Source organism: Oceanobacillus sojae (genome assembly GCF_007991515.1).
GTDB lineage: Bacteria > Bacillota > Bacilli > Bacillales > Amphibacillaceae > Oceanobacillus > Oceanobacillus sojae.
Genome location: NZ_BJYM01000005.1, coordinates 1 through 57671 on the forward strand (window position 1 = coordinate 1; position 57671 = coordinate 57671).

The window sequence follows — 57671 nt, forward strand, 5'->3', positions numbered from 1 at the left end:
CAGCGGGGCCTTACACGTTACCTTCTTTCTAGCTAGAGTTTATGCTTTAACAAGAGATAGATGGAAGAAACAATCAACACCTGTCTCTATGATAAGCAAGTTATTTTTTTAGATACGAAAGTTGAGTTATTATATTTATCTTAGCAATTGCTTCCCCATATCGCAACGACTGCGCATTCTTTGTATTTTTGTACAAGTAGTAATACAATGTGAACGGAGCTTTTTTAATCTATAGTGGATATTCAAAACTCCAATAAAAAAGGAATCACTGCAAATGATTTCAAAAGGAGAACCAACCATGAATACAAATCAATTACCAAAAGCAGTTCAAGAGCTGCTTGAAAATAATAAAAAACAAGCAACAGACCATCAGGAGCTGATCCGTTCCGGCGGATACCTTCCTCCAAGTGAGGAATTATTAGTTGATGCGATTGTTGCATTGAGCATGGGTAAAAACATTTTATTAAAAGGACCAACCGGAGCTGGAAAAACAAAGTTTGCGGAAACACTTTCCTCTCTTTTTGAGCGTCCAATGTACAGCGTAAACTGTTCTGTTGACTTGGATGCAGAAAGCTTGATGGGTTTCAAAACGCTTGCCTATGAAGAAGAGAAGCAAACAATCCAATTTGTACCCGGGCCTGTTACAAATGCAATGAAGCAAGGCAGTTTTCTGTATATTGATGAGATTAATATGGCCAAACCAGAAACGTTACCTCTGATTAACGGAGTTTTAGACTATCGCCGAACGATTACCAACCCTTTTACCAATGAAATTGTCACTGCTGCAGAGGGATTTGGTGTGATTGCAGCCATTAACGAGGGTTATATTGGAACAGTTCCATTAAACGAAGCTTTAAAAAACCGTTTTATCGTTATTGATGTACCATATATTCAAGGGGAGCAGCTGGAACAGTTAATAAACGATTCAACAAATCTGACAGACAAGCAGCTGATCAGTCATTTTGTCACATTATCTAATGATTTAATCACAGCAGTAAGTCAGGGGAAACTATCGGAGGATGCTGCTTCAATCCGCGCTCTGTTGGATGCCTGTGATCTTTCGATTTATCTTCCGCCTAAGCGTGCTATTTTACGCAGTATCGTTGATAAGCTGGAAGAAGACCGCGAAAAATCGTTCGTTGAAAATCTGGCAGATACACTATTTTAATTAAAGGAGCTATATTCATATGTATCGATTTCATCAAACAAAAGTCGACACCCATTTATTTATGCAATTGCAGGATTTGACCACTGTTTTGGCAAAGAATGGACAGCTGCAATTTGAATCCAGCTTTGGCTCCTTTATTGATTTAGTAGAAAACAAAGTAACAGCCAGCCGTTTCTGGGACCGGCTCCCATCAGAAATGAAGGAAGCAGGCGCTAAATCAGATGTCATTCTGCGGACATTAGGGACACTGCATCAAACAGATGTGAAAAGCCTGCAGCAATTTAAAGAAGGTTTGCAGGATTCCTTTCTTCCTAAATTCGCAATACAGTTAATAACTTTATTAGAAGATATTCGTTTAGAAGACGATATTCGCAAAAAACGCCCTGGCACAAAACGGAACTTCACTTATCGGCAACAATATTTTCATCATTATTTCACGACACAGCTGCAGTCTAATGTGACACGCAGTTACGCAACAGATGAAATTTTTTGTATGATTTATTTATTACTGTTTGCCAATCAGCCAGATCCGGATTTTCCTCGCGTAGAAGAGGAGCAGCTGGATATGCTCGATAGTTTAAAACCTCAGCTATATAGCGTTTTTGAAACTAGAAATACGCGGGATAATGTTGCTTTAACAGAAAAAATTGTTCAGAGAATGCAACAGGCAGGCTATACAGATTCCATTCATGAATATTTTATCTTGCCAATCGGGCATGTGGAAACTTATGAGAAAAATACACTTTTTGATGAATTGACACGGACAGATCCACTTGTGAATGAAGATCAGCAGGAAGAAACAAACGAAGAAAATGAATACTTTGATGAGACCTTCTCTACATGGCATCGTGAAAATAAAAATGATGACCGCAAACAGAATTTCCTGCAATTTGAATTAGAACAGGGAACAAAAACCTCTATACTGGGTGGCGGTGCCCGTGAAACAGAGGATGGTGATCAGGCGATGGCTGCGATTCAAGGTGCATCCGGCCAGAGCACACAAAATGATTATTCTGATAAAGAATCTCTAAATAAGGAAGAGAATACTTCGGAAAACAGCAGTGAATCGAGCTTTGGCAAAGAGAATGAGCATGCTCGGATGTTTACAGAATATGCAGAGGCTCCTACAGAGGATGAAGAGCTGCAATATCGGCAATTTATAGAGGAAATTGACCCCTTTAAAAGAAAGCTTGCCAAAACCATTCAATTAACTCTGGAGCATAAGCAGAATACACCGAGAACAAACCTTTTATTTGGCAGACTTTCTAAAAAGCTGCTTCCTGTCTTCCTAGAGGATTCTCCACGAGTTTTTTATAAAAAAGAACAAGAATCAAAGGAATTTGATGCGGTTTTCACTTTATTAATCGATTGCTCTGCTTCTATGGAAAACAAAATGGAGGAAACAAAACGGGGTGTTACCCTGTTTCATGAAGTACTAAAAGAATTACGCATCCCCCATGAAATTATCGGCTTTTGGGAGGATGCCAATAAAGTCAGTGAAAATTATCAGCCGAATTATCTCCAATATATCCAGACGTTAGAGGATTCCTTATATAAAGAACAGGGTGCTAAAATTATGCAGCTGGAAGCACAGGAGGATAATCGGGACGGCTTCAGTATTCGTCATGTCACTAAAAAATTAATCAGCCGCAGCGAGAAGAATAAATTTTTACTTGTCTTTTCCGACGGACAGCCGGCAGCTTCCGGTTATGACCAAAATGGCATTGTTGATACGTACCAGGCTGTTGCCCAGGCCCGTAAACATCAAATTGATGTAGTCGGTATGTTTCTTGCAAACGGACAAATTGACGAGAATGATGATAACATGATGCAGAATATTTATGGAAAAGAGCGCATTATGGTTCCGGATGTGAGTGCTCTGCCAGAGCATTTCACACCTTTACTCAAGCGTTTATTGCTCAAGGCCATATAAAAAGTATAACAGGCCCTGAAAATCTTCAATTATATAGGATTTTCAGGGCCTGTTAAGGTATTGCTGTCTTAACGTGGACATTACATTAAAATATTATGTGAGTCTCGTTCTAATATTACAAATTTAATTTAAGAAGCTATCTAGAAATTTACTTGCCTCACTATTAAATTTCCATGTCACACCAAATTTATCAACTAACATGCCAAAGCTTGCTGACCAAGGCGTAGAAGATAAAGGCATAATCACAGTACCGCCTTCCGAAAGCTTTTCAAAAAATTGTTTATTCGTTTCCGGATCAGCATCAATAATGCTGATTAAGACCATACACCCCTTTGTGACTGCGCCTGTCACAGCCTGCATAGAAGGCAGAACATCCGAGATCATTAAAATATTCCCTGAAAACTCCATACGAGATTCCATAATCATATTTTCCTCCTCCTCCGATAACGGATATTCTGAATTTTGACCAAAAGCACCAAATTTCACTTTAACGCTTTTTGCCTGAAAAGCTTTTTCATAAAAAGCTGTTGCTTCCTCTGCTTCCCCATTAAATTGTAAATAAGCTATTGCTTTCATCATTATTCCCCCTTTTCATATTTGAAGTATAATAGAACAAAGACGACAACTGTATGTCGTATATGGGAGGAAAACATGAAAAAAATTGAGCGGCTTATCTCCATCGTTATGATTTTATTACAAAAGAAATCTGTCTCCGCTTCAGAATTCAGCAGGCTTTTTAATGTATCCAAACGGACGATTCAGCGCGATATGGAAACATTAAGTTATGCAAGAATACCTGTTTATGCAACATATGGTGCTGAAGGAGGATACGCCCTTATGGAAGATTATAAATTCGATAAACGTTTATTAAATAACAGTGATATTGAAAATATACTTGTAGCATTAAGCGGTTTTGAACAGTTAATCACGAACCAGGAAATTCAAACGACTATCCAGAAAATTAAAGGAATGACCAGTGCTGACATTTCCCCGAAATATGATTTATCCTTTTATGACTGGACTGGAAGAAGACAAATTAAAGAAGATGTTTCATTTATCAGACAAGCCATTGAAAATAATTGGTTACTAAAGTTTGAATATGTAGACCAAAAAGGAAATATAACATACAGATCTGTAGAACCTTATAAATTACATTTAAGCGAAATGCATTGGTATCTTATCGGGTTTAACTTAGAACGGGAAGACTATCGGACGTTTAAGTTAACAAGGATAACAAATATCGAAAAAGAAGGTTTTTTCACCCCAAAAACAGATAAGATATTTGAGGAAGAAAAACAATATAATAAACAACAAGATTTGGTTAGTGTGCAAGTATTGATAGATGTCGCTGTAAGAGATCAATTTATCGAGAGATACGGAAAAAACGCTGTAACAGAAGTTACCCCAAGAAACTATCTTGCAACTATTGAACTGCCTGAGAATCCATTTTCCTATCAATTTTTAGCAGGATTCGGCGATAAAATTAAAATTATAAAACCCGAAAGCTTTATTGCTAATTATAAATTTTTTTTGGAGGAGGCATTAAAGCTTTATCAATAAGTTTCTTCGGGCTGGCTTTCTATAAATAATGGGCTCATATAGATATAAGTAAATGGCGTATGAGCTCAAAAAACAGAATCATTACCAAACCAGCAGTCCTCAACATCTTATATAATTTTAATTCCACACTAAGAAACCATCAGCTGTTTCCTATGATACCTCGCATACTCAATCAATTATGCACTATCTGATTGATTCTTTCACTTTCCCGCCTCTTCATTTTATTCCTTTTCTTTTTACAGGAAGGAAATATTATTCAATTTCAAATAGAAAATGTTACGTATATTATACCTATCTTCCATCCACGTTCATTATTATTTATTTCTCAGCTTTATTTTGAATGATTTTGGTTGTTTTTGAATGATTTAGATGATATTATAAAAACAAGAGGTGAGGATATGCTAACAGATGAACGCCATCAGTATATTTTACGTCGTCTAAATGAAAGCGGTGTAATCAAGTCTGTTGATTTAATCGAGAGACTTGGCTGCTCAGAGTCAACAATTCGCAGAGACCTCGCTCAATTAGAGAGTAAAGGGCTCCTGCTCCGCATTCATGGCGGTGCGAAATTGAACGCAACGTTTGGAGCAGAGCTGACGTATCAGGAAAAAACGATCAAAAACAGTCAACAAAAAATGAATATAGGGAGGTATGCCGTCTCACTTTTAGAAGAGAATGATGTCATTTATTTAGATGCAGGTACGACAACACTTGAAATGATTCCGTTTCTTTCTAATTTGTCTATTACAGTTGTTACAAATGGTATTGCCCATGCTTCTATGCTTGCAGAGAGGCAAATTGATGCTTATCTCGTAGGCGGTAAATTAAAGCATTCTACAAAAGCGATGGTAGGCGCACCCAGTCAACGTTCTTTAATGAATTATCAATTTACAAAAGTCTTTCTCGGTGTGGATAGTATTGATATGACATTTGGCTGTACAACACCAGATCCTGAGGAAGCTTCTATGAAACAATTAGCCATTGAAAGAGCTTCAGACATTTATTTTCTTGCAGATGATAGTAAATGGAATAAAGTCAGTTTTGCAAAGATATGTGATGTTTCTGATGTAACATTTATTACAGATAAAATCTCAAATATACATCAGCCTTATTTAAATCAAACAACCATTTTGGAGGTAGATTAGATGATTTATACGATTACTTTAAACCCATCGATCGACTACATTGTTCCTGTCGACAAAATAGAATTGGGCGGGCTGAGTTATATGAAGAACGACTATAAGCTCCCTGGCGGAAAAGGTATTAATGTATCGCGAATTTTAAAGGCACTCTCAACAGAATCTATTGCCCTTGGCTTCGTAGGCGGCTTCACAGGAAAGTTTATTGAAGATGCCTTAGACGAATTAGATGTGCGTACAAACTTTATCAACATCAAAGAAGATACGCGCATTAATATTAAACTTAAATCGGATCAGGAAACAGAAATAAACGGGCGCGGTCCTGCTTTATCAGATGAAGAGGTTGCTGCGTTCCTAAAGCAATTGGAAAAGATTAAAGAGGGAGATACCGTGATTTTATCCGGAAGCAAGCCCCCTTCCCTGCCCGAAGATTTTTACGAGAAATTAATCCAGCAAGTAACGAGTCAAGGCGCTGAATTTGCTATTGATACTACAGGCGCTGCACTTGAAGCATCTTTAAGCTATAAACCATTATTGGTTAAACCAAATATTCATGAGCTGGAAGCATTATTTAATGTGAAGCTGGAAACAAATGAAGAAGTTATAGCCTACGGGAAGAAGCTGTTAGAAAAAGGAGCAAAACACGTTATTATCTCTATGGGTGGAGATGGCGCCTTGCTCATATCCGAACGAGGAACGTATAAAGCCGAAGCTCCTAAGGGTAAACTAATTAATTCCGTTGGTGCTGGTGATTCGATGGTTGCTGGATTTATCAGCTCCTACTTAAAATCAAAGGATTCTGTACAATCCTTTAGAACATCTGTCGCTTCCGGCAGTGCAACTGCTTTTTCGGAAGATCTTGCCAGCACCGAAGTGATTAAAGACCTGTTAGCTCATGTACAAGTAGAAAACCTAAAATAGAAAGGATGATAGACATGCAAGTTGCAGATTTATTAAAAAAAGATGTAATGCTTTTAAACCTTAAAGCTACATCCAAAGAAGCTGCCCTTGATGAAATGATCGCAAACCTTTATAAGTACAGAATCATTTCTGAACAAGAGTCATTTAAAAAAGCAATTCTGGCCCGCGAGGAACAATCCTCAACCGGGTTAGGTGATGGAATCGCAATGCCCCACGCAAAAATGGCATCTGTGAAAGAACCTACTGTATTATTTGCGAAAAGTAAAGCTGGGATTGATTATGATTCCTTAGATGGACAGCCTGCCCACCTTTTCTTTATGATCGCTGTTCCTGAAGGCGGAAATGATACACACCTGCAAACGATAGCGGCATTGTCCCGTCTTCTGATGGAACCGGACTTTGTAAATAAGTTAAAAGATGCTTCGACTCCTGATGAAGTAGAAGCGCTATTCATTGAATCAACGAAAGAAGAGGAAGCTCAGGAAAAAACAAATGAAGCTGCAAAAAGTACTACAGCAGCAACAGATGAAAAGCCATTTGTAGTTGCCGTAACAGCATGTCCTACTGGAATTGCTCACACCTATATGGCAGAAGATGCTTTGAAGAAAAAAGCTAAAGAAATGAATGTAGACATTAAGGTGGAAACAAACGGCTCAGACGGCACAAAAAACCGTTTAACATCTGAAGAAATCAAACGTGCTTCCGGCGTTATCGTTGCTGCCAGCAAAAAAGTAGAAATGGCGCGATTTGATGGAAAACACGTAGTCGAACGTCCTGTAGTAGATGGTATTAAAAAAGCAGAAGAGCTTATTACCAAAGCATCAAACCAAGATGCACCAATTTATCGTGACTCGGGAGAAAGATCTGAGGACGATGGAGAATATGAAAAGCAATCTACCTGGGGTAAAATTTATAAAGATTTAATGAACGGAATTTCCCATATGCTTCCATTTGTTATCGGGGGCGGAATCTTACTTGCTATCTCCTTTCTGTTTGAAAATGTATTAGGAGATGAATCACAGTTCTTCCTTTTCTTTAATGGCGTCGGTGGTATGGCATTTAACTTCTTAATACCGATTCTTGCTGGCTATATTGCAATGAGTATTGGTGACAGACCAGCATTAATGCCTGGTATGGTAGCCGGTCTAATGGCAGTAGACAGTAACGCAGGTTTTATCGGTGGTCTTGTCGGCGGTTTTGCTGCAGGTTATATCGTAGTATTAATCAAGCATCTACTAAGAAATATGCCACAATCTCTGGCAAGTATTAAACCGATCTTATTGTACCCGGTAATCGGCTTACTCGTAACTGGGGCAGCGATGTATTTTGCAATCGGTCCTGTTTTCTCAACACTAAATAATTATATTTTAGACTTCTTAACAGGTCTTGGTACAGGAAATATTGTTTTACTGGGTATTCTCCTTGGCGGTATGATGGCTATCGATATGGGTGGACCATTTAACAAAGCAGCATATGCATTCTCCATCGGTATTTTCACAGATACTGGAGACGGAGCTTTTATGGCCGCAGTTATGGTCGGTGGTATGGTACCTCCTCTAGCGATTGCTCTGGCAACAACCTTCTTTAAAAATAAATTTACAGAAGATGAGCGTAAATCTGGAACAGCTAACTATATTATGGGATTATCCTTTGTTACAGAAGGAGCCATTCCATTTGCAGCAGCAGATCCATTGCGTGTAATTACCTCATCTGTAATCGGAGCAGCAATTGCTGGTGGACTGACACAATTATTCCATAGCACAATCCCGGCTCCACATGGTGGTATTTTCGTTGTTCCATTAGGTGATGCGCCAATATTCTTCTTGTTATCATTAATTATCGGTGCGGTTATCTCAGGGCTAATACTTGGATTATGGAAAAAGCCTGTTTCACAATAAATAGAAAACAATTCAGATTTCTGAGGAAGTTCAACAGATGTTGGACTTCCTTTTTTTATGTATTAAGAACGGAATTAAAAACTATCGAATATAAAATAAAAATTGTCTTTCGCTACTTTCATCAAGTTAAACAATCCTAATAAATTCAGATTATTTCAATTTATATATTTACTTTCATGAGTAATTTATATTACTTTATAAAGTAAATATATAAGGAGTGATTTTCTTGAAGACTTATTATTTAATCCCTGACAAAAATTCTTTACACAATCATTTCAGTCAAGATTTAGATCCAATTCTTACTATTCACAGTGGAGATTCTGTTGTGTTTAAAACACTCGACTCCGCTTGGGGTATGGAGAAAAGGAGTGCTCCCGGTGCTCAACGAAAACGTTGGACAGAAATCAACCCGGAGCGGCAAGATTCCTTCTTCGGTCATTCTCTCATTGGTCCGATTTCTATTCATCATGCAGAAGTCGGAGATACCTTAGAAATTAAAATTAATGAAATTGTTCCAGGTGAATGGGGATGGACTTCCGGGGGAGGATTTCCCAGTGAATGGAACAAAAAAATAGGAATCGCAGAAGAAAAAGAAGCTATGCTTGATTTTTTAGTTGATAACAATCGTAAAGAAGCAGTGAGCCAGTTTGGTAATTTTCCTTATAAAATTAAAATAGCTCCTTTTATGGGGATAATGGGCATGCCTCCTAACACTGAAGGAAAACATAGTACTTTTATTCCGAGACCATCTGGAGGGAATATAGACTGTAAGGAACTCCAGGCTGGAAGTCGTTTGTTTTTGCCGGTTTCTGTTGAGGGCGGGCTTTTTTCAACAGGAGATGGTCATGCTATTCAAGGCGATGGTGAAATTAGCGGTCCCGCTTTAGAATGTCCAATGGAGAAAGTTGATTTAACCTTCATTCTTCATAAGAAACAAAAGCTTTCATTTCCAAAAGCTGAAACACCAGAAGCATGGATTACCATGGCATTCCATGAAGATTTAGACGAAGCTATGTGGTTAGCACTAAATAATATGATAGACTGGATGATAGAAATCTACTCATTTTCAAGAGCTGAAGCAAGTGCATGGGCTTCACTGGCTGTTGATTTACGCATCACCCAAATTGTTAATGGAAACAAAGGAGTTCATGCTTTTTTAGCAAAAGATAAGATTTGTAAATAAGAAAGGAGCATTGCAATGGACCCTCTTACCATAAGATTGAATACAACTTTTTTACGAAGCAGAGTGCCTAACCTGACAGTCGCAGCAAAAAATGCTGGACTGCGGCCTGCAACTGTCTCCAATCTCTGTACAGGTAAGATTCCTTTAGGACGTGCAGAAATTAGAACGATTGTTTTGCTTGCAAAATTAGCAAATTGTAGTGTAGATGATTTAATTATTATAGAAGACTACAGCAAAAAAATAGAGACTGGTATAAAAACAATAGATTTATTCGCTCCACTTGTCTTGAATAGTACAGTAGGGTTAATTGCACGGCCTGATATGGGACAGCTCGCTCTCTTAGCTGAAGTGTTTCACAGATTAAAAAATAACTCCTTTAAGACAATAACTCTCACACCAAAACAGGAAGACCCTGGATTAAAAGATTTACTTCATGAATCGGACTATATTGCCGCCGGGTTTGAGGAAATAGCTGTTCTCTTATCAGATGAATGGAAAAATAAAAATATTTTGCTTGTCGTTGACAGAGCCCATGTTATATCCGGAGAACTGGGAGACTTTAATCAAAATCTTCAATTGAAAGAAGTTCTCAGCTTAACAACTTTTTTAATGGATTTAAGTGGTGAGGCTCCTGATGAGGACCTTCCATTTGGCCCTCTGGATACAATTTGGCAATTTGATGCAGAACTCGTTGCTCAAAAGTACTATCCTGCCATTCACCCTCTCTTTTCAATTTCAGAGAGCTACCCGCTCGATAAAAAACAAAACAGATTGCAGCAGGATGCCAGGAAGACTTTACGGCGCTATAGGGAACTGCGAGCGCTTTATGCTATTAGAGGATATGAAAAAATGAGTAAAAAGGAAAAGAACGACTTTACGCGCGGTCAAAAGCTGGAAGCTTATTTAACACAACCTTTTTTTATCGCAGAGCCGTATACGGGACAAAAAGGCTGCTTTGTAAAAATCGTTGCACTTTTTAATGATATTAATAAAATACTTACTGAAGATTTGGCAGAATTAGAAGCTTCATCATTACTCTACAAAGGAGATTTAGACACCGTAGTATAACGTCTGTATTTTATTCACGAAAAACGAATACTATCCAGATGGAAACCATTTTCTTTCTTCTATATAAAAACAGCTCTAGCACATTATTCACCAGGGCTGTTTTTATACTATCCAAATTATTTTCTTTTATAATTTTTATGATTTACTACTGTTTTAATCGGCTCTCCAGTAGATGGATGATTTCCGATACGGACAATAACAGAATTTTCGCGTACAATAAGCACCTCTGCTTTTTTACCTTTATGCTCTCCGCGTACAATACTGATTGTTTCTCCAACTTCCGCAATATTCTCCGGCTTCACTGCCTGTTGCTCTAAATTTTCCTCTTCCATGTTATAACCTCCCTTAGTTCATAGCTGACTAGTGTTTTTATCCCACTTATCGTAACATAAGTCTAAAACGAATGACATTTTTTTTCAAAAGAAACGCTAAAAATTTATTTCTATGCTCGAATCTTATATAATCAAGGTATCTATAAGGAGGATTTGTTATGAACCTTGTTTTTGAACCCAAATGGGATAAAGCGCTTCCCGATACTGACCGGCGCAAGATTGAACAAATATTTCAAAATTCTGTACAACATAACACGGTTGATAAGCAGATGACATTCACTGCTTTGTGGCAAGCAAGAAACCATCGGTCAGATTTATTGGTAACTGTTTTAATTAATAATTACAGCAGACAAGCGTGCTCATTTAGTAACACAACATTACAATATGTAGAAGACGACGTAGTAAAAGCAGAAAAACAATTTACTTTAGAAAGGGTTTTTGTACCTCCAGATTCAAGCATGCCCTGGACTTTTATTTTTCCAGAGTCCAGTTTTACAGATTTCCCTATCATTTTACACGGTAACCTAGTTTATAAATAGTATATTTCTTGGATAATCATGCATAAGTAGGTACTTTTACTTTTTTAAACCAGGATTTAACTATCATTTTTTAATTAAAATCTTTTTCAGGATTTAAATTCATACAATCCTATGCTATATTTGAAGATATGATTTCATCAGCAGAAGTCTAAAAATTCATATCCCCTTTTCTTATAGAAAACAAGCTCGAATAGTTTTGCCAAATATTTATTTTGAACTGCTACTAGACTCAAGAATCAATATCGCATAATTATTCATTTTTTATTTACATCACGAAAATACTCACTCAAATGACAGGAGATGATAATTTTGAGTATAACACCAACTTCGAACAGAACTTTGAATTTTATTGACGCTTTTACGTTATCCGAAAAAACGAATTTAAATATTTCTATACTATCTTTAAGAGATTTAGATGATTTTCAGCTTGATTCATCAAATGTACCAGATTTAGTCATGGTACCAATTTATCAATATAATGACATCACACGTATTCTTGAACAGGAGCAATTAAATGATGTTAAAACTGCTATTATCCTGCCTAATCTGCATATGAAGGATATTATCCGCTTATATGAATTAGATTTTGATGGCTATTTTGTTAAAAATATGAGTTTAAATGAAGTCGTATCAGGAATTCGTTTTATTGACTCAGATTGTATTTATGTTTATCCTGAGTTAGCTAAGGATTTACATGACGAATTTTTAACCCTCTCTTCTACATTACAATCCCGTCCTGAGGGACTCCTTACAAAACGGGAATGGGATGTGCTGCTTGAGATATCAAGAGGCAATAATAACGAAATTATCGCCAGAAACTTAGAAATATCTGATAAAACAGTTAAAAACCATGTTACAACAGTTCTAAGGAAACTAAATGTAAATGACCGGACTAACGCAATGCTTTTGGCATATCGTAAAGGCTGGATTTAGAAAAATAATGTAATGAAGTAAAACGAGAAGCCTATGCAAGAAATAGACTTCTCGTTTTTTAATGCATACATATTTTAAAATTATGACGCTATCTCCAAGCCGTCATATACATGCCCTGTTTTATTAGCTGCCCTGAGATAATTCAGTTTGCACTTGCTGCACTTCTTGGGGACTTGCCTGCTGACCAGGCTGATAATATCCATTTTGCAATGCATATTGGTATACTTTCAATTGACGTGCCTCATCACGGTTTCTCAGTTCCACAAATTTTTGGCGCAGCTGGGGATTATTTGATTCTGAAATATAGCCAGCATAACCTTTTAAACTTGCATTAAGACCGTTTAAATAATCATTCACCATCTCTTTATCCTGAAACATTTTCAAACCACCCTCCTATTGTAAAAATGACATTAATTGTTGCTTGGCATTGCGAGCATCTTCTGCATCAAATTGCAGCATTGATTTAAATTCCGGATCTTGTGCCTGTTCAGCATAAGCCTCCAGTTTATTGACAATCATTCCATGCTCTCCAATGACTTTACGCAATGTTTCCAGTTCAGTTTGCGTTAATTGGCTCATCAGACAAACCCCTTTCCAAAAATTTATCACGGAGATAACAAACGCTAACTCCCTGAATTACGCAACTGACATTCAATAGGAAAAGAGGAAGCGGATTAAGTACGCAGAATCAACGAGTGCGATTATCCGCTCCCTCGTAAAGAATCGTGCATCGAAAAACCTTCCATTGAATGCAGTTTCGTTTTATCAAGGTTATTATGCCCGACGAATTATTTTATATGCCCACAGAAGGGTATTATTAACAAATTCATTACTTTTTCCCTTGTTTAACCAAGCAGTTTCTCAAGACCATTCATTCGGCTTTTAAATTTCCTTATACAGGATTTAATCATTCATTACGCCATTCTTTATATTCATCTAAATCAAGGACATTTACCGTTTTTGACCAATGCAAAACCGTTCCAATAAAATCTGGAATATCTAAATCCTTCATTTCATATATATCTCCATTATTTACTGTTGCAGTAGCATCTTCCAGAAATACAACCTTAAATCCGCGATCATATGCTGCAATCGCTGTGAATAAACAGCAAAATTCTGTATTAAGACCGATAATGACAAGCTCGTCCACATTGTATGTTTTGCACTTTTCCAGCAAATTAGTTTGATAAAATGCGCTGGGTGTTTCTTTTTGAATTATTTCTGTACCATACTTTTTAAAGGGTGGATAAATCTCTGCTCCACTTCCGTTTATATAAAATGGATCTTCTTTATTTTCACTAGTATGCTGAATCAGAAAAATTGGTAAGCCTTGCTTTGAAAAGTCTTTTAAGATAAGCTCCATATTATTAACACGCTCTCCTAAATCATGCCGCTCATTAATTAGTGCTTTTTGCATATCTATTGCTAATAATGCTTTCAATATTACAGCCCTCCAATGATATTGAATTTATTCCTAAAATGATTTGGTTACGTATGATATACCACTGGAATCAACTCCTTCTTTTATATAACTTCCGTTTTATTCATCAAATTCCTGCTTTCCGCTAAAAAAAGAGCTCTCTGTCCGAGAACTCTTTTTATCCATTTATTCTTTTAAGTTATTTACATTTTCCGGGTAAAAACGCATATGCTTTTTCTCATTCTGATAATAGTCTAAACGCTCCTGAAGTGTTCCTGTGTGGAGTTCAAACTTATGTCCGTCTAAATCAGTAAAATAAATGGATTGCTTATCCTCTTCCGCACGTTCCCGTCCTTCCAATATATGAACCCCTAATTGTTTTAAATGCTGCTCCCAGGCTTCTAATTCTGCCTCTTTAACAGAAAATGCCTGATGTGTGTAGGAAGCTTGAATCTCACTGCGGGGAATATCCTTTTCTTCATTCAAAGCAAGCCAGATTCCGTTTAAATCAAAATAAGCAGTAGATCTTCCTTTTACGAGTAATTTTGCATTAAATACATTTTTGTAAAACGCGATAGATTTTTCTAAATCAGATACAGAATATAAAAAATGATTTACTCCTTGAATTTGCATTGAATCCTCCTGTTAAGCCTCTATCTTCAATACTTCACTTGTCGGCTTCGGCTCATATCCATAAATTTTCTTCTGATTATAAGAATGAATTTCTTCATAGATTGTTACCATATAATCCAATAATTGCTCATCCGTTTTCTCCTGTGCATCCCAATACATAATATCCAATTCTGTTTCCGAATGAGATACTAATGCCTGAAACTGATAAGAAATTGCTTCTGATATCCTGAACCCTTCACGGAAATAAAAGCGCAGCCGTTTTTCTGTATCCTCATTGTTTTCATCTACCGGCTCTACCTCTAAAATAATTGTTTTCTGTTTATCTTTTAACTGCTGAATCAATTTTTTACCAATTCCTTTTCCACGGGCTTTTTCAGAAACCCACAAAAAATCAACAAAAACAAACTGTTCATATTCTGCATACATCATAATATGAAGGTCACTTTCATCCTTATAATAATTATTTGGTTTTTCCTTCAGTAAAGCTTCTATTTGTTCTTTTGCTTTCATTTCCTCTACCGGAAAATATTCATTTAACCGCTGGAACCAATCCACAATACTACCTCCTGTTACGTTACTTCCTTCATTTTATAACAGGATAGTAAGAAAATCACCTAAAGCCTGCTCAAACTTTTTTCCCGCACAAAAAAATCCCTCTTTACAAGTTAAGAGAATATTTATTATTTCCCCGTTCACTCTAAAGAGAGATACTATTTGTTTTAGCGAAACTTTACGCAGTGATTTTTTCCATCTCCACTTAGAATATTCTCTATTCGTAAAGCAGGGTCTTACAGTCAGCTGTACTATGATAAATAATTAAACCCTGACAAATCCGCCGAATAAGGAAACTAAAATAACACTTACAACACCTACTGCTACTGCCGCCATAAATCCGATATAAAATGGCTTAAGCCCCATTCCTTTAAACTTTTTAAAGTTCGTAGACAGACCTACACCTGCCATGGCAGCCCCCAGAAGATATGTTGTTCCAAATGAGCTTAGATTATTATAAATTGATTCCCATGTTCTCCCTGCAAATAAACCAAAGGCATCTCCAGTACTTTCCAAAGTTGCATCTCCAATCGTACGGATAATGGAAAGAATCAAGAAGCCAATTACAAATAATGGGATAAATGTATACCACTTCGGTAATGTATCCTTTTCCGGCTTACCCTCTCCAGCTTCCCTTCTGGAATAATTGAAAAATATATAAGATACAAGCGGAATGATTGCAATAATAAATAAATTCCTAGTTAATTTCGTCACTGTCGCTGTTTCAATGACAGCAGGATTTTGAAAGAGCTGATCATAAATTAATGCAGCTCCGGTTACCTGAGCAGTGTCATGTATTGCCGTTCCTAAAAATAAGCCTGCTTTAATTGGATCGTCCGCAAATAAAAAATGGCCGAGAAAAGGATAGAGCATCATACCGGTTAAACCAAAAATAGTAATATTAGCCACAGCATAAGAAATCTCATTTTCCTTAGCTTTAATAACCGGAGATGTTGCCATAATGGCGGTCACTCCACAAATGCCGGTACCGCTGGCAATCAATGTTCCAAGCCTCATGGATTGATTCATTTTTTTCGTCAAATAGAGTGTTAAAGCTAAACCGACAGATATACAGGCAACAATCAGTGGAATTCCAAATGCGCCAAGCTTTAACGCCTCCATCAGACTAAGACGCAGCCCCAGCAGAATAATTCCGGCACGCAATACGTACTTCATGGAAAAACTGATTCCTTTTGTAAATCTATCTGATAGATTTATCACATTCCGGATAACAATTCCAATTAAAATTGCCATAAATATACCGGAAACCGGCGTTGCGCTTCCTTCTGATAATAATCCCGTCCATATCATGATATATCCAATCAGTTCCGCACCATAGATACCCAAAAACATCACAACAATACAGAGCAGTAACCCAGGCAGTATGTCTATTAAAATGTTACTACTTCTTGATTTCCCCAAATTATCAACTCCCTTATGTACAACTGTTTGAGAATCATTTAACCTAACATACCGCTCTTAGTACTTTAAAAATACATGTAAATATATCTAAAATTTCCGCACCGGATAAACCGGTACGGAAATTCATTGTAGATAGCCGTCCGTAAAACTCCTATTGTACTTCCTCTTAAAGGAAGTTTCGCTTTATTATATCAGATTATTCTTTCCCCCACACTTCATAATCCAAATGCTTATATTTATCAAGATATCTGGTTGGCATTTGTAATGCATCTCTCCGGAAAGGAGGAGCTAATTGTGTTCCATCTACATAAATATTGACGACAGCAGGTTTTCTGGCATCTAAAGCTTCCTTAATAATTGGTCCAATATCTTCTGCTTTTTCAACAGTGTATCCTAAAGCTCCCATTGATTTAGCTACTTCTGCAAACTCTGGTGCTTCTATATCAGATCCAACATAACGATCATCATAATAATCCACCTGGTTCTTCTTCTCTGCTGCCCATGATTTATTATTGAATACACAGGCAACTACAGGAATATTTTGCTCTACTGCCGTACTTACTTCATGTAAGCTCATTCCCCATGCTCCATCACCAATGATTGCAACTACTGGTGCATCAAGCTCTGCCAGCTGTGCTCCCAGTGCTGCCGGGTATGCAAATCCCGTATTTCCAAATGTCAGAGCAGCGATATGGCGTCTTGTCTGATTAAATTTTAAATAAGCATTTGCTGTGGAGGAAACATTACCGATATCTGTGGAAATAATCGTATTCTCAGGTAATACTCCTGTCAGCTCCAGCAAGGCACGGCGCGGATTAATCGGATTCCCGTCCTCCATCGCCAAGTCAACCAGTTCCTGCTCCCACTCTTTTTTGGCTTTCGCAATTTCCTCTAATCTGCCTTGATTTTCTACAGCATCTGGTACCTCTTCTGTTAGTTTTTCATACAATGCTTTTGTTGCCGCATTTGCATCACCTATAATCCCCACTTCCACTGGATGTGTTCTGGCAATATTTCTTGGATTGATATCAATTTGAATAATTTTAGCATTTTTCGGGAAATAGTCAATATCATAACAAGGCAGTGTACCGAACACCGACAGCCTTGTTCCGATTGCTAATACCACATCTGCTTTCTTCAGGGTATGCATCGCTGCTTTTGAGCCCATATATCCAATCGGTCCTACTGCCAGTGAATGCTCTGCTGGAAAGGCATCATTATGCATATAGGATACAGCCGCCGGAATTGTTAAATGCTCCGCAATCTGTTTGACAGTATTTACCCCATCAGAATCAACTGCTCCGCGACCAGAAATGATTACTGGATACTTTGCATTCTTTAATAAATCTGCTGCTTTGTCTAATAAGACAGGATCTCCGCTGCCGCGTGAGTCTACTCGATATTGATAAGGCTGTAAAATCTGATCCTCCAGCTCTCCATAGAATAAATCACGAGGGATATCATAAAGCACTGGACCACGCTCTGCATAAGCTATCCGAAATGCTGTACGCAAGCAATCTGCAACTCTGCTTTTATGCGTCACTCTTACTGTTTCTTTTGTAATAGCCTGAAAAATAGAGACCTGATCTGCTTCCTGAAATCCGTCCCAGCCAATTGTAGGTGTACCCGCTGATGGTGATATGATTACCATTGGAGTATGTGCCTGGTTTGCAGCAGCAACAGACGTAACCATATTTGTAATCCCGGGGCCATTTTGACCGATAACAACCCCGGCAGTACCAGAAACACGTGTATAGGCATCCGCCATATGAGCTGCACTCTGCTCGTGTCTTACCGGTAGAAATCGGATTCCTGCTGTTGGAAATAAATCGAGCATATCCATAAATGCAGAACCAACGATACCATAGACCTCTTTTATTCCTTCTGCTACCAGGGTCTCAACAATTGCTTCACTTGGAGTCATCTTCATTTTCTGATTTATCACCTGTTTTACATCCAATGATTGCTTTGCCATTATAATTCCTCCTTGATAATATTTATATTTTATTTATGAATTGTCCGAATAATTAACCATTCACGTTATTACCATCGCCATAAAAACTTTTGGAGTCGTGTTTTTGTAAACACCCCCTTTAAGATATTATTTTGAAAAATGCTGTTACAAAGTGAGCTCCCTCCTTTTCCGTGTCATCTTATATAACTCTTCTATAAACAGTTCTGCCGTAGATTTCAAAACCTGATTTTTCCCATAAGCAGTATAAAAAAATCGATAGAAGGATACATCCTTTACTTTATATGCTGTTAATAAATTCAGCTTCTGCTCTTTTTTTATAGCACTTTTAGAAGTAATTGAGATACCCAGCTTCGCTTCCACCGCCGCTTTAATTGCCTCTGTACTGCCCAGCTCCATTACAATATTCAGGTCCTCCTCTCTCACACCAGATTGATTTAAATATTGGTTTACTACGGCTCTTGTTCCTGATCCTCTCTCTCTTACTATCAGCGGTAACGCTTTTAATTCATCCACTGATATGACAGGATTTTCTGATGAAAAAGATAACGGAGAAGCAATAAGAATCAATTCATCCTCTAAAAAGGATTCAACAACTATTTCCGAATCATCTATCGGCGTTTCAATCAAACCAACATCCACACGCTGATCTTTAATATCGGAAATGATATTATTGGAATTAGTGATATCTACCTTTATTTGAATAAGTGGATACATATCTTTAAATTGTTTTAGAAACTCGGGCATAATATACTCGCCGATAGTAAAACTGCAGCCGATACTTAATTCACCATAGACTGTATTCTCTATTTCCGTAATTTCTTTTCGGGCTGTATCATTTAGCCGGACTATTTCCTTTGCATAGTTCATCAGAATTATTCCTGATTGAGTTAAGCTCACCTTTTTGGTGGTCCGTTCAAATAATTTTGTGCTCAGCTCCTCCTCTAAAGCTTTAATCTGCGCTGTGATGGTAGGCTGGGTAACAAATAACAGCTTTGCGGCTTCAGAAAAGCTTTTCTTTTCAGCAACCACTATAAAGGTTTTTAATTTTTCATAGTTCATATTTTTCCATCCCATCAATCATTCATTTTAATTGTCAGGAACTTATCTTTTATAGAGATACTGACATCACGACCAGTTAAGAAATAAGCGTTTTACAATAAGATACTTTCTTCTCTGTTTCTCTCCAGAACTAATTGTATGATCAACCCTTGTATATTTATACTTGTTCAATTGCTTTTACTTTATTTAATTTATCTATCAAATCTAAAAATAGTTTTCTTATATCAGAATTGGAAGGAACAATACGATTCGTTAAAATCCCATTGCCGTCCAATGCATCCTTTGCCAGTAAATCAATATTATTTTCTAAATCCTGAAGATCAATAAATTTCAATGCATCCTTCCATATTTGAAAATCATCACAGTATTTTTCAATTATCTGTATTGATTGTTCAGCCAGTTCATGTATGTCTTTATTTGCATCCTCTCCTAAAGCAATTGCAATTTGCGCATATCTCTCGGGTGCTGCCTGCAAGCCAAAACGCATCACTAATGGTAATAGCACTGCCACACTTAATCCATGCGGGATATGGAATCTGGCTCCTAAAGCCCTTCCTGCTGCATGTGCTAAATTAGTAGAAGCATTTGAAAAGGCAATTCCCGCATACGTACTGGCCAGCAGCATCTCTTCTCTTGCCTTGATATTCGTTCCATCATGATATACAACTGGTAAAGATCTCCCTGCAATTTGAATTGCTGTTAAAGCATATTGATCAGTTGCTATGTTGGCTTTTGTTGATACAAAGGCTTCAATCGCATGAGTTATAGCATCAACCCCAGTATACGCTGTGAAATTTTTCGGCAGACTGCTCGTTAAAGCAGGATCAAGAATGGCTATATCAGGAATTAAATCTGGGTGTCCCGGGTTCATTTTAATGCCTTTTTCCGTATCTGTAATAACCATCACCTTTGTTGCTTCCGAACCTGTTCCTGCAGTAGTCGGAACAGCAATTAAAGGCAGTCTTTCCAAATTGTCCTGCTTCGTTATTGCATTCCATTCCATTTGAGGGCTTTTACAAAAGAGCGCTGTTGCTTTCGCAATATCAATAGCGCTTCCTCCTCCAATTGCCGCTACTCCATTAACCTTTTGTTCTTTCGCAATGGTTAAAGCTGCCCCTAAATGGTCTGTAGTTGGTTCTCCTTGATAGTCTGAAAAGAAGGAGACATTAATATTTTCCTGATTTAAAATCTGTGTGATTCTGTCATCATAATTTAATGGGTCAGTTGTTAAAAATTGATCTATTACAACTAACAGATGAGTTACCTTTAGTTTTTTAGCGCTCCCCCCCAAATTCCTCAAGCTGTTTTCACCTATTGCGGTTTGTTTCGGCTGATACGTAATATACATAATAGTTCCTCCCTTTGTAACTTTTATTATCTAGTTTCTAATTAATTCCGGCAGCCACATGCTAATTTGCGGAATGTATGAAAATAATAAAAGAAGAACAATCATCGTTAAGAGTAAGTATTTATTTCCTCTAATAATTTCTTCAATCTTTATTTTCGCAGTGCTTGCTGCTACAAATAAATTTACTCCTACTGGAGGTGTAATAAACCCAATCGCTAAGTTAAAAATCATAATAAGCCCAAAATGAACCGGGTCAAGTCCGATTGCCACTGCCATCGGTAATAATATTGGTGTCAGTATCACAATGGCAGCCAGTGCTTCCAAAACTAAACCTATAAGTAATAAAAACAGGTTCAAGAGCAAGAGAATAACGAATTTATTTTCACTTAATGACAAGACAAATTCTGCTACAAATTCCGCTACCTTTTCCAATGTGATTAGCCGGCCAAATATACTTGCCATAACCATTAACATTATAATTACAGAAGAGGTAACACCTGCTTTAACAAGACTTTGATAAACACCTTTTAAGCCAAGGTCCCTATATACAAACATACCGACAATAATCCCATAAGCTGCGGCTACTGCCGCTGCTTCAGTAGGAGTCATAAAGCCCCCATAGATTCCTCCTAAAATGATAACTGGAACTAATAAGGCAAGTTTTGCATCCCAGGCAGCTTTTGCAGAATTTCTGAGGTTAAAGGATGTCCGCTCGCCCCGCCAGCCATTTTTCTTAGAAATAATAAAAGCTACGATTAATAAAACGAGCCCGGTAGAAACCCCTGGAAGTATGCCGGCAAGAAATAATTGAGAAATAGACTCTTGTGATACTACCCCATAAATAACCAAGGGATTACTTGGTGGTATAATGACTCCTATCGTTCCGGCTGTCGCTACAACTCCAGTGGCGAAGCCTGGATTATAGCCTTGTTTAATCATCGCCGGAATAAGTAATGTTCCAATAGCAGCCACTGTAGCTGGTCCTGAACCGCTTATTGCGGCAAAAAACATGGAAGTAATGATTGCTACCAACGCCAATCCACCAGGCAAAAATCCTATCAATTCATCTGATAAATTTAATAATCGTTTGATAATTGCTCCTCCGCCCATGATAATCCCTGCTGCGATGAAAAATGGGACCGCCATGATTGGAAAGTTATCTATACTTGTAAATGCTGTCTGTGGAAAGAAATCAACTGGAATTGCATCAGTTGCCAGAACTGTTGCTAATGTACTCGCCCCTAGTGCAAATGCAATTTGCATTCCAATTAGAATAAATAGAGCAAAGTAACCAAATAAGACGAGCGCAATTGCTGCATCTCCGAGAAAAGCAATTGGAAGAATCATTACAATAGCAAAGGAGATTCCTAACAGCCCTTCTTTCATAGTTATTTCTTTGGTATCTTTTATAAACATCTGGATTAGACGAATCATCATTAACGCAAATCCAATCGGTACAGCGCTGTAAGGAACTGCCATTGGTATGGACAAAGCTGGAGTTGTCTGGTTTGTTTCAATTTGAAAGGATATAAGCTCAAAACCATTCACTACCATCATGTAGCTAAAGTAAAACATAAATAATGTGTTTGACAGCAGAAGGCCTTTTTGAATGCTTGCCGGCAATCTGTCCGTTAATATACTGACCTGAATAGATTCTCTTTTCCGTATTGCAAGACTGGCTCCTAAAAAAGAAACAAATATAAATAAATATCTCGAAAGCTCTTCCGTCCATGTAGTAATATTTCCAATGTCTAAGAATGGAAGTAAATAGCGGTTAATCACCTGAAGATTGATTAGAATAATGAAAATCAAAAAACCTGAGACAATGAGTATTTCTTCAAATCTGCGATCAAGAACAGAAAGACCCTTCATCCAAAAATTTGGCGGTTTGCCGGAATAATTATTTACTTTACTTTCTACAGCCGCTTCCACTTGTCTCACCTCCTATTCTTCAAAAATACTTTCTTTTGTCTTCCCTAAGGTATCTAAAATAGTGTCAACGTAATCAGGCTCTGCGTATCCTTCTCTGACATATTGATCCCAAACAATTTCTGTCGCCTGCTTCCACTCCAGATATTCTTCATCCGTAGGCTCGTATATTTCAATTCCATAATCAATAAATTGCTGCTTTGCCTCCTCATCTCTTTCTGTTGCAACGACTCTTTGCCACTCCATCGCCTCCTGCCCTGCCTCCATAATAATTTCCTGCTGGTACGGTTCAAGCTCTTCATAAAGATCCTTATTCATAACAAGAATATCTGAGCTGTAATTATAATTTACTTCTGCAGCATGTGACAGCACTTCCTGATGCTTTGAATCCCAAAGAAGCGAATACGTATTTCCTTCGCCATCGACCGTTCCTTGCTGAAGTGCTGTAAAGACTTCAGACCAGGCAACTGGAGTCGGGCTTGCACCCAAGGCTGTAAAATCAGCTTGCTCAATTCTTGAATTTGTTGTTCTAATTTTCATCCCATCAAGATCAGATGGTTTTTCAATTGCTTTCGTGTTATTGACAATTTGCCGAAAACCGTAGTCTGGGAAGAAAATAACTTTAAACCCTGATTTCTCCATCTCTGCCCGTACAATATCCCCAGGCTCTCCATCAATTGCTTTATATACTTCTTCTTTATTTTCAAAAATGTAAGGCAGATCCCAAGCCGTAAAATAATTTGTAAAGCTTGTCATATTCGGTGTAGAGGAGCTGGCGAAAGCGATACTTCCTCTTTGAGCACTTTCAATTACTTCCCTGTCATCCCCAATCAGCCCATCATGATACGTTTCAATAATTATTTCTCCATCTGATTTTTCCTCCACCAATTCCGCGAACTTATCAATCCCCTGTGAAACGGGATGATTCCAGGCTTTTGACTGAGCAGCTCTAAGTGTAATAACATCTAATTCTGTCGATCCGGAAAGTCTGGCTAACCTTTCATCACCTAAAAATACCATCATGAAAAATACGAAAACAACGAGGATCGGTAGAAACAGCCTTTTCATAACAGCCTCCATTTGACAGCGCTTACATTTAAACTAATAAAAATCAGCTGCACCATCAGTTATTTTTTATTTAAATTTCTTTTGGTTTTTATCCGAAATGTGTACATATCAGGGCGGTACTGTCCAATGTAATACTCAACGACATTACCTTTTTCATCGACTATTGTCCTTTCTACAAGCAATACATTTGATCCACTAGGTATTTCCAGATATGGTGCTAGATGATCTTCAATTATTTCTGATGTTATATACTGCTCTGCTTCATCCAGAACAATGCCTAACTCATTTTCTAATAAATCATATATTGTTTCCTTATCCAGGTTAAATTCAGATAAACGTTCTCCAATTGATAACGGGTAATAATGCCGCTCAATTGCAATAGGTTTTTCATCAGCGTAACGAAGTCTTTCTATCATAAATATTTCTTCTTTAAATACTTCAATTCCATGTTTATCTGCTGTTAACTTTTTAGATGTTAATAATTTACTTGTTGGCATCATTCCCATTCTTCTTACTGTTTCTGTAAAACTGTTTAAAGAAGATAACCACTCCTGAATCGGAGGCTTCTTATTTACATAAGTCCCTTTTCCGTGCACTTTAATTAACAAGCCGTCATTTACCAGCTTTGTGACAGCTTCTCTTACCGTAGTTCTGCTTACTGAATACATATCCATCAATTCTCGTTCACTTGGTATTTTTTCGATAAATTCCTGCGCTTTTATTTTTTCTTCTAAACTTTTACTAAGCTGAACGTGTAATGGAATATATAATGTATCATCAATCATCTTATTTCCACCTCATTGGTTGTGACGTCACTACCAGTTATCACTATTAGAAATTAAAACATGAATTTAATAATAAATCAATATTTTACGAAAAATTACATTATTATAAAATCTTATTAGATTTATTAATAATTTTTATTAATTCTTAGAAATGCATCTATAGTGGGGATTATATAGGGCTCTAAATATTTTTTTAGAAGAAAGAAGATTCTCGAATTACAAAAGGGCGGATGATTTTAATTAATCATCCGCCCTTTACTAATATTTTTAGAACTTCTAACTATCTAGCAGCAGCACTGCTTCTTTTTCAACAAATTCACCTGTCCGTTGAAAACCGCTATGTTCATACAATGTTATAGCAACATGGTTATCTTTTACAGCAGATGTGCGCAATTCTTCTTCCGGATAATCTTTTTGAAAGTTTTCTATAAATTTGCTTAAAGAAGCCTTACCATAGCCTTTTCCTTGAAAATCCTTGGCAATCATAAAACGTTCCATCCACCATGAATCTTTATCATATTCTTCATCTGCCGGATAATAAGAATACATTAAAAATCCAACCATATCCTCTCCATAATAAATAGCATATGGATGTTTCTCTTCCTCTTCATAAACTGCTTCCAGTACAGAATACCAATTAGGAGCTACAAAATCTTTTTGATTATCATTCACCTTTAATAACGAACATTTTTTATAATTTGAGCTATCAATTTTCTTAAATGTAATTGTCATCCTCACTCATCCCCTTCAGCTTTAGATGATAATTACATTTTATACTACTTGAACAAGAATGAATAGTAATTACGCGATTTTTTCCAGTCCTTTTATCCTAGACTCGTGAAATTACACATGTCTTATTGCCTTTTCTGCGATTTCTTTTTGAAGAATCTTTTGCACTTCCATAATAGACAAGCTCTGGCTCTGCTTCTCTCCATATTTCCGAACATTTATTGTTTGTTTTTCTTCTTCCTCATTGCCAATAACAAATATATAAGGTATTTTCTTCATTTGTGCTTCTCTTAATTTTAACCCGAGCTTCTCTTCCCGGCAGTCTGCTTCTATACGGATGCCCGCCGCTTTAAAAGTATCTTTCAATTGAGCAGCATAAGGCTGATGCACAGACGATACCGGCAAAATAACTGCTTGAACAGGAGCCAGCCACAAAGGAAAAGCACCTGCAAAATGTTCAATCAGAATTCCGAAAAAGCGGTCAATTGATCCATAAATAGCCCGGTGGATAACCACTGGACGCTGCTTTTCATTATCTGCATTGACATAAGTTAAATCAAACTTCTCCGGCATTTGAAAGTCCAACTGCAGTGTTGCACATTGATGGCTGCGCCCTAAAGCATCTTTAATATGAAAATCAATTTTCGGTCCATAAAATGCGCCGTCTCCTTCATTTACTTGATAAGGCAGGTCTATCCGCTCTAAAACATTTGCTAAAGCCTGCTCCGACATTTGCCAGGCCGCATCTTCACCCATTGAATTCTCTGGACGAGTAGATAATTCAACAGTGTAAGAAAAACCAAACACACCATATACCTCGTCAATTAAATGAATTGCTTTTTCCATTTCCGCTTCAATTTGATCTTCCCTTACAAAAATATGGGCATCATCCTGACAGAAAGTACGGACGCGAAGCAATCCGTTTAAAGCTCCACTGTATTCATGGCGATGTACTTGCCCAAATTCAGCCAGCCTGATTGGCAAATCACGGTAAGAGCGCAGCTTCTGTTTATACATCAACATGTGTCCCGGACAATTCATCGGCTTTAGTGCAAAGTTTGTATGGTCCACTTCGGAAAAATACATGTTTTCATGATAGTGATCCCAATGGCCGGATTCTTCCCATAGCTGCTGATTCATCAGAAGTGGGGTACGTACTTCCTGATAGCCCGCTTTTAACTGCGCTTCACGGGAAAACTGCTCAAGCTCCTGACGGATAATCTGACCATTTGGCAAATAAAATGGCATACCTGGTGCTTCTTCAGAAAACATAAACAGCTCCAGCTGCTTTCCTAATTTACGATGATCCCGTTTTTCAGCTTCTTCTAAGAAATGCAAATGTGCATCTAAGTCTTTTTTTCTTGCAAATGCAATTCCATAAATGCGCTGAAGCATCTCATTATTGCTGTCTCCACGCCAATATGCCCCTGCCAGTTTTGTAAGATGAAATGCCTTTACGTAACCTGTCGACGGTAAATGAGGACCTCTGCATGAATCAGAGAAATCCCTCTGTTCGTAGATAGTAATAGCTTCATTTGCAGGAATACTCTCTAACAGCTCTACCTTATAAGGCTGCTTCTTTTTTTTAAAATAAGCCTGAGCTTCCTCCAAAGAGAGCTCATATGAGCGGATTGGAATATTCTCCTGAATAATATTTTGCATCTCTTTTTCTATTTTCACCAAATCAGATTGATTAATGGATACTTGGCATTTCATATCATAATAGAAACCATGTTCAATAACTGGCCCAATACCAAACTGTACGTTGCCTTTTCCGTAAAGCCGTTCCACAGCCTGTGCCAAAATATGGGCAGCAGTATGCCGCATAACGTTCAGCCCTTCTTCTGAATCCAGTGTCAACAGCTCAATATGACTCTCTTCTGAAACAGCGCAACTTATATCTACCAGCTTACCGTTCACTTTTCCTGCAACAGCATTTTTCGCTAAACTCATTGATATCTGTTCTGCAATTTTTCTTAATGAAGTCCCTTTTTCGATGCATTTCTCTTTTCCATCTGGAAGTATAATCTTTACTTTATTATTCATTTTCTAAACACTCCTTCGACTTATAATTTTTATACAGTAAAAAAGCATACTCTTCCCTCCATACAAAGGGACGAATATGCTTTTCCGTGGTTCCACCCAGCTTCCCATCAAATTAATTTGACGGCTTCATTTTTGCAGTAACGTTGCATGCTTACGGCGCCAGTTGTTACCCTGACGCAGCTCCTGAGGTGGTAAATTATCCTTCCGGTTAGAGAGCTTTCACCTGCTGCTCCCTTCTCTTTGAACCTTCCAAATAATTCATATCCTCTTCATCGCTTTTTCTATTTTAATAACTTTTATGATACTAAAAAAACACACCCTCCCCTTCCTAAGAAGGGGCGAATGTGTTATCTCCGCGGTTCCACCCAAATTTCCGTCAACATTATTAACGGCTTCATTTTGCAGTAACGTTGCATGCTTACGGCGTTAGTTGTTACTCCAACGCAGCTCTGAGGTGGTAAATTACATTTCCTGGTTAGAAAGCTCTCACCTTTTACTTTCCTCTCTTTAAACCTTCCAAGTAATTCATGTCCTCTTCATTGCTTCTCAAAAATAAATTATAAATTATCATACTAGAATTTTTACATTTATGCAACATTCTTTCTTATTTTTAGTAAAATAATCTGCTTCGTTAATTTATTTAAACATTTTGATAATTTAATTCAAATTACTCTACAAGCTCCCATACTCCGGCACTTCCTGGTGTTTCTCCAGTGGTCCACCATTTTGCCTGATATACTTTTCCATTATACGTAACCTTGTCTCCTCCAAGATAGACATTGTTAGCATCCCATGCTGGATAGCCAGGAACTTCTGGATCAGGTTCTCCCGGCCCTGGGTTTGTTCCTTCACCGCCAAAGTTAACATCAATTACATTGTAGAAAGCATTGGCTGTATCATACACATCCCATACTCCTAAAATCACATGATAGCCTGTCCGTTCCGGGATTGTCACTTGATGTGTCACCTTCTCACCTGGCCTTGCGCCTCCGTCATAAACTTCATAGAATGGAATGAGTTCAAATTGATCCCTTGTCAGCGGCTGATTCGGATTCCAATCCGGCTTGGTAATATAATAATGCCATTTTGTTGTTGCGTGCTTCGCTGTTAAATGCCAAGTAAATGTGTTTACACCAGAATTCAAATTAACCTTTGCCCAGCGGTCAGCAGTTTGTGCATCCAATTCAGGAAATGTCCCTCCAGCAGAAGCGATTTCTCCATCCGGGATGCTTGCTCCAGGAAATCCTTTCGGTGCTTCCAGACTTTGAGGCTCCCACTGAACGCCTCCACAATTTGTGTTCACCTGTTCTTTACATAATAATCCTCTTGATTTCGGCTGCTCAATATATCCATGTGCAGCAGCAGCCCCCAGTCCAACAAACATGAAAAAGACGAGTGAAACAATTGATGTTCCGAGATACTTCAACGACTTGTCCTGAAATAACCTTTGCATAAATAAAACTCCTCCTTTATTTGTTTAGACGGTTATAGATCAAGAGCCAAAAATATCTAAGCTGCAAAGGTAAAATTGTCAATTTTGTATTTAATTTACAACCATCTTAACTTTATATTAGCACTAAAATTGAAAGCGTCAACAAAGATTATAATGTTTAACAATATTGTAATATTTTTAATATTTATGTAATATTTCCGTTTTTAATAGCGACTGCTCCTTCTCATAATCCACCGCATTCTCCCATACCTTATAAAAAGGAGGCTTGGTCCATGAGTGAAAACTTGGCAAGAATAAATAATAAGTGGGTACGGCTGACTGTTTTAGTTATTGTATTTATTAATACTGCTGCAATGCTATTAGGTTATCGAATCATTCCTCTTTCAAATGAAGATCTTGTTTCAGTGCTATCCCTTATCGCTTTATTCGTATCAGAAATCTGGAATCACTGGAAAAATAACAGCTATACTTCACAGGCAAAAGAAGGAGATAAACTGATGAAGAAGCTTAAACGCTAAAATAAAAAAGCTGACGGACAATTACTTGCTTCATCCTTTACCAAGATGAGCATGCTCTGTCCGTCAGCTTTTAAAACTTATTGTATCTCTCCATAAATCATTTTCAGATGTTTAGGAAGCACCTCTACTATAGCAGGTGTTTTATCTAAAAATTCTCCATCACAATCGATATTCTGTTCCGGAGAAGCAGAGACTTCTAATTTACTTGTCCGGAAATAAATAATGTCATCATCTTTTTCATTTTCCGGATAATCATCCTGAATTTTCGCCTCCAGCCATTTCTTCAGATACTTCAGCTTTGCTTCCTTGACAATTAATACATCGAATTTTCCATCCTGTACATCCGCGTGAGGAAAAAAGGATTGGATTCCGCCAAGATAGGAGCCATTTCCGACAACAAGCAGTTCTGCTTTCTCATCATAGTGAAGCTCCTCACTGCGTATTTTTAAAGAAAATGCTTTATCTTGAAAAACAAGCTTTGATGTATTCAGATAATAAGAAATTCGTCCGAGCAGCTGCTTATTGGCATCATCCATTTCCTCAGCAACCTTTGAAATAATACCAATTCCCCAGAAATTTAAAAAGTAATGCTTATGATAGCTGCCTATATCGACGTGCATACACTTCTGCATAATAATTTGCTCCAGTGCCTCCAGCGGTTTTTGGCTAATACCGAGCGTCCGTGAAAAATCGTTGCAGGTACCACCTGGTAAGATGGCAAACACGGGTCTATTTTCTAAAGGAACCAGGGCATTCATTATTTCAAAAACAGTGCCATCTCCACCTCCAGCTATCAATAAATCGATTTCTTCTGCATGCTGTTCTACAAATCGCTTTCCATCACCTTCCTGCCCAGTCTGATAAATAGTAACTTTCGCAAATGCTTTCGTCAGTCTGGATTCAATTTTATCTAGTTCCTTTTCTAATTTACACTTTCCCGCTTGAGGATTTATAATTAAAGCGACCTTTTTCACCTTTTCCGCTCCTTTAAAAATAACAATTTTTATTGCATCGAAATATTTCGGAACTTGAATTGCATTTACTCGACCTGCTGAAAAATATTGCATGAATTGTATTCCTAAAAAGAATCTTTCTTTTACATTATACAATAATCTTAAAACGAAAGACTGCAATGTAATAGGAATACTTAAATTTGCTTCCCAGCACGAAAATCATGTTTTTTACTGGATTTAAAAAAGCTGGCAGGATAATCTCTCTCATTAAGATTATCCTGCCAGCTTCTAACCTATTCACTATACTCTTTCGTTATTGCATCTGTTCCACTGCACCAGTTTCTTTATTCACGATAAACCAGCCGTAAGTAGAAGTGTGGGAAGAGTCTCCCTCTCCAACAACAGAGTATACCTGAACTACATAATTTCCATTTTCATCCTGATGATCGGTCACAACATTCAATTCATCATCGACAATGCTTAAATACTCTTTAACAATGCTTTCAGCCTCTGACTCACTAATTGACCCTGCTGTTTCTTCCGTATTTCCGCCGTCATCCTCTGCCGGGTCCGAATTCTGATCATCCTCTGAGGTATCGGTGTCGTTTGAGGTTCCGCTGCCATCAGAATCGCCCTGATTGGAATTGTTTTCCTCACTATCAGAACCTGCTTGATTTTCTTCCTCTTCCTCCATCGTGTTACCAGCACTATCATTAGATTCATTTTCTTCAGTAACGCCTGTTCCTTCGTTTGCTGCTTCATTGTCTTCTTGTTCAGATTGACTATCATCCATATCAGATTCCGAGCCATCATTTGAAATATCACTTTCCTCGGATGGAATTTCTTCTGTCTCTACATCTGAAACGATCCATTTCTCTTCATCCCAGGAGATAGAATAAGTAACAATCACTTGATTTTCTTCCTGTTCCTGCTCTATCTCATATAAATCATCTTCTACTTTTTCAAATTCATACGCTTCTTCTTCATCAAACCAGACAGGAGCTTCTGATGTATCTATGTAGATGAGACCTTCTTCATCTTCCTCAAAGTAAGTATCAATTAAGTCATCAGCCAGTTCTTCCGACATAGCGTTTAAGAATTTTTCATGAAGTTCATCTATAGAATCAAAATCAGCTAATTCTCCATCTTCTTCTGCATTTTCAACCACATTTTGATAGATCTCTTCATAAGTTTGTAATACTTCTTTCGCTTCTTCTTCCTCTAATTCAGGAATTTCTTCTGTCTGTTCCTCTGGTTCTGGAGCCGGTTCTTGCTCTTCTTCTTTGTCTTTACTGCAAGCTCCTAGCAACAATACCATAGCTATGGCAAGAACCATAAAAAGTCTGCTTTTCACCATATTTTCCCCCATTTCGAGTTTCTTCTTCTCTATCATACACTTTTTCCTGGAAATTAGAAATATCTTTCAAAGAGGGAAGCTTCATCCATGCAGCTATTTTCTTTTTTCAATCGTTAACCAGGGTCTGCCGCCATCCCAATGCACTTGAACAGGGATTTTAAATGTTTCGCTTAATAAAGCATCCGTCAGGACATCGCGCTTTTCCCCCGTAGCAACCAATTCACCATCACGCACCAAGGCAACATGAGTAATTGCTTCTGTAATCTCTTCAATATGGTGTGTAACATAAAGCAAATGTGTATTCTCTTTTAAATCATCCATTAATTCCAGTACTTCTTCACGCGATAAAATATCCAATCCGGAGCATGGCTCATCCAAAATCAGAATCTCAGGTCTGCTCATTAGTGCACGGCCAATCAGAACCCGCCTTCTTTCTCCCTGGGAAAGCACACTGTATTTTTTTCCTTTTAAATACTCTAATCGAAGATCGAAAAGTATTCGATCAACCAGACGCCAATCTGCTTCTGATACTTCTTCATAAATACCAAAGGAAGCAAATTTCCCGCTGACAATCACATTTTCAACTGATTCAAGCTGGATTGTATCTTGAAAACGGTCCAGTGCACTGCTTACATAACCAATTGATTTCCGTAATTCAGATAAATCTGTTCTGCCGAAAAGTTGATCCAATACCGTCATTTTTCCGGATGTTGGATAGTTATAGCCAGTTATAATATTTAAAAGAGAAGTTTTTCCTGAACCATTTAAACCTAAAATAGCCCATTGCTCCCCTTCTTTAATTTGCCAATTAATATCCTTTAAAATTTCCTGATTATTTCTGCGCCATGTTATCTGATTAAAATAAACAATATTCTCCATTTTTTATCCCCTCTATCTGATTGAAAAGTCTGTTAATTATTACGCTAGAATACTATATTCCACTCTTCTTTTCTAGTAAAATGCACTTCTTAATGATTCCAGCGCCAGCCTCTTAAATAGCCCACTGTTAAAATAACAACTGGAATAATGCTTACGGCAAGCAATGCTCCGGATAAAGTTAATGTCATATAACTCGCCTGGGCAACAATCACTCCTGATAATCCTCCGCCAATTGCGCCGGCTAGAGATATCCAGACATCCACCGATCCTTGTGATTTCGCACGGGTATTTGCAGGAGTTGCATCTACCAGCATAGCGGTTCCGCTAATCAAACCAAAATTCCACCCAAGCCCCAGCAATACTAAAGCAATTACATGAGCCATCGTGGATTCTGCCGGTCCAAAAGCTGCTGATATTCCCGCCAGCATGAGTGTAATACCAGATGCAAATGCCATATTTACCCTTCCAACCTTATCCACCAGATAACCTGTAATTAGAGAAGGAAGATACATTGCCCCGACATGGAGACCAATGACAAATCCAACATCACTTAGTCCGTGACCATGATGCCCCATATGTATAGGTGTCATCGTCATAATAGCGACCATCGTAAACTGACTGATAATCATAATAAAAGCACCGGCAAAAATTCCTCTTTTATCTTTTTCCAGAGTTTCTTCTTCAGCAGCTGCAGACTGCGTATTGGTTATGGCCTCTGCCAGCCTGATTTCTTTAGCTACAATAAATGGATCCGGTCTTAATAAAATAAAGAAGATAAGTCCGGCAAAAAAATATGCAGCTGCAGCCAATATAAAAGGTCCGGCAAGAGCTGGTATTCCAATGGATTCTGCAACATTCCCCATCACACTGACTAAATTAGGACCAGCTACAGCTCCCAAAGTACTCGATACCATGGCCATGCTTACCGCTTTTGCACGCTGGTTTGAATTCGCTAAATCCGTTCCTGCATATCGAGCCTGCAGATTAGTCGCTGAACCTGCTCCATAGACCAGTAAAGCAAAGAATAGCAAAATAATATTTTCTGAAACTGCCGCTATAATTATTCCCACAGCTCCAAGCGCTCCACCTAAGAATCCGGCAGTAAGTCCAAACCGCCTGCCATAACGTTGAGATGCCCGCCCGACAAATAAGGCGGCTCCTGCAGCCCCTAGTGTAAACAACATGGATGGTAAGCCTGTCACACTATCTGATCCTAATAAATCCTGTGCTAACAAAGCTCCAACTGTAACTCCAACAGCAAGGCCCGCTCCTCCGAAAATTTGTGCAAGAATAACAACCATCAAAGTTCTTTTATACAACTGCTGCTGTTTTTCAGGTGATTCTATGTATTCGTTTATTTGTTCTTTCTTTTCTTTCAAGATCTAATCTTCCTTCCTCCATCAATTATCTGAATTTATTAGAATATGAAAATCATAGCACTAAGCATCTGCCAGTTCAATATAATTTGTTCATTCCAAAAATTTTAGTTAATAATCAGATAGACGAGGCTCTCTCCGAAATAATGATAATCAGCTGATTAGAATACCGATGGCAGACTGAAAGATACTTCTAATTGGTATTTTCCTACTTAAAAGACCCCTGATCTTAAACGAACTTACTTCAGACAAGAGTCTTTTTAGTACCTCAAGTTTCCTTTCTACTTTGCCTCACGAATTCGCCTGCTCCAAAGGCCAATTGCAGTACCTGTCAGCCAAATATATACAGAAGCATAGAGTATACGCTGAAGTAAACCACCGGGAACCCCAGTAAATACTGGCTGTAAGAACAGACTTAAAAGAGCTGCTGTGGTAACTATTGTACAAATAATTGTCCACCAAAATATACGGGGCATTTTTTTATGAGTAGCAATACTGATTAAAATCATTGCAGGAATCTGTACAACCATACCCGGAAGTGCAGTTAACGTGTGCCAGTAAAAATCAATGTCAGCAGGGACAATTCCAGAGATTCCATAGCTTACTCCAAAAATACCAATGAAAATACTTGCTGTTTTTATAGAACGAACCTTCGGCCATAGTGGGTAAAGTAAAACTGCACCAATCAAAATAAACAAGCCTGTTAAGAAAAAAGTCCAGTTCATCAGCCAGTGATGAGGTGAACAAATCATATAGCTTGCGAGTACATAGGTATCTGTCCCACAAGCAGTTACACCTAAGTCACTCATTGGCTGATTCAAGAAACTATAAGGTTCTGTAGTCGCACGAATAACAATCGCTTCTATCATAAAGTAGGCGCTTAATGCAACCCAGCTAATCAGACCAATTAGAATAGATAGCCTGCTGTTGGATTTACGGAATAATAATATTGCCAATACAACTGTGAGTGTAACAATTATCATCGCTGCAGCATGAAACCCATAGCTCACTTTATTACACCTCCTCTTTATTATCATCTATCTAATGTTCATACAATCCCCTGACAAATATACTAATAAATATCCTTCTCTTCTATTTACGTTACTTCACCCTGCAAAGATTCATTCTATTTTATTGGAAATGTTCTTTACTTTTTTATGCAAAGTCTTTACAAGCTAAAAAGCCATCCTTTTTATAAGAATGACCTTTGAGTTTAAAAGATATTAAATTCAATCTGACTTATAAATACTGCCCCGTAAATGAATCTTTATTTTTCCTAATCATTTCCGGCGTTCCTTCAGCTAACACCTGTCCTCCTTTTGCCCCGCCTTCAGGACCTAAATCAACAACCCAGTCCGCTGCTTCGATAACCTGGCTGTTATGCTCCACCATAATTACCGTATTCCCTGCATCTACTAACCTGTTTAACAGCTTCAAGAGTTGAATTGTATCATTCGGGTGTAATCCGGTGGTTGGTTCATCCAATAAATAAAGAGAAGTCTTTTTCCCCTGCTTCATTAACTCTTTCGCAAGCTTCAGCCTTTGCCCTTCTCCACCTGACAGAGTAGTTAAGGATTGTCCCATTTTTAGATAACCTAAACCTATTTCTGTTAAGAGCTTTAAAATGGCTTGTATCTTCTTTTCTCCTTCAAAAACAGAGAGGCACTCATGCACTGAACATTCCAAAATATCATTAATGGAATGACCTTGATATTTCACCGCTAACACCTCTTGCTTAAACCTTCTCCCCTGACATTCCGGACATACTACCTCTAAATCGGGAAAAAAGAGCATATTTGTGGTCACATAGCCAAGCCCCTGGCAGTTTTCACAGCGCCCCCCTGCTGTATTAAAAGAGAAATGCTTGGCAGTTAGCTTCTTTTCCTTTGCTTTAGGCAATTTAGCATACAGTGAACGAACTGGTGTAAATAAATCAATATAAGTCGCTGTATTTGATCGTTTCATTCTGCTGAGCGGTGATTGGCCGACAATAATCATCTGACCAAAGGTATCCATGCCTGTTACCTTTTCAAAGCCTTCAGGGATCGTATCATTTGCTTTTGCTAGTACTTCAAATAACAGTGATGACTTACCTGAGCCCGAAACACCTGTTACTGCTGTTAAACAGGCTTTGGGAAAGGTTACTGTCACATCCTGGAGATTATTTGCAGTAGCATGATATATCGTTATACCTTCCTTTTTCCCAGTTCGATAATTAGTCTTCATTGGCTTTTCTGTACGTAAATACTGTCCTGTAATTGATTTTTCTTCATCAATTAATTCTTTTAAGATTCCTTGCCCAACCACAGTTCCTCCAAGCTTTCCTGCTCCAGGGCCAATATCAATAATATAATCGGCTTCTTTCATCACATCCACATCATGCTCAATTAATAAAACCGTATTTCCTAAATCACGCAGATGCTTTAATACACTGATCAAACCTGCTGTATCCTTAGGGTGCAATCCTACTGTCGGCTCGTCCATAATATACAGCACGCCTGTAAGTGCAGAATCTAGAAGGGCTGACAGCCTTATTCGCTGTGCCTCTCCACCAGATAAAGTAATTACTTGCCTGTCCAGCGTCAGATACCCTAATCCTATTTTAATAATACGGGAGAGCTTTGTTTTTATATCTTGAATAAATGTTTCGACAAGCTGATAACTTGTTTGCTCCAATGACTCCTCCAGTTTAGCTGCCCAGGCAGACATTTCTTCTAAGGAATCCACAACTAATTGCGGTATCGTCCAGCCATCAACAGTAACCGCTCTGCTTACCGCATTTAAACGATCACCATGACAATCCGGGCAGGTTTGCGAATAAAAATAAGCTTCTGCTTCTGCCGAAGAACCGTCATGCTCTGAATAGCGGCGCCACATGGAGGTTAGTACACCAGGAAATTTTCCTTTCTCCACTGTTTTTGGAGGCTTCACATCTGGAAAAAGCTGCTTCACCTCAGCACTTTCTACACCATAGTAAAGGATTGCCTTTTGCCCCTCATTAAAATCCTTTATAGGCATGTTTTCTGCATCTGGCAGTTTGTAATAACGAAAAGCTGCTTTTAAAACAGCAATCTGGTATTCCCCGTAACGTCCTGCAAATATATCTACCGCACCATCCTCTAAGGAAATCTCTTCATGAAAAACAGACGGCAGATGAATATCCACTGTTTTCCCTAATCCTTTACAGGTTGGACAGGCACCTTCTGTTGTATTATAAGAAAAATGGGTACGAGTCAGCTTTTCCATTTTTTCTTTACAATTCGGGCAAAAGATATATTCTGTAAAGCTATCTTCTTCTTTTTGCACTGCTCCTTCATATGTCATTGGATTGATTCTTTGCTGACACTTTGGACAACTTCTTTCTCCAAGCTTTTCGAATACCATCCGTAAGCTCGTGTACATATCCGTCATCGTTCCCACTGTCGAGCGTGGATTCCGATTAGTAATATGCTGATTGATACTGATTGCAGGCGACAGACCACTGATAGAATCAACTTTAGGCTTATTAATTCCCTGCATCCCCATTGATTCTAAATATTGGCGCTGACATTCATTGAATAAAGTATCCAATGCCAGTGTAGATTTACCGGAACCCGAAGGGCCAGTAACAACAATCAGTTTATTTTTAGGGATAGTCACAGAAAGATTCTTTAAATTATTTTCACGGGCTCCTTTTACTGTCATCATATTATGCATATCGTTTTTCCTCCCCCATAACTTCTGTTTCCTTCGTACTTCCTGCTTGCAAGTGCAATGTTCTTTTCATGGTGGCGTGATAAAATAGTGTTTTAATAACCAATTGCATCTTGATATCCCTCCTTTAAAGCATCTATTACAATCATATAACATTTGTGCAAGTGCAAAGTTTTGCATATAATAATAAGCTATAATAGCTTTCAAAAGAAAAAACCCGTCATGGAGCTATAAGGTTTTAATTGAATCTTCGGAGGTGAATATGGAACTGAGACCAATTGATATAGCAAAAAAACTGGATGTTGGGACGAGTGCGTTAAGACATTATGAAGAATGGGGCATAGTACCAAAAGCTATCCGTAAAGCAAATGGTTATCGTGTATATACCGAGATCCATGAGGCTTATTTTCTGTGCATCCGGGCAATGTACCCGGGATTTGGTATGGGAACTGTACGCAAAGTCATGCCCTTGTTACAGGAAAATAAATTTATTGAAGCACTATGGACAGTGAACGAAGTGCAGGCTGAGTTATTTGAGAGAAAGCAGCAGGCACTGGACGCTGCCACCATCTTAAGCCCTGATAACATGCAGGATTTCATGACAAAACAGCAAAAGAAGTATTATACAATTGGAGAGGTAGAAGATGAATTGCATGTCGCTGCAACAACCCTCAGACATTGGGAAAAAGAAGGATTAATCACGCCTGAAAGAAACCCCGAAAATGGCTACCGGCTATATACAAGGGAAGACATGAGAAGAGTATTAATTATTAAAACCGTACAATCGTCAGTTTATTTATTGGCCACTGTACGCGATATACTGGATAAAATACAGCATCACAGTTTAACAGACGCCAGAAAGATTGTTATCGATGCGTTGGATTATATGGATTATCAAATTGAACAGCAATTAAGAGGGGCTTATTATCTTTATAAATTGATTGATTTGTTGAAGGAACAGGATAAATAATATAAAAAGTTACCTTATTTATATAACATAATTATTGAAGATAAGGTAACTTTTTCATTTTAATTTGATTAAGTGTTTATACGTTTATTTCATTATTGAAGAGGTTAATAGCGGGCGGATAACCGCATTCTCCAAAAAAATAAATAAAAACCACAAATAAAACAATCAATAACAGAATAAGTATATTGCTGACGATTATGAACGGATATTCTTTTCTAATTGCAAACCAGCCAAAAAGAAGGGTAAACAATAATCCCGATATAATAAAAACATAGATTGTATACTGGATCAGCAGAAATGGATAAACAAATAAGAAATTCAATAGCGCAGCAATCAATAATATACCGAGGATAGTGACATAAATAATTGGCTTATTCATGTCGTTCCCCTTCTTCATCCGGAACATACTCTAAAATATCCCCGGGCTGACATTCCAAAGCTTCACAAATTCTTTCCAGTGTTGAAAAACGAATTGCCTTTGCCTTTCCATTTTTCAAGATAGAAAGGTTTGCCATCGTAATACCAACCTTCTCTGTTAATTCCGTCACGCTCATTTTTCGTTTTGCCAGCATCACATCAATATGAATCACTATAGCCATATCATCACCCCTCACACAGTCAAATCATTTTCTGTTTTAATTTCTAACGCATTTTTAAACAGCTTCTGTAAAAGGGAAGCAAATACAGCAACAACAAACGATACAAACAATGGTACCATTCCAATTATAATTGCACCTGGAGCATCATCCTTCTCTGCAAACAGATAAATAAACGGCATTGTCAAAATATAAATACCGGTAATGGTTAAAGCACATTGCTTGATTCTTTTTAGAGTAAAAACAGCTTCTTCTGAAAATGTCTGCTTCTGATCAATCAGTCTTAACAGCTTTAAGGCTTGATAAAGCGCCAGATAAAATGGAATGGTTGTTAAAAAAACTCCTATCACAATTGGATATACTATCCATTTAACCATGGAAGAGCTATCCGAAATATTGATGATAATTTGCGGAATTAAAATAACTGATAAAGCAATCATAATTAATCCCATTATATAAATTACTGTTTTCAAAAATGCTGTCGAGCTTTTTGGCATAAAAATCACCTCATTTATAAAATTCTTTTCTCTGATTAGCTTTTACTTTTGATAAACCCTTGATTATTCCCTTCCAGCAATCCTTCAATTTTTGCCTGTGATTGCTTTAGCATTGCTACTATTAAAAAGCTGACAATGACTAACAACAGCCAGGAGCTTACTTTCCCTAAGTGTACCATGCTCCATACTTCTGCCTGATTTGGATATTCCCACGCCTGGAAGAAGGTTGCTATATTTTCCGCAATCCAAATAAAGAAGCCGATCAGGAAAAAGGAAAGAACGATTGGCATACGATAGCGTTTATTGCCGACCTTATAGTCCACCCATGCTCTTAAGAATACGAGAAGCACTAATGCGGACAGCCACCATCTGATATCCAGCCAATAATGATGTGTAAAGAAATTTAAATAAATCGCAGCTGCCAGAGGGCCCGCTAAAAAGATGGATGGCCATTTTACCAATCGAACATCTAATCTTCTCCAGGCCTGGCATAAATAGCTGGCTACACTTGCATACATAAACCCGCTATATAGAGGGACTCCAAAAAACTTCGTATACGCTTCTTCCGGATAGACCCATGATCCCATGTTCACCTTAAAAATTTCTAAAGTCAATCCAATTATATGAAATAATGTGATAACAACAAGTTCTTTTTTGGTCTCCAATCCGGAAGCTATCATATAAGCCTGTGTCACCAGACAAATGATTAATAATAAATCATATCTCGGCAGAAAAGGAATCTCAATAAATTTTGTAATTGCCAAGGATGCAAAAATAATGACTGGAAAGATACAGGATAATGCTTGTTCATAGCCGAATCGAATCAGCTGTTTCATTGCTCTCATTTTTTCAATCCCCATCTAATAGTTTTATTATTAACATTGATTATAGATAATTATTTATCGAAAATCAATAAAAAAATACTAAAAAAGAATAAAAAAATAAATTTATCCTATTAAAAACTTCCCTTTTTTATATTTATCACAGGACAAAATAATCTGTTCTGAAAGACTTTTTCATCAAATCAGAGAATCCGCTATATCTTAAAACTATATCCAACAATATGTTTTAGCTATTTTACAAACTTTTCGATTTCACCATATAATTAACACTATTACTGCGAGTAAATATGTACTACGAGGAGATATAACAATGCTGGATATAAAATATGATATTGTAGGTTCTTTCTTAAGACCTGAAGAAATCAAAAATGCCCGTGCAAAATATTTTAATGGAGAAATTGATTTAAAAGCACTGAGAGAGATTGAGAATCAGGCAATTTCAGATTTAGTGGAAAAAGAAGTGGTACACGGCCTCAAGTTTGTTACAGACGGTGAGTTCAGACGCAGATGGTGGCATCTCGACTGGCTGAAAGAATTTGATGGCTTTACTACAAAGCATTTTGATAAAGTAATCAACGGTGTAACTAATAAAATTGAATTAGGATATATTGAAGGAAAAATTTCTTATGATAAAAATAAGAGTCATCCCGAAATAGAGGCTTGGGATTATTTACATAGCCTTGCTAAAAAATACAATGGAGTAGAAGCAAAGAAATCTATCTCCGGACCAAATATGATTCTCGTTGATCATTTTCTTCAGCTGTGCATCAAGGATACACCCTATTACGGCAACGATATTGATTTAGTGATTGAGGATATTGGAACAGCATATCAGAAAGCAATCCAGGATTTATATAATCATGGATGTCGATATTTACAAATTGATGATACCTCATGGACATATATGATTGATGATAAATTCAACGAAAAAGTTACTGCTCTCGGCTACACCAAAGAAGAGGTTCTGGAATGGTTTAGAAAAGCTTCTGCAAAAGCTCTAGAACAGAAACCGGAAGGAATGACGATAGCAACGCATTTCTGCAAAGGAAACTTTAAAGGGAATCCACTTTTTTCAGGTTTTTATGATTCTGTTGCAGAGGTTATCAGTACAATCCCTTATGACGGTTTCTTTGTTGAATATGATGATGCACGTTCTGGTTCCTTTGCGCCTTGGAAAGTGCTGAAAGATACAGGCGCTACATTTGTGGTTGGTCTTATTTCCACTAAAAATCCTGTACTGGAAGCACATGATGAACTTAAGAAAAGATACCTGGAAGCAAAATCCATAGTTGGGAACAATATTGCGCTATCTCCACAATGCGGTTTTGCTTCTGTGGAAGAAGGAAATTCTATTGATGAGGATATACAATGGAAAAAGATTGACCTGTTAGTTTCCTGTCAAGACTTTCTCTAAAATAGCGGTGAAATTTTTAAAGCATTAGAAAACTTGGCAGGCAGCTACGTTTTCTAATGCTTTTTTATCCTTAGCGGTTTCTAATATTATAAATGCATGTCCCAAGTACTTACCCTTGCTCCAGCGCTAATAAACGTTCCTTCATCGGAATACCTCCCCGAAATCCTATCAGCTTGCCGTCCTTTGCAATCACACGATGACAGGGGACCAGAATCATTACCGGATTCGCACCAATAGCCGCACCAACAGCTCTTACTGCTTTCGGTTTCTCTATTTTCTCTGCTATATCCATATACGAAACGGTTTTTCCATAAGGAATATGCTGCAGCGCTTCCCAAACAGATTCCTGAAAAGCAGTCCCCTTTAAATCAACTGGCAAATCAAATTCTTTTCTTTCCCCATCTAAATAAGAAACCAGCTGTTTTTTGTAAACATTAATTTTCTCTTCATCGTGAATCAGCTTTGCATCTGCTCTTTTTTTAGCTGTCCAGGTTTCTATTTCATCTAAGCCTTTATCTTGTGACCCGACATAACATAATCCATTATCTGTTGCTGCAAGATACATAGACCAGTTATTATGCTCTATTTTGCCATAATAAATAATTTCCTTCTGATTATTTTTCATTGCATACGCCCCTTCCTGCATATTCCTTTCTATATTGACCCGGTGTTTGATTATTTTTCTCTTTAAATAATGTTATAAATCGAGCTGGGTTCGAAATTCCAACAAGCCCTGCTATCTCCTTTACAGATAAATCGGTTTCTATTAAACAGACTTTTGCTTTCTCCATACGAATTTTCTGCTGATAAACCAGAGGGCTTACTCCCTTTAATCTTTTAAACACGCGGTGCAGGTGATAAGGGCTGCCATGACAAGCTTCAGCAAGATCACTTAATGTGAAAGACATGGCATAATTTTCTTTAATATACGCTTCTGCCTGCATAACCCATTCTTCATCCGGCAAGCTGCTTCCTCCAGATTTACATCTCTTACATGGCCTGTAACCAGCTTGTAAGGCTTCCTCTGCCGTTCTAAAAATCGTTACATTATCGAAGTTGGGTACTCTTGATTTACAAGAAGGACGGCAAAAGATTTTAGTAGTTTTCACAGCATATAAGAACTGTCCGTCATATGTCTTATCATTTTCCATAATCGCCTTCCGCTGCTCTGCAGTTATTTTACTACTCATTGGCAATCACCTCTTCTCTTATTGTACACCTGAAGAGTAAGAAATAAATATTTATCCAATTAAAAAGCAAGATATGAAAACTTCTATTTTCCTTTTACAGCTTGTTTTTGCCTGCTTCTCTGCTGAAAAAGAAATGGAATAACTAAATACAAGGCATAAGCAAAAGACATCCAGGACGAAAAAGCAATAATCTGTGTCTCATCTAAATTTGGAAATATCATTTGATAGTTTGAAAAAACAAAGCTATCCAGCACCAATCCAGTCATCGTTCCTACAATTCCAAATCTTATCGCTGCATAATCCTTTTTATCAAATAATGTATAGAGATAAATAACCAGCGTTAATAAAATAGCTGTTCCAACTAAAAGTATGGCGGTACTATACATAAATGCGTCTGTACCAGGAGTAAAAAGAACATCCTCTCCAAAAATCCGAAAAAATAACGTGGCAATTATCCAGACTATGACGCCCCATGCAGCTGTGAACAAATAGGTTTTCATTCTATTGCCTCCTTCTTGCCAAAATTAGTGAGCGCTCCTACAAGATACTCCAATTCCTGATATACTTTTTCGACCGGAAAATCTTTTTGCAATAATGCCTGCATCGCTAATCCATCAACCATTGCGTTAAACATAATTCCCCACGTATCTATGGACACACCTTTGACAGGGGATTCAGGCCATATTTTTAATAAGTTCTCTGATAAGGCCTGATTCTCTGCCTTTATTATTTCTGATAACTGATATCTTATTTTGTCATTCTTAAAGCTTGCTGCTGTGATTAAAATAAACAATTGATGAAAAAAGGAATCATAGGAACAGCGGCTTTTAGCTGAAGCGATTGCCTGTTCAAGTACAAAGGTATTGCTTTTCGAGATTTCTTCCCAGCTTGTTTTACAAATATCCTCTACAATACCTAACAATAATTGCTCCTTTGTACGGAAATGATAATAAATCGTCCCCTGGGTTACTCCTGCAGTGTCCGCTACCGCTCTTAAAGTGAATTTCTCCATCCCCTTCTCGACCAGACATTGCTTTGCATATTGAATTAACTCCTGCTTACTGACTCCATTTGGCTTAGCCATTTTTACACCGCCCTTTTAGTTATTCAATTGAATAACTCTAAAATATCATAGCTATAAAATAGTTACAAGGAAAGCACTCACTTCAGAAATTCATTTTCAGCTATTAAAAAATGAAGCTTTTTTACAGACAGCAATAACAAAATATACCTACTAAAGAAAGACTTTTATTGCATATTTATACATTTCATTGTATTATAATTCAAAAAACCAATTGGGAGAAATAAAATGAATTATAAAATGATTGAGGAATTATCTTTAAACAATTGGCCGTCGCTGTCTACCTTGCTTTATGATGGCTGGATACTGAGATTTTCAAATGGCTATACCAAAAGAAGCAATTCGATTCAGCCGATTCTCTATTCAACCTGCGAATTAATTCAAAAAATAGAAGCATGTGAAAAAATCTATTCAGCAAATAATTTACGAACCATATTTAAAATAACTCCTTTTGTTAAACCGGATAATTTAGATGATATTCTAAAAGGAATGGCTTATTCATTAATTGACATTACCAGCGTGCAAATCATGAATCTAAAAGATATGAAGGAGCCAACAGTTCATTCTGTGAATTTAGATGAGGATATAACAATTGAGTGGCTGGACCATTTTTGCAGATTGAATCATGTAGAGGAACAAAACAAACATACCATGAAGCAAATGCTATCAAATATCGTAACTCAAAAATGTTTTATATCACTCTACCATGAGGAAAATGTAATTGCCTGCGGGCTGGGTGTTGTTGAAAGAGAATACATAGGGATTTATGATATTGTTACTGATATTAAGTTCAGGAACCAGGGAATTGCTGAACAGCTGCTATTGAATTTATTAAAATGGGGAAAAGAAATAGGAGCTAAATACAGTTACTTAGCTGTTCTTTTAAATAACAAACCTGCGTTGAAGCTTTATTCCAAAATTGGCTATTCAGAGATTTATAAGTATTGGTACAGGGTAAAAGAATAAATAAGCTTTAAAAGGGATGACTATGCCTGCAATATGGCACAATCATCCCTTTCTAGAGTAAAGCATATTATTTATTTTTTATATGCAGCTTTATTTTCGCTTCATCACATTCTGAGGGTTACCTTCTAAAAATGCTATCGTATTATCAAATGCAACTTGGGCGCGAAGCTCCATTGCCTCATCTGTCAAAAATCCTACATGAGGTGTTAAAATTGCATTTTTTGCATGTAATAGTCTGTAATCATCCGGAATTGGCGGTTCCATATCGAATACATCGATACCCGCTCCAGCTATCTCTCCATTGTTCAGAGCATCCGCCAGTGCATCATTATCAACAATCGGCCCCCTTGCACAGTTAATCAAAACAGCCGATTCTTTCATCAATTTTATTTTCTCTTTAGAGAGCAGACCTTTTGTACTTGGTAGTAATGGTACATGTAATGTTACAATATCTGATTGAGATAAGACATCATCTAAATCCATATACTCTACGCCCAGCTCCACTGCTTCCGGATTAATGCTGGCCTGATTAGAAGCAACTAATTTTGCACCGAATGCTTTAAATAAACGGGCAACCTCGATCCCTATTTGCCCTGTACCGATGATACCGACAGTTTTTCCTTTAATTTCATTTCCCTGGTAAGCTCCCGGATAATCAGCGGCACGGACATCACTATTTCCCTGTGTAATGCCGCGATATAAATCCATTACCAGACCGATGGTTAATTCTGTTACTGCCTGGTTTGCATATCCGGCTGCATTACATACCAGAATATCCTGTTTTTTTGCATCTGCTATTCCTACGTGATCAACACCTGTAAAGGCAATATTAATTAATTTTAAATTATCATTTTGATTAATTACTTCCGTCGGATACGGATTATTGGCAATCATCACAACATCTGCACCTTCACTGCGTTTTGCCAACTCTGTGCTGCCTGTTGTTTTATTGTTGTAATAAACAAATTCATGGCCTTTCTGTTTAATTGGCTCTGCCAGTTTCTCAATGAGTGAATCCGGAACATTTAATGGTTCTAATAATTTAACTAACATATTATCTATCCCTTTCCGCGATGCGTCTTACTACTTTTCTGTTTTAATCCAAATGGATTCCTTTCTTATCATAGCTTTTCTACAGTACTTTATTCTGAATTATCATCTCACAGTATAAATCTTTCAAAAACATTTGTAAAAGAATCGAACACCTTCTTAAAATATAAATGTTCTTATTATAATAGGAAACATTACTTTATCTCAAGAAATGTTCACCCCTTAATTTTATCTCATAAGTACCTTCTTTTTTTACATTTATCAACCTGTATAACCGGAAAGCGGTATCCACATATATTTGTTGTATGATACACTCATAATACTAAAACGTTGAAAATTTAATAAAGGTGAAAAGACCATGTATATTGACAGAATTGATTATCACCATGAACCTGCTTACGAACAGTATATGCACAAATTTCAAAAGGACGAGGAAGAACTGACAGAAGAAGATACAGATGCGATTGAGTATTATGCCGGAAATCATATCGACTTCTTTCTGACCTGGATTATTCAAAATCATTTTGAAGGTGAATTGTTGAAAGAGATAGCAAATGATGATCTAAAAGCTGTAAGAGATGAAACTATGTCAGGGATAGAATTTTCTATTAAAAATTGTGACGGGAAATTTACAGATGAAGACATCTCTGAAGAAATTTTTCCATTTGTAGATGCTTACTATGAAAGCTATTATCTGGTCACTTATGGATTTTGGGTAGAAGATGATTTAAAAGAATCACTATTTGGATTTATTAGCACATGGGAAAATTATCATGATTATAAGCACTATTTAGATGACGCCTATCAGGACTACAAAGACTAAAAATTGAATCTTGATTGAAGAAGAGCTATTTTTAAGCATATACTTAAGAATAGCTCTTCCATTTATAGTTTATTTACTTGATAATCTATTTATTGTGTTACTTCACGATTTCTTTTTGGCTTGCCGCGAAATCCTTCAATCTATTTACAGCCACGACTAAAGCATAAACCGATGCCGCTGTAATATCCTCATGAATTCCTGCCCCCCAGTAAATCTCTCCGTGATGGGAAATCCCGATTTGCGCACAGGCTTCAGCAGAGGAATCCTTACCTAAAGAATGCTGCTCATAAACCTCCAATGCATAATCAATATCAAAATAGGCTTTTAATGCATTGCTGATGGCATCCAGACTTCCGGCACCTTCTCCATACATTTCAATCTGTTCATTATCTTTCCGTACGGTTAAAGTAACTTCCTGCCCTGTCCCTTTATGGAAATGATAGTCTACCAATTCGAAATATGGATGATATTCAATATAATTCTCTCTAAAGACCTGATAGATTTCCGCAGATGAAAGCTCTTTGCTTGTTTCATCAGATACTTTTTTCGTTGCATAGCCCATTGCTTCATTCATTTTATATGGCAGCTTGATTCCATAATTCGTTTCAAGCATATAACCAATTCCGCCTTTTCCAGACTGGCTGTTAATCCGGATAACATCGGTTTGATAATTCCTTCCAATATCCTGAGGATCAACCGGAATATATGGTACATCCCACTTTTCTGTATTCGTTTCCTGACGATATTTCATCCCTTTGGAAATCGCATCCTGATGAGAACCGGAAAAGGCTGTAAAAACAAGATCACCTGAATATGGATGTCTTTCATGCACTTCGGTTCTAGTTAACTGCTCATACTTCTTACGAATCGCATTCATCTGACTGAAATCCAATTCAGGATCGAATCCTTGAGAATACATATTCATCGCTAAAGTAATCAAATCTACATTTCCTGTCCGTTCACCGATACCAAATAGAGTACCCTCTACTCGTTCCGCACCTGCCAGAACACCGAATTCTGCATCACTCACTCCACTTCCACGGTCATTGTGCGGGTGAATAGATAGAGTGACCCCATCTCGGTATGACAGATTTTTATGAATGTACTCGATTTGGCTGGCAAAAATATGCGGCATCGCAATTTCAACAGTTGTTGGTATATTAATGATTGCTTTATGGTCAGGTGTCGGCTTCCAAATATCCAACACACTATTACAAATATCCAACGCATATTCTACCTCTGTTCCAGGAAAGCTTTCCGGGCTATATTGGAAATAAAAATTCCCCTCTGTTTGTTCAGCCAGCTCTTTTACTAAAATCGCTCCATTAACTGCAATTTGTTTAATTTCTTCCTGCGATTTTCTAAATACCTGTCTACGCTGTGCTTCTGAAGTTGAATTATATAAATGCACAATAGCTCTCGGTGCTCCCTTAATTGCTTCAAAGGTCCGGCGGATAATATGCTCCCTCGCCTGCGTAATTACCATAATTGTTACATCATCGGGTATCATATTATTATCAATCAGAGTCCGCAGCAGCTTAAATTCTGTATCTGAAGCAGCTGGAAAAGCAACCTCGATTTCTTTAAATCCGATATCTACTAATAGCTGAAACATCTCAAGCTTTTCTTCTAAATTCATTGGAATCGGCAATGCCTGATTTCCATCCCTCAGGTCCACGCTGCACCATGTCGGAGCTTTCTCTATCGTTTCTTTCTTCACCCAGTCATAAGACAATGTTGGCGGCATAAAATATTGCTTTCCGTATTTTTGATGATTAAACATGATACATTCCTCCTCAGATTAAGTTAAAAATAAAAAAGCCTCTCCTCTCCAGCAATTTACTTTGCTTGGAGACGAAAGACTTATTCTTACGCGGTACCACCCCGGTTTCATGATAAACCAATATTATCATGCACTTATCCAGATACAGACAATTATGCCTTATATCCTTCCCGTGTAACGGCGGGGTTCCGTCCTTAATTACTGTAACAAATTCATTTCACTAAGGCTGCTCTAAGGTGAGTTCCCTGCTTTCCTGCTGTTGCTTCTCATCAGCCAGCAACTTTCTGAAAACACTTCAGCAAGTACTATTCCTTATCTTCGCATTGCAACTTTTTATATTTTCACTATCTTATCAGATTTATCAGAGAATTGGAAGAGGAAATTTAAAATTATTTTTTTACTGCTTGTAATTTAAAGTGGAAATGCATGATTCGTACTTTTTGTATTGATTTATCACATCATGATATTTCCAAACTTTATCTATTTCAAGTATTGTTTAACGTCTTCTATAGTTTCAAATTCATCTATATGATCTATTATGGTTTCCAGCGTGCTTATTTCCTGTTCGTGCACCTTTTTCTTTACATCTTCTGCAGGTGGAGCTACAAACTTTGTGATTAATCGAATGGTGGTATTGGCTATACCTTCTGCTTTCCCTTCATTTCGAAAAATCTCTGCTAAAGTCATTGCCAATTCGCTCCCTTCTTGATAAGTGTTTTCTATATGGTTGATTAAATCATAATATTGTTTTTTGGTAAGATGACGATGGGCACGGAAGATATAATAAAACAATGTTTCAAGGTACTCTGTTTCCATTTTCTGATCCTGTAATTGCCGCAAATAATCAATGGATCGATAAATCGTATTCAATATGACTTGTATATCACTATTACCGATATCCCGAAACACCATCAGTATGATTCGCAGGAACACATTTAATTGCGTATCTTCATCGTCGTAAGCAGATACATCGTATATAAAGAATTCATGATCAGGAACGAATTTCTGCAGTTCCTGAGGAAAATCCCGGTACCCTTCCAAAAGATTACTGAACGAAGCTCCGACATACCAATCCGTATTGCCATGATACAAAACAATCGGCATGATGATCGGCAGCCTCTTTTCTTCTTTATTATCCCGCTTGGTTTCCCATATCTCCTCCATATACCGCAGTAACTGCAGAGCAGTATAGTAATCATGATAGCTTTTATGCTCGAACAGAAAATATACATAAGCGTTTTTTTGATGAATTTTCTTCTGGAATATCAAATCGGAGAAATATTCTTGGAGGTCGTGACTGACAAAGCTATCTTTTTGGGGGCTGAATGGATGTTACATCAATGGTATTACGTACAGAAGGCGGTAAGAAGTGGGTAATAAAATCTTTAGCAACGTCCACATTTGAAAATGTTTCTTTAAAAATTTTGTCATGCGGGTTTTGAATCTGCAAAATTACCGAGTCCTTTCATCATTGGAGTTTGATGACTTATTCAAATGTATGATCTATCTCTAGATTAACATAGGATTCCGATAAAAAGGAACGCATGTTCTATAATTATTTTTATCTTCCTTTTTTCCCCGCTCTTTTAGCAATCCTGGATGTTTTCATTAATTATATCCTGATGAAAGAGGAAAAGGCTATGGAAAGAAAATACTAGAATTAACTCTAAAAGAGGCGAAAGAAAACAATTTAAATCGTGTTCTCATTAACTGTGATGATTCAAATCTTGCTTCTGCCAGAGTAATTGAGGAAAATAATGGTACGCTAGAAAATAAAATAGTGGATAATAGTGATGGAGAACTTGTCCGAAGATATTGGATTAATCTTTAATTATACTTGCTGTCAAAATAAAAAGGTTAGTCATACTTTAACAACAGGATATGACTAACCTTTTTCTACAACTGTCTACTTCGCTTAATTTTTACCTTTTCTAATTTGTTTCTCAATATTACGCAGAGCTTTTTTAGACCCCCGCTCCAAATCATGCTGCATTTTCCGGGAACTATATTCCTCGAATAAAGCATCCAGGTTATAGCCTTCCGGGTATAAATTTTTCCCTTTAATATCTAGTGCAACCCGCTTTACATTCGTAGTGATCAGCTTATTTTTATAAAAAACAGCTACATTATTTTGTGAATCTATCCCTTTATAGATAATCCCAAAATCATCATATTCCAATAACTTCACGCGGTCCCCTTTTTCATATCCGGTAAATACTTCTGATTTCTGCTTAACAGGTTTAGGTTTCCTGATTTTATTTTTATCAATACGTTGTAAATCATATTCTTTATTATTCATATAATCCTTCGCTCTTTGAAGGACCTGCTCTCTCATATTCATTTTTTGAGAAATCCATAAAGCATTACTTTCGCCTGATTTCCCTAAAATCAATTTATATAGCGGCTCCAATGTTTCGCTATTAAACTGCATTGCAGCATTCATAAAGTCCGAATGTCTTTCTGAGAAGCGTTTTATTTCCCCATAATGCGTTGTAGCTACGGTAATACAGCCCATATGATAAAATTCTTCTAAAATAGAAATAGCAAGCGCCGCTCCCTCATTAGGCTCTGTCCCGCTCCCGATTTCATCAAAGAGCACTAAAGAGCGATTATTAGCCCGCTGCATAATACCTGCTATATTCTGCATGTGGGAAGAAAAGGTACTTAATGCATTTTCAATACTTTGATTATCGCCAATATCGACAAAAATACTTTCAAATAAGCTGATTTCTGTTTCTTTATTGGCTGTGATATGAAAACCTGACATCACAGATAATGTTAAGAGCCCAATCGTTTTTAACACAACGGTTTTGCCTCCAGCATTAGGCCCGGTGATAATTAAGCTCCGGAAATCTTCTCCTATTTCAAAATTCAAAGGCACTGCGTCACCTGTCAATAGCGGATGTTTACAATCGACCAGTTTAATATAGCCATAATCATTTAATTTCGGCTCTATCCCATCTATCTGTTTACTAAATTTGGCTTTGGCAAATACCATGTCATATTGACCAATCAATTCCATATTTATTTTAAGCTCATAAATATTTTCTAAAATCATTCCTGATAAGGTTGCTAAAATCTGATATTCTTCCATCTGCTCCTCTGCCTTTTGTACAGCCAATTCATTGTTTAATTTGCTGACAGCAGCAGGTTCAATAAAAACCGTTGATCCTTTGGAGGAAGTATCTACAATCGCCCCATCGACATGATGCTTATAAGCAGCTTTAATTGGAATCGTGTAACGATCATCTTTTTTACTGATAAAAGCCTCTTGAATATATTTTTTATTCGCACTGCTTTTCAAAAATCGATTTAACCGTTCTTCCATCTTCGACTCAACAGCTTGTATATTATTTCGAATTCGTTTTAATTCTTTACTTGCTGCTGAATCAATTCGATTTCCTTTTATTGAAAAATCGATTTCCTCTTCAATGCTTTGAAAGATGGTCATTGAATTTGCATAGGAAGCTATAACAGGTGCTATAAATTCTTTATCAAGCATATATTTTTTGATTTTCCGGCAGCCCCGAAGAAAATCAGATACATTTACTAAATCATCTGGCTGTAAAATGATGCCCTTTTCAAGGTTTTGCAGGATATGTTCAATGCTTGAAACACCCAGGAAGGGAACACGGCTATTTGTATTCAGTACTGCAACCGCTTCTGTCGTTTCATTCAACCGTTCTTTCACAATATTGATATTTGAACTGGGTTTTAATTTATCCATTAACTGCTTTCCCAGCCCACTGATACAATAAGATCTGATAATTTGTTTTAATTCGTTATATTGTAATTTTTCATAGGTTATCTCATTCATTTTTTTGCTCTCCTCGTATTATAGTCGTTGAAGTAATCAAATTGCTCTTCCGATTAAAAGAGACTGTATGAATGAAGATACCTGCTCATTAGATTTCAATGTGCATCTTCTTATCCATTTCAAATAGAAATCTTCTCAAATAAAAAAAGCCGCAGGGATACCGCAGCTTTTTGACCATAATAATCCACCCCTGTCGTGTACATCTATTTAAAATAACAGACAAAACAACTGGACAATACTATTATGGATAGGTGCTTATAAGTTCAGCAGGTATCTTCATAGGGAGAAATAAATACACAGCAAATAAAAGGCCAATTAGACCTAATTATTCCCATATTTATTTCGTTTTAAATTATCCTATATAGAACCTACTACAATACTCACACAGCACACTCCTTATTTATTTGAATATCATTGAAATCTAATCTATGTAAAACAGTATACAACAGGATAACCTGACATGTAAATAGGCTTCATCTTCAAACCTAAAAGCGTTCCCTTACAATTTTATATTTGATAAGGAAACGCCCTGATAACAATTTTAAAAAGCAATGCTTTCTTGAAGATATCTATTTAATGGAAATGACGATAACATCTCCCTTATTTGAATCTACTTCAATAATTGTACCCTCTATTTCATTATCAATGGCATGAATAACTACATTCATATCAATTTCGCTGCTATAGTGTACAGAAGCTGGAATTTTATCCATTAAGTTACTTCCTAACTTAAGCATTGTTTTCACCATTTTAATAGGAATCTTCACATGGACATCCTCTCTAGTGGCTGATTCAATATCAATTCGGAGGCTTTTTTTCAAATAATCTGCTGTGTTGTTTGACTTCGGCTCTGTTTTTAGTGCTTCAATTAATTGGCTCGCTTCATCCACATCTAAATTCCCTTGCTTAACAGACTCAATAATTTTGCGAATATCTTCTCTCATTCTTCATCCCCTCTTTTCTTTTGTAATAATTCAATTGCTTCATCTGTATTGATTTCTCCATTTTCAAACATCGTAATAATCCGGGATTTGTTTTGTGGTTCTGTTTTTTCTCTTTTCCTATGTCCAAGCTTTGCAATAATATCATTCAATTTACCGCGGACAGTCGGGTAGGAAACTCCCAGCTCTTTTTCAACTTCTTTGATGTTTCCTCTGCTCAAAAGAAATACTTCAATAAAATGCAGCTGTTCTTCATTCAATGTGGAAAATTTCGAGAATTCGAAGTGGTTTTCTATGGTGGTATGGCAATTCGAGCATTCCAGCCGGGTCGCATGTAATGTGTGGTTACAGGTTGGGCAAGTTTGAATCATTGGATAGGGCATATGCTATTCTCCTCTCTATAGTTAAAAGAATATCACATCAAATTAATATAATCAATCGAATAATTGAAAACATTAATAATTAGGTTAAAATAATTAATATATTTTTCGTATTTAATTAATTTTCCATTAAAAAACAAAAGAGACTACGCTTCATCATAGTCTCTTTCTGATCTATATGCTTATTTCTAAGCTTCTTCTGTTTTCACAATACGTCTCTCAGCTCTATATAGTGATCCATAACAAAGAATACATAAAACAGCTACAACAATTACTAAGGAAATACTTACTGTCCATGAGAAATTTTCTGCTGCAATCGGCATTACAAAATTTGCACTTAATTCTCCAAGAATATAGCCTGCCAGACCAACAAATCCTACGGCAGCTCCTGAAGATCGTGAGGATACAAAATTCAGCGTCATAATATTAATAATAAGCTGCGGACCGTAAATTGTAGTTCCTAATACTGCCACAATAATTAATATGCCTACAAAGCTATCAACAATAATATAGAAGAAAACAGCAGAACCACAGATCAGCATGGATATACTTCCAACCATGGATTGCTTATTTGGCCATTTAATTGCCAGCCACGCAAAGAATAATGATCCAGGAATTGCCAGCCATTCCAATACAGATATTGCTGCTTGTACCTGGAAGACAGTAAACATCTTGTCTCCTCCTAAATAGGCAGGCATCCAGTTTAAAATTCCAAATCGTAAAAAGTAAAGAAGTGCGTTAACAAGCGCAATCATAAGAAGTACCCTGCTTGTTAATACTTCTTGTCTTAAAATCTTCCAATATGTATCTCCCTCTACATGTTTTGCTTTAGGCTGACCAGCCTCTCCAAACATTTCTTTCAAGCTCGGTAAGCCTTCTGACTCTGGGCGATCTCCCCCATACTTGTAAAAGAAAAAACAACATACTAGCACTACTAAGCCGGGAACCCAGAAAGCAACTGCCAAATTCGAAGGTCCTGCTAATGCTAATAATCCGGCAATAACGATTGGCAATAGTGCAGCTCCCAGATTTTGTGCCGTATTCCAAACAGCTACGCGAGATCCTCTTAAATGGTTATTGTACCAGGCACCTATCATAGATAAAGTCGCTGGAGCTGTTGCTCCTTGAGCTAACCCTAAAATCAACATCAAGATAAACATCAAGACAATACTTTCAACAAATCCCATCATAATAGCTGCAACTGCACTAATGGCAAGTGATATAGCAAAAACCCGGTTGAGCTTAAATTGATCAACCACCATCCCCATAACAAATTTCCCTGATCCATAGGTAATCGTAAATGCAGTCAAAATAAATCCAACTTCTGTTAAAGACCAATCATTCGCAATTCTTAACTCTTCACTCAACAGCTTAAAATTATTTCGAACTAAATAACAAGAAATGTAGCCAAAATATGTAACTAGAAAAACAATTTTTCTTCGGGCAAGATATTCTGCAAATCCAGGTGTCTTTTCTCCCAGTCCGTGCTTAGCCGACATAAAAAAACCTCCTCTTAACTCTTTCAAATAGACTTCCAGCAAAGAAAGGGGTTTCATTTAAATATTATTTCCTTTCTTTCTTATGAAAGCTTATCGTAAAGCTGTATATAGAAACTATCAGCAAAACTCTGATTTTTTATCAGAAAAAGGAGACTACTTTGTCAGAAAATATCCTACAAACTGGAGAAAGACAGTAAAAGTATCCATTGCCCCTGCCCTGTTGACAAAAATCAACTATGCTATATTATGGTTACTGTCTAAACACCTTATAATTAAAAGCTGGGAGATACTTATGAAAATATCACGTATATTATTGTTTCTAATTATTTCTATTTTGTTTATTAGCTCTGGCTGTCAGCCGAAGCAAGCTGCTTATGATATTGATTTTTCTAAGTCAGAAATAGATTATGAAGGTGCACAGGATAATGGTCCTCCTCCCATTCGAATAGCAATTTCCAGCGTGCTCTCTCCTACAGAGACAGTGAAGAACTATCGTGAAATCGCCTCCTTTATTGGAGAGCAGCTCGATAGACCTGCTATTGTGATTCAACGCAGGAGCTATAATGAAATTAATAATTTAATGGTAAATGGCGGTGCAGATATTGCTTTATTTCCGACGGGTGCCTATATTAACTATGGCCTACATGATAATTTAGAAGGCGTAGCCATGCAGGAAAGACTTGGTAGTTCTTATTACTACGGATATATTGTTGCCAAGGAGGATAGCAGTATAGAAAGCCTGGAAGATTTAAAAGGAAAGGATATTGCCTTTTTTGATCCAACGAGTTATTCAGGTTATACCTTTGTTAAAGAAAAATTAGCATCATGGGATGAAACGCCTGACAGCTTTTTTAAAAGTCATCTTTTTACATACAGTCATGAAGGTTCGATTAATGCTGTAAAAAATAATGTAGTGGATGCGGCAGCTGTTCACTCTCTTTCCTATGAAAACATGGAGCTTACCGATTCAGATTTAACAAAAGATTTAAAAATTATTTCCCAATCAGAAGCGATGGGTACTGGTCCTGTTCTGGTCCGAAGTGATTTACCGGATAAAGAGAAAGAAATTATTACGGATAGCTTTCTGAATATGACAGATGATTCATCCATGAAGCAAGCATTAGAAGGATTATATATTGATCGTTTCATTCCATTTGATCCAAATCTCTATCCAACATCTGGTGACTCACATGATTAAATTAAATATACGTCAAAAAATATTTATAACCATTCTCGCTTCCTTATTTTCGCTCGCTATTCTATTAGGATGGATTATTTGGGATTCTTTGACAAATATGATGAGAGAGGATTTAATCAACCGCGGAAACAATATTGCTGTACATATTTCAGAAACCAGTTCGGATTATATTTTATTCGATGATAACTACGCCGTTCATCAATTAATTACGGAAACCTATGAGCTAAATGAAGATGTCCGTTATATTATGGTTTTGGATAGTAATAGTGCTGTGTATGAACACACTTTTTCTGATTCTCTTCCAAAAGGTATTATAAGTGCTCATTCGGATTATAACGAAAATACCTCCAATGCAAAAACTATCTCCTCTGATGAAGGTGCAATTCAAGATATTATCGTTCCTATTGAAGATAGTGAGGTAGGTTATGTCCGGGTCGGAATGTCTGAAAAGCAGGCTAATCAGTATATTTTTTCTAAAATGACTGAACTATTAATCGTTACATTAATCGTTGCGCTGTTCGCAACAGGAGTTGCTTATTTTATTTCAAGAAGAATTACCAGCCCTATTCAGCGTTTGGTAGATGTTGCTTCTGGAATTTCTGCCGGTGACTTATCGCTGCGGGTTAAAAGTATTAAAAACGATGAAGTAGGAGAGCTTGCAAGCACATTTAATGCGATGGCTGATAACTTAATTAATTCAAATAATCAAATAGACACGCTGTTAAAACAACTGCAGGAAAAAGAGAAGCTTCGCA

At 37.2% G+C, this 57671-nt stretch carries 56 protein-coding genes, 1 pseudogene and 2 other annotated features (1 of these 59 running past the window's edge); of the genes and pseudogenes, 18 read left to right on the forward strand and 39 right to left on the reverse strand.

Going from position 1 to position 57671, the window contains the following annotated elements; all coding sequences use genetic code 11:
• Positions 1-298 precede the first annotated feature (298 nt).
• Both OSO01_RS06805 and OSO01_RS06810 read left to right on the forward strand, forming a co-directional pair.
• Positions 299-1168 (forward strand): ATP-binding protein, encoded by an 870-nt coding sequence (locus OSO01_RS06805; protein ID WP_147209689.1) that lies wholly within the window; start codon positions 299-301, stop codon positions 1166-1168.
• 19 nt (positions 1169-1187) lie between these two features.
• Positions 1188-3101: a vWA domain-containing protein gene (locus tag OSO01_RS06810; protein WP_147209690.1), complete on the forward strand. Its 1914-nt coding sequence runs from the start codon at positions 1188-1190 to the stop codon at positions 3099-3101.
• 123 nt (positions 3102-3224) lie between these two features.
• Here OSO01_RS06810 and OSO01_RS06815 read toward each other — a convergent pair whose 3' ends face one another.
• Positions 3225-3677: a VOC family protein gene (locus tag OSO01_RS06815; RefSeq protein WP_147209934.1), complete on the reverse strand. Its 453-nt coding sequence runs from the start codon at positions 3675-3677 to the stop codon at positions 3225-3227.
• A 75-nt stretch (positions 3678-3752) separates the two neighbouring features.
• Here OSO01_RS06815 and OSO01_RS06820 point away from each other — a divergent pair, with 75 nt between their 5' ends.
• The 6 genes from OSO01_RS06820 to OSO01_RS06845 all read left to right on the forward strand — a co-directional run bounded on the left by OSO01_RS06820 (position 3753) and on the right by OSO01_RS06845 (position 10870).
• On the forward strand, positions 3753-4661 hold the full coding sequence (locus OSO01_RS06820) for a helix-turn-helix transcriptional regulator (RefSeq protein ID WP_147209691.1): 909 nt from the start codon (positions 3753-3755) through the stop codon (positions 4659-4661).
• Positions 4662-5059: 398 nt separating this feature from the next.
• Positions 5060-5806: a DeoR/GlpR family DNA-binding transcription regulator gene (locus OSO01_RS06825; RefSeq protein ID WP_147209692.1), complete on the forward strand. Its 747-nt coding sequence runs from the start codon at positions 5060-5062 to the stop codon at positions 5804-5806.
• On the forward strand, positions 5807-6721 hold the full coding sequence (gene pfkB, locus OSO01_RS06830) for a 1-phosphofructokinase (protein ID WP_147209693.1): 915 nt from the start codon (positions 5807-5809) through the stop codon (positions 6719-6721).
• Positions 6722-6735: 14 nt separating this feature from the next.
• Positions 6736-8619: a PTS fructose transporter subunit IIABC gene (locus tag OSO01_RS06835; RefSeq protein WP_147209694.1), complete on the forward strand. Its 1884-nt coding sequence runs from the start codon at positions 6736-6738 to the stop codon at positions 8617-8619.
• A gap of 226 nt (positions 8620-8845) precedes the next feature.
• Positions 8846-9802 (forward strand): acetamidase/formamidase family protein, encoded by a 957-nt coding sequence (locus tag OSO01_RS06840; protein WP_147209695.1) that lies wholly within the window; start codon positions 8846-8848, stop codon positions 9800-9802.
• Between the two features lie 15 nt (positions 9803-9817).
• Positions 9818-10870: a hypothetical protein gene (locus OSO01_RS06845; protein WP_186813575.1), complete on the forward strand. Its 1053-nt coding sequence runs from the start codon at positions 9818-9820 to the stop codon at positions 10868-10870.
• Positions 10871-10986: 116 nt separating this feature from the next.
• Here the strand turns inward: OSO01_RS06845 and OSO01_RS06850 are convergent, their stop codons facing one another.
• Positions 10987-11202: a DUF2187 family protein gene (locus tag OSO01_RS06850; RefSeq protein WP_147209696.1), complete on the reverse strand. Its 216-nt coding sequence runs from the start codon at positions 11200-11202 to the stop codon at positions 10987-10989.
• 158 nt (positions 11203-11360) lie between these two features.
• Between OSO01_RS06850 and OSO01_RS06855 the strand changes: the two genes are divergently transcribed.
• Positions 11361-11741: an SLAP domain-containing protein gene (locus tag OSO01_RS06855; RefSeq protein ID WP_147209697.1), complete on the forward strand. Its 381-nt coding sequence runs from the start codon at positions 11361-11363 to the stop codon at positions 11739-11741.
• A gap of 309 nt (positions 11742-12050) precedes the next feature.
• On the forward strand, positions 12051-12674 hold the full coding sequence (locus tag OSO01_RS06860; RefSeq protein WP_186813576.1) for a response regulator transcription factor: 624 nt from the start codon (positions 12051-12053) through the stop codon (positions 12672-12674).
• Between the two features lie 123 nt (positions 12675-12797).
• Here OSO01_RS06860 and OSO01_RS06865 read toward each other — a convergent pair whose 3' ends face one another.
• The 15 genes from OSO01_RS06865 to OSO01_RS06935 form a co-directional block, all read right to left on the reverse strand.
• Positions 12798-13052, reverse strand: coding sequence for a spore coat protein (locus tag OSO01_RS06865; protein WP_077603737.1), 255 nt, complete (start codon positions 13050-13052; stop codon positions 12798-12800).
• A 15-nt stretch (positions 13053-13067) separates the two neighbouring features.
• Entirely contained in the window at positions 13068-13253 is a 186-nt protein-coding gene (locus OSO01_RS06870) for a hypothetical protein (RefSeq protein WP_147209699.1), read from the reverse strand.
• A gap of 328 nt (positions 13254-13581) precedes the next feature.
• On the reverse strand, positions 13582-14115 hold the full coding sequence (locus OSO01_RS06875) for a cysteine hydrolase family protein (protein WP_147209700.1): 534 nt from the start codon (positions 14113-14115) through the stop codon (positions 13582-13584).
• A 165-nt stretch (positions 14116-14280) separates the two neighbouring features.
• Positions 14281-14727: a metallothiol transferase FosB gene (gene fosB, locus OSO01_RS06880; protein WP_147209701.1), complete on the reverse strand. Its 447-nt coding sequence runs from the start codon at positions 14725-14727 to the stop codon at positions 14281-14283.
• Between the two features lie 12 nt (positions 14728-14739).
• On the reverse strand, positions 14740-15282 hold the full coding sequence (locus tag OSO01_RS06885) for a GNAT family N-acetyltransferase (protein WP_147209702.1): 543 nt from the start codon (positions 15280-15282) through the stop codon (positions 14740-14742).
• Between the two features lie 261 nt (positions 15283-15543).
• Positions 15544-16701 carry a YeiH family protein gene (locus OSO01_RS06890; RefSeq protein WP_246145075.1) on the reverse strand — a complete coding sequence of 386 codons (1158 nt, stop codon included), beginning with the start codon at positions 16699-16701 and terminating at the stop codon, positions 15544-15546.
• A 196-nt stretch (positions 16702-16897) separates the two neighbouring features.
• Positions 16898-18676 (reverse strand): sulfoacetaldehyde acetyltransferase, encoded by a 1779-nt coding sequence (gene xsc / locus OSO01_RS06895; protein WP_147209703.1) that lies wholly within the window; start codon positions 18674-18676, stop codon positions 16898-16900.
• Between the two features lie 144 nt (positions 18677-18820).
• On the reverse strand, positions 18821-19735 hold the full coding sequence (locus tag OSO01_RS06900; protein ID WP_147209704.1) for a selenium metabolism-associated LysR family transcriptional regulator: 915 nt from the start codon (positions 19733-19735) through the stop codon (positions 18821-18823).
• A gap of 157 nt (positions 19736-19892) precedes the next feature.
• Complete coding sequence (locus OSO01_RS06905; protein WP_147209705.1) at positions 19893-21083, reverse strand: iron-containing alcohol dehydrogenase; 1191 nt, start codon at positions 21081-21083, stop codon at positions 19893-19895.
• Positions 21084-21113: 30 nt separating this feature from the next.
• Positions 21114-23015 (reverse strand): TRAP transporter large permease, encoded by a 1902-nt coding sequence (locus OSO01_RS06910; protein ID WP_307725837.1) that lies wholly within the window; start codon positions 23013-23015, stop codon positions 21114-21116.
• Between the two features lie 12 nt (positions 23016-23027).
• On the reverse strand, positions 23028-24080 hold the full coding sequence (locus OSO01_RS06915) for a TRAP transporter substrate-binding protein (protein WP_198048702.1): 1053 nt from the start codon (positions 24078-24080) through the stop codon (positions 23028-23030).
• A 59-nt stretch (positions 24081-24139) separates the two neighbouring features.
• Positions 24140-24865, reverse strand: a complete 726-nt coding sequence (locus tag OSO01_RS06920) for a GntR family transcriptional regulator (RefSeq protein WP_147209707.1) — start codon at positions 24863-24865, stop codon at positions 24140-24142.
• 276 nt (positions 24866-25141) lie between these two features.
• Positions 25142-25597 carry a GNAT family N-acetyltransferase gene (locus OSO01_RS06925; RefSeq protein ID WP_147209708.1) on the reverse strand — a complete coding sequence of 152 codons (456 nt, stop codon included), beginning with the start codon at positions 25595-25597 and terminating at the stop codon, positions 25142-25144.
• A gap of 111 nt (positions 25598-25708) precedes the next feature.
• Complete coding sequence (gene thrS, locus OSO01_RS06930) at positions 25709-27640, reverse strand: threonine--tRNA ligase (RefSeq protein ID WP_147209709.1); 1932 nt, start codon at positions 27638-27640, stop codon at positions 25709-25711.
• 331 nt (positions 27641-27971) lie between these two features.
• Positions 27972-28189 (reverse strand) — a binding site (T-box leader).
• A 118-nt stretch (positions 28190-28307) separates the two neighbouring features.
• Entirely contained in the window at positions 28308-29093 is a 786-nt protein-coding gene (locus OSO01_RS06935; protein ID WP_147209710.1) for a lytic polysaccharide monooxygenase, read from the reverse strand.
• 272 nt (positions 29094-29365) lie between these two features.
• Between OSO01_RS06935 and OSO01_RS06940 the strand changes: the two genes are divergently transcribed.
• Positions 29366-29611, forward strand: a complete 246-nt coding sequence (locus OSO01_RS06940; protein WP_147209711.1) for a phage holin — start codon at positions 29366-29368, stop codon at positions 29609-29611.
• A gap of 77 nt (positions 29612-29688) precedes the next feature.
• Here OSO01_RS06940 and OSO01_RS06945 read toward each other — a convergent pair whose 3' ends face one another.
• The 6 genes from OSO01_RS06945 to uvrA all read right to left on the reverse strand — a co-directional run bounded on the left by OSO01_RS06945 (position 29689) and on the right by uvrA (position 37872).
• A complete protein-coding gene (locus OSO01_RS06945) occupies positions 29689-30678 on the reverse strand; it encodes a diacylglycerol/lipid kinase family protein (protein WP_246145077.1) in 990 nt (329 codons plus the stop codon).
• 199 nt (positions 30679-30877) lie between these two features.
• Positions 30878-31957: a hypothetical protein gene (locus OSO01_RS06950; protein WP_147209712.1), complete on the reverse strand. Its 1080-nt coding sequence runs from the start codon at positions 31955-31957 to the stop codon at positions 30878-30880.
• A 57-nt stretch (positions 31958-32014) separates the two neighbouring features.
• Positions 32015-32800, reverse strand: coding sequence for an ABC transporter ATP-binding protein (locus OSO01_RS06955; RefSeq protein WP_147209713.1), 786 nt, complete (start codon positions 32798-32800; stop codon positions 32015-32017).
• Positions 32801-32889: 89 nt separating this feature from the next.
• Positions 32890-34179, reverse strand: coding sequence for an MFS transporter (locus tag OSO01_RS06960; protein WP_246145078.1), 1290 nt, complete (start codon positions 34177-34179; stop codon positions 32890-32892).
• A 278-nt stretch (positions 34180-34457) separates the two neighbouring features.
• Entirely contained in the window at positions 34458-35186 is a 729-nt protein-coding gene (locus OSO01_RS06965) for a DUF998 domain-containing protein (protein WP_246145079.1), read from the reverse strand.
• 229 nt (positions 35187-35415) lie between these two features.
• A complete protein-coding gene (gene uvrA, locus OSO01_RS06970) occupies positions 35416-37872 on the reverse strand; it encodes an excinuclease ABC subunit UvrA (protein ID WP_147209714.1) in 2457 nt (818 codons plus the stop codon).
• Positions 37873-38131: 259 nt separating this feature from the next.
• Between uvrA and OSO01_RS06975 the strand changes: the two genes are divergently transcribed.
• Positions 38132-38839, forward strand: a complete 708-nt coding sequence (locus OSO01_RS06975) for a MerR family transcriptional regulator (RefSeq protein WP_147209715.1) — start codon at positions 38132-38134, stop codon at positions 38837-38839.
• A 76-nt stretch (positions 38840-38915) separates the two neighbouring features.
• Here OSO01_RS06975 and OSO01_RS06980 read toward each other — a convergent pair whose 3' ends face one another.
• From OSO01_RS06980 to OSO01_RS06995, 4 genes are read right to left on the reverse strand one after another with little or no spacing between them, the layout of a single operon-like run.
• A complete protein-coding gene (locus tag OSO01_RS06980) occupies positions 38916-39218 on the reverse strand; it encodes a hypothetical protein (RefSeq protein WP_147209716.1) in 303 nt (100 codons plus the stop codon).
• The gene (locus OSO01_RS06985) at positions 39211-39438 is read right to left on the reverse strand and encodes a helix-turn-helix domain-containing protein (protein ID WP_147209717.1); all 228 of its coding nucleotides are present in this window, start codon (positions 39436-39438) and stop codon (positions 39211-39213) included. Before OSO01_RS06985 ends, OSO01_RS06980 begins: the two co-directional genes overlap by 8 nt.
• An 11-nt stretch (positions 39439-39449) precedes the next feature.
• Complete coding sequence (locus OSO01_RS06990) at positions 39450-39932, reverse strand: DUF2975 domain-containing protein (protein WP_147209718.1); 483 nt, start codon at positions 39930-39932, stop codon at positions 39450-39452.
• Positions 39933-39967: 35 nt separating this feature from the next.
• Entirely contained in the window at positions 39968-40777 is an 810-nt protein-coding gene (locus OSO01_RS06995; RefSeq protein ID WP_147209719.1) for a DUF817 domain-containing protein, read from the reverse strand.
• Between the two features lie 307 nt (positions 40778-41084).
• Here OSO01_RS06995 and OSO01_RS07000 point away from each other — a divergent pair, with 307 nt between their 5' ends.
• Positions 41085-42188 (forward strand): 5-methyltetrahydropteroyltriglutamate--homocysteine S-methyltransferase, encoded by a 1104-nt coding sequence (locus OSO01_RS07000; RefSeq protein WP_147209720.1) that lies wholly within the window; start codon positions 41085-41087, stop codon positions 42186-42188.
• Positions 42189-42297: 109 nt separating this feature from the next.
• Here OSO01_RS07000 and OSO01_RS07005 read toward each other — a convergent pair whose 3' ends face one another.
• The 4 genes from OSO01_RS07005 to OSO01_RS07020 all read right to left on the reverse strand — a co-directional run bounded on the left by OSO01_RS07005 (position 42298) and on the right by OSO01_RS07020 (position 44462).
• On the reverse strand, positions 42298-42813 hold the full coding sequence (locus OSO01_RS07005; protein WP_147209721.1) for a methylated-DNA--[protein]-cysteine S-methyltransferase: 516 nt from the start codon (positions 42811-42813) through the stop codon (positions 42298-42300).
• Positions 42803-43378: a bifunctional transcriptional activator/DNA repair enzyme AdaA gene (locus tag OSO01_RS07010; RefSeq protein WP_147209722.1), complete on the reverse strand. Its 576-nt coding sequence runs from the start codon at positions 43376-43378 to the stop codon at positions 42803-42805. Before OSO01_RS07010 ends, OSO01_RS07005 begins: the two co-directional genes overlap by 11 nt.
• An 83-nt stretch (positions 43379-43461) precedes the next feature.
• Positions 43462-43878, reverse strand: a complete 417-nt coding sequence (locus tag OSO01_RS07015) for a DUF5367 family protein (protein WP_147209723.1) — start codon at positions 43876-43878, stop codon at positions 43462-43464.
• On the reverse strand, positions 43875-44462 hold the full coding sequence (locus tag OSO01_RS07020) for a TetR/AcrR family transcriptional regulator (protein ID WP_147209724.1): 588 nt from the start codon (positions 44460-44462) through the stop codon (positions 43875-43877). The genes OSO01_RS07015 and OSO01_RS07020 overlap by 4 nt, the downstream gene beginning before the upstream one ends.
• 225 nt (positions 44463-44687) lie before the next feature.
• Between OSO01_RS07020 and OSO01_RS07025 the strand changes: the two genes are divergently transcribed.
• The gene (locus OSO01_RS07025; protein ID WP_147209725.1) at positions 44688-45425 is read left to right on the forward strand and encodes a GNAT family N-acetyltransferase; all 738 of its coding nucleotides are present in this window, start codon (positions 44688-44690) and stop codon (positions 45423-45425) included.
• Between the two features lie 90 nt (positions 45426-45515).
• Here the strand turns inward: OSO01_RS07025 and OSO01_RS07030 are convergent, their stop codons facing one another.
• A complete protein-coding gene (locus OSO01_RS07030) occupies positions 45516-46478 on the reverse strand; it encodes an NAD(P)-dependent oxidoreductase (protein WP_147209726.1) in 963 nt (320 codons plus the stop codon).
• Positions 46479-46833: 355 nt separating this feature from the next.
• Between OSO01_RS07030 and OSO01_RS07035 the strand changes: the two genes are divergently transcribed.
• Positions 46834-47298 carry a DUF7832 domain-containing protein gene (locus OSO01_RS07035; protein ID WP_147209727.1) on the forward strand — a complete coding sequence of 155 codons (465 nt, stop codon included), beginning with the start codon at positions 46834-46836 and terminating at the stop codon, positions 47296-47298.
• 97 nt (positions 47299-47395) lie between these two features.
• Here the strand turns inward: OSO01_RS07035 and OSO01_RS07040 are convergent, their stop codons facing one another.
• The 3 genes from OSO01_RS07040 to OSO01_RS24060 form a co-directional block, all read right to left on the reverse strand.
• Positions 47396-49081 carry a 2-isopropylmalate synthase gene (locus OSO01_RS07040; protein WP_147209728.1) on the reverse strand — a complete coding sequence of 562 codons (1686 nt, stop codon included), beginning with the start codon at positions 49079-49081 and terminating at the stop codon, positions 47396-47398.
• 64 nt (positions 49082-49145) lie between these two features.
• Positions 49146-49409 (reverse strand) — a binding site (T-box leader).
• Between the two features lie 152 nt (positions 49410-49561).
• Positions 49562-50350 (reverse strand): Rpn family recombination-promoting nuclease/putative transposase, encoded by a 789-nt coding sequence (locus OSO01_RS07045; protein ID WP_246145080.1) that lies wholly within the window; start codon positions 50348-50350, stop codon positions 49562-49564.
• A gap of 37 nt (positions 50351-50387) precedes the next feature.
• Complete coding sequence (locus tag OSO01_RS24060; protein WP_371863288.1) at positions 50388-50480, reverse strand: hypothetical protein; 93 nt, start codon at positions 50478-50480, stop codon at positions 50388-50390.
• Between the two features lie 225 nt (positions 50481-50705).
• On the opposite strand from OSO01_RS24060, the pseudogene OSO01_RS24065 reads away from it, so the two are divergent.
• Positions 50706-50912: pseudogene (locus OSO01_RS24065) on the forward strand (GNAT family N-acetyltransferase); the annotation flags it as partial.
• 84 nt (positions 50913-50996) lie between these two features.
• Here OSO01_RS24065 and OSO01_RS07055 read toward each other — a convergent pair.
• The 4 genes from OSO01_RS07055 to OSO01_RS07070 form a co-directional block, all read right to left on the reverse strand.
• Positions 50997-52898 (reverse strand): endonuclease MutS2, encoded by a 1902-nt coding sequence (locus OSO01_RS07055; protein ID WP_147209729.1) that lies wholly within the window; start codon positions 52896-52898, stop codon positions 50997-50999.
• Between the two features lie 569 nt (positions 52899-53467).
• A complete protein-coding gene (locus OSO01_RS07060; RefSeq protein WP_147209730.1) occupies positions 53468-53842 on the reverse strand; it encodes an SHOCT-like domain-containing protein in 375 nt (124 codons plus the stop codon).
• Positions 53839-54222: a DUF2089 domain-containing protein gene (locus tag OSO01_RS07065; protein WP_147209731.1), complete on the reverse strand. Its 384-nt coding sequence runs from the start codon at positions 54220-54222 to the stop codon at positions 53839-53841. The genes OSO01_RS07060 and OSO01_RS07065 overlap by 4 nt, the downstream gene beginning before the upstream one ends.
• Before the next feature lie 185 nt (positions 54223-54407).
• On the reverse strand, positions 54408-55718 hold the full coding sequence (locus OSO01_RS07070; protein WP_186813577.1) for an MFS transporter: 1311 nt from the start codon (positions 55716-55718) through the stop codon (positions 54408-54410).
• Positions 55719-56010: 292 nt separating this feature from the next.
• On the opposite strand from OSO01_RS07070, the gene OSO01_RS07075 reads away from it, so the two are divergent.
• The gene (locus OSO01_RS07075) at positions 56011-56916 is read left to right on the forward strand and encodes a substrate-binding domain-containing protein (RefSeq protein ID WP_147209941.1); all 906 of its coding nucleotides are present in this window, start codon (positions 56011-56013) and stop codon (positions 56914-56916) included.
• On the forward strand, positions 56909-57671 hold the 5' portion of the coding sequence (locus tag OSO01_RS07080) for a sensor histidine kinase (RefSeq protein WP_147209733.1). 662 nt of this gene lie beyond the right edge of the window; only the first 763 of its 1425 coding nucleotides appear in the window; the start codon lies at positions 56909-56911; the stop codon falls past the right edge of the window. Before OSO01_RS07075 ends, OSO01_RS07080 begins: the two co-directional genes overlap by 8 nt.

What these genes read in the sequence shown, in the direction of transcription:
- OSO01_RS06805 (WP_147209689.1), top strand. Translation starts at nt 299, where the DNA reads ATGAATACAAATCAATTACCAAAAGCAGTTCAAGAGCTGCTTGAAAAT.
- OSO01_RS06810 (WP_147209690.1), top strand. Translation starts at nt 1,188, where the DNA reads ATGTATCGATTTCATCAAACAAAAGTCGACACCCATTTATTTATGCAA.
- OSO01_RS06815 (WP_147209934.1), bottom strand. Translation starts at nt 3,677, where the DNA reads ATGAAAGCAATAGCTTATTTACAATTTAATGGGGAAGCAGAGGAAGCA.
- OSO01_RS06820 (WP_147209691.1), top strand. Translation starts at nt 3,753, where the DNA reads ATGAAAAAAATTGAGCGGCTTATCTCCATCGTTATGATTTTATTACAA.
- OSO01_RS06825 (WP_147209692.1), top strand. Translation starts at nt 5,060, where the DNA reads ATGCTAACAGATGAACGCCATCAGTATATTTTACGTCGTCTAAATGAA.
- pfkB (WP_147209693.1), top strand. Translation starts at nt 5,807, where the DNA reads ATGATTTATACGATTACTTTAAACCCATCGATCGACTACATTGTTCCT.
- OSO01_RS06835 (WP_147209694.1), top strand. Translation starts at nt 6,736, where the DNA reads ATGCAAGTTGCAGATTTATTAAAAAAAGATGTAATGCTTTTAAACCTT.
- OSO01_RS06845 (WP_186813575.1), top strand. Translation starts at nt 9,818, where the DNA reads ATGGACCCTCTTACCATAAGATTGAATACAACTTTTTTACGAAGCAGA.
- OSO01_RS06850 (WP_147209696.1), bottom strand. Translation starts at nt 11,202, where the DNA reads ATGGAAGAGGAAAATTTAGAGCAACAGGCAGTGAAGCCGGAGAATATT.
- OSO01_RS06855 (WP_147209697.1), top strand. Translation starts at nt 11,361, where the DNA reads ATGAACCTTGTTTTTGAACCCAAATGGGATAAAGCGCTTCCCGATACT.
- OSO01_RS06865 (WP_077603737.1), bottom strand. Translation starts at nt 13,052, where the DNA reads ATGTTTCAGGATAAAGAGATGGTGAATGATTATTTAAACGGTCTTAAT.
- OSO01_RS06870 (WP_147209699.1), bottom strand. Translation starts at nt 13,253, where the DNA reads ATGAGCCAATTAACGCAAACTGAACTGGAAACATTGCGTAAAGTCATT.
- fosB (WP_147209701.1), bottom strand. Translation starts at nt 14,727, where the DNA reads ATGCAAATTCAAGGAGTAAATCATTTTTTATATTCTGTATCTGATTTA.
- xsc (WP_147209703.1), bottom strand. Translation starts at nt 18,676, where the DNA reads ATGGCAAAGCAATCATTGGATGTAAAACAGGTGATAAATCAGAAAATG.
- OSO01_RS06900 (WP_147209704.1), bottom strand. Translation starts at nt 19,735, where the DNA reads ATGAACTATGAAAAATTAAAAACCTTTATAGTGGTTGCTGAAAAGAAA.
- OSO01_RS06905 (WP_147209705.1), bottom strand. Translation starts at nt 21,083, where the DNA reads ATGTATATTACGTATCAGCCGAAACAAACCGCAATAGGTGAAAACAGC.
- OSO01_RS06915 (WP_198048702.1), bottom strand. Translation starts at nt 24,080, where the DNA reads ATGAAAAGGCTGTTTCTACCGATCCTCGTTGTTTTCGTATTTTTCATG.
- OSO01_RS06920 (WP_147209707.1), bottom strand. Translation starts at nt 24,865, where the DNA reads ATGATTGATGATACATTATATATTCCATTACACGTTCAGCTTAGTAAA.
- OSO01_RS06925 (WP_147209708.1), bottom strand. Translation starts at nt 25,597, where the DNA reads ATGACAATTACATTTAAGAAAATTGATAGCTCAAATTATAAAAAATGT.
- thrS (WP_147209709.1), bottom strand. Translation starts at nt 27,640, where the DNA reads ATGAATAATAAAGTAAAGATTATACTTCCAGATGGAAAAGAGAAATGC.
- OSO01_RS06935 (WP_147209710.1), bottom strand. Translation starts at nt 29,093, where the DNA reads ATGCAAAGGTTATTTCAGGACAAGTCGTTGAAGTATCTCGGAACATCA.
- OSO01_RS06940 (WP_147209711.1), top strand. Translation starts at nt 29,366, where the DNA reads ATGAGTGAAAACTTGGCAAGAATAAATAATAAGTGGGTACGGCTGACT.
- OSO01_RS06945 (WP_246145077.1), bottom strand. Translation starts at nt 30,678, where the DNA reads ATGCAATATTTTTCAGCAGGTCGAGTAAATGCAATTCAAGTTCCGAAA.
- OSO01_RS06950 (WP_147209712.1), bottom strand. Translation starts at nt 31,957, where the DNA reads ATGATAGAGAAGAAGAAACTCGAAATGGGGGAAAATATGGTGAAAAGC.
- OSO01_RS06955 (WP_147209713.1), bottom strand. Translation starts at nt 32,800, where the DNA reads ATGGAGAATATTGTTTATTTTAATCAGATAACATGGCGCAGAAATAAT.
- uvrA (WP_147209714.1), bottom strand. Translation starts at nt 37,872, where the DNA reads ATGCATAATATGATGACAGTAAAAGGAGCCCGTGAAAATAATTTAAAG.
- OSO01_RS06975 (WP_147209715.1), top strand. Translation starts at nt 38,132, where the DNA reads ATGGAACTGAGACCAATTGATATAGCAAAAAAACTGGATGTTGGGACG.
- OSO01_RS06980 (WP_147209716.1), bottom strand. Translation starts at nt 39,218, where the DNA reads ATGAATAAGCCAATTATTTATGTCACTATCCTCGGTATATTATTGATT.
- OSO01_RS06985 (WP_147209717.1), bottom strand. Translation starts at nt 39,438, where the DNA reads ATGGCTATAGTGATTCATATTGATGTGATGCTGGCAAAACGAAAAATG.
- OSO01_RS06990 (WP_147209718.1), bottom strand. Translation starts at nt 39,932, where the DNA reads ATGCCAAAAAGCTCGACAGCATTTTTGAAAACAGTAATTTATATAATG.
- OSO01_RS06995 (WP_147209719.1), bottom strand. Translation starts at nt 40,777, where the DNA reads ATGAGAGCAATGAAACAGCTGATTCGATTCGGCTATGAACAAGCATTA.
- OSO01_RS07000 (WP_147209720.1), top strand. Translation starts at nt 41,085, where the DNA reads ATGCTGGATATAAAATATGATATTGTAGGTTCTTTCTTAAGACCTGAA.
- OSO01_RS07005 (WP_147209721.1), bottom strand. Translation starts at nt 42,813, where the DNA reads ATGAAAAATAATCAGAAGGAAATTATTTATTATGGCAAAATAGAGCAT.
- OSO01_RS07010 (WP_147209722.1), bottom strand. Translation starts at nt 43,378, where the DNA reads ATGAGTAGTAAAATAACTGCAGAGCAGCGGAAGGCGATTATGGAAAAT.
- OSO01_RS07015 (WP_147209723.1), bottom strand. Translation starts at nt 43,878, where the DNA reads ATGAAAACCTATTTGTTCACAGCTGCATGGGGCGTCATAGTCTGGATA.
- OSO01_RS07020 (WP_147209724.1), bottom strand. Translation starts at nt 44,462, where the DNA reads ATGGCTAAGCCAAATGGAGTCAGTAAGCAGGAGTTAATTCAATATGCA.
- OSO01_RS07025 (WP_147209725.1), top strand. Translation starts at nt 44,688, where the DNA reads ATGAATTATAAAATGATTGAGGAATTATCTTTAAACAATTGGCCGTCG.
- OSO01_RS07030 (WP_147209726.1), bottom strand. Translation starts at nt 46,478, where the DNA reads ATGTTAGTTAAATTATTAGAACCATTAAATGTTCCGGATTCACTCATT.
- OSO01_RS07035 (WP_147209727.1), top strand. Translation starts at nt 46,834, where the DNA reads ATGTATATTGACAGAATTGATTATCACCATGAACCTGCTTACGAACAG.
- OSO01_RS07040 (WP_147209728.1), bottom strand. Translation starts at nt 49,081, where the DNA reads ATGTTTAATCATCAAAAATACGGAAAGCAATATTTTATGCCGCCAACA.
- OSO01_RS07055 (WP_147209729.1), bottom strand. Translation starts at nt 52,898, where the DNA reads ATGAATGAGATAACCTATGAAAAATTACAATATAACGAATTAAAACAA.
- OSO01_RS07060 (WP_147209730.1), bottom strand. Translation starts at nt 53,842, where the DNA reads ATGAGAGAAGATATTCGCAAAATTATTGAGTCTGTTAAGCAAGGGAAT.
- OSO01_RS07065 (WP_147209731.1), bottom strand. Translation starts at nt 54,222, where the DNA reads ATGCCCTATCCAATGATTCAAACTTGCCCAACCTGTAACCACACATTA.
- OSO01_RS07070 (WP_186813577.1), bottom strand. Translation starts at nt 55,718, where the DNA reads ATGTCGGCTAAGCACGGACTGGGAGAAAAGACACCTGGATTTGCAGAA.
- OSO01_RS07075 (WP_147209941.1), top strand. Translation starts at nt 56,011, where the DNA reads ATGAAAATATCACGTATATTATTGTTTCTAATTATTTCTATTTTGTTT.